Annotated in this window: 48 protein-coding genes and 1 pseudogene (1 of these 49 running past the window's edge); 20 read left to right on the forward strand and 29 right to left on the reverse strand. The window is 72.0% G+C overall.

The genetic code is table 11. The features are described 5' to 3' along the window. Positions 1-163: 163 nt before the first annotated feature. Positions 164-1,042, reverse strand: a complete 879-nt coding sequence (locus ACYSUO_RS31270) for a D-alanyl-D-alanine carboxypeptidase family protein (RefSeq protein ID WP_461779578.1) — start codon at positions 1,040-1,042, stop codon at positions 164-166. 153 nt (positions 1,043-1,195) lie between these two features. Here ACYSUO_RS31270 and ACYSUO_RS31275 point away from each other — a divergent pair, with 153 nt between their 5' ends. Continuing rightward, positions 1,196-1,855: a GntR family transcriptional regulator gene (locus ACYSUO_RS31275; RefSeq protein ID WP_461779579.1), complete on the forward strand. Its 660-nt coding sequence runs from the start codon at positions 1,196-1,198 to the stop codon at positions 1,853-1,855. After that, positions 1,852-3,165 carry an MFS transporter gene (locus ACYSUO_RS31280; protein WP_461779580.1) on the forward strand — a complete coding sequence of 438 codons (1,314 nt, stop codon included), beginning with the start codon at positions 1,852-1,854 and terminating at the stop codon, positions 3,163-3,165. Before ACYSUO_RS31275 ends, ACYSUO_RS31280 begins: the two co-directional genes overlap by 4 nt. A gap of 862 nt (positions 3,166-4,027) precedes the next feature. Here the strand turns inward: ACYSUO_RS31280 and ACYSUO_RS31285 are convergent. Beyond that, complete coding sequence (locus ACYSUO_RS31285; protein ID WP_461779581.1) at positions 4,028-4,852, reverse strand: maleylpyruvate isomerase family mycothiol-dependent enzyme; 825 nt, start codon at positions 4,850-4,852, stop codon at positions 4,028-4,030. 179 nt (positions 4,853-5,031) lie between these two features. Between ACYSUO_RS31285 and ACYSUO_RS31290 the strand changes: the two genes are divergently transcribed. Further along, the gene (locus tag ACYSUO_RS31290) at positions 5,032-5,844 is read left to right on the forward strand and encodes a carbon-nitrogen family hydrolase (RefSeq protein WP_461779582.1); all 813 of its coding nucleotides are present in this window, start codon (positions 5,032-5,034) and stop codon (positions 5,842-5,844) included. Positions 5,845-5,875: 31 nt separating this feature from the next. Here ACYSUO_RS31290 and ACYSUO_RS31295 read toward each other — a convergent pair whose 3' ends face one another. Next, positions 5,876-6,376 carry an LURP-one-related/scramblase family protein gene (locus tag ACYSUO_RS31295; protein WP_461779583.1) on the reverse strand — a complete coding sequence of 167 codons (501 nt, stop codon included), beginning with the start codon at positions 6,374-6,376 and terminating at the stop codon, positions 5,876-5,878. Positions 6,377-6,623: 247 nt separating this feature from the next. Here ACYSUO_RS31295 and ACYSUO_RS31300 point away from each other — a divergent pair, with 247 nt between their 5' ends. Then, positions 6,624-8,141 carry an FG-GAP repeat domain-containing protein gene (locus ACYSUO_RS31300; RefSeq protein ID WP_461779584.1) on the forward strand — a complete coding sequence of 506 codons (1,518 nt, stop codon included), beginning with the start codon at positions 6,624-6,626 and terminating at the stop codon, positions 8,139-8,141. Positions 8,142-8,206: 65 nt separating this feature from the next. Here the strand turns inward: ACYSUO_RS31300 and ACYSUO_RS31305 are convergent, their stop codons facing one another. Next, positions 8,207-9,067: a YhjD/YihY/BrkB family envelope integrity protein gene (locus ACYSUO_RS31305; RefSeq protein WP_461779585.1), complete on the reverse strand. Its 861-nt coding sequence runs from the start codon at positions 9,065-9,067 to the stop codon at positions 8,207-8,209. Between the two features lie 90 nt (positions 9,068-9,157). On the opposite strand from ACYSUO_RS31305, the gene ACYSUO_RS31310 reads away from it, so the two are divergent. Continuing rightward, on the forward strand, positions 9,158-10,999 hold the full coding sequence (locus ACYSUO_RS31310) for an NHL domain-containing thioredoxin family protein (RefSeq protein ID WP_461779586.1): 1,842 nt from the start codon (positions 9,158-9,160) through the stop codon (positions 10,997-10,999). A gap of 4 nt (positions 11,000-11,003) precedes the next feature. On the opposite strand, the gene ACYSUO_RS31315 is transcribed toward ACYSUO_RS31310, so the two are convergent. The 3 genes from ACYSUO_RS31315 to ACYSUO_RS31325 form a co-directional block, all read right to left on the reverse strand. Beyond that, the gene (locus tag ACYSUO_RS31315; protein WP_461779587.1) at positions 11,004-11,228 is read right to left on the reverse strand and encodes a DUF6458 family protein; all 225 of its coding nucleotides are present in this window, start codon (positions 11,226-11,228) and stop codon (positions 11,004-11,006) included. Positions 11,229-11,324: 96 nt separating this feature from the next. After that, positions 11,325-12,623 (reverse strand): M18 family aminopeptidase, encoded by a 1,299-nt coding sequence (locus tag ACYSUO_RS31320; protein WP_461779588.1) that lies wholly within the window; start codon positions 12,621-12,623, stop codon positions 11,325-11,327. A gap of 284 nt (positions 12,624-12,907) precedes the next feature. Beyond that, the gene (locus tag ACYSUO_RS31325; RefSeq protein WP_461779589.1) at positions 12,908-14,746 is read right to left on the reverse strand and encodes an acyl-CoA dehydrogenase; all 1,839 of its coding nucleotides are present in this window, start codon (positions 14,744-14,746) and stop codon (positions 12,908-12,910) included. Between the two features lie 195 nt (positions 14,747-14,941). Here ACYSUO_RS31325 and ACYSUO_RS31330 point away from each other — a divergent pair, with 195 nt between their 5' ends. The 3 genes from ACYSUO_RS31330 (at position 14,942) to ACYSUO_RS31340 (ending at position 17,785) form a co-directional block, all read left to right on the forward strand. Next, a complete protein-coding gene (locus tag ACYSUO_RS31330) occupies positions 14,942-15,400 on the forward strand; it encodes an SseB family protein (RefSeq protein ID WP_461779590.1) in 459 nt (152 codons plus the stop codon). Between the two features lie 155 nt (positions 15,401-15,555). Next, on the forward strand, positions 15,556-16,521 hold the full coding sequence (locus tag ACYSUO_RS31335; RefSeq protein ID WP_461779591.1) for a pirin family protein: 966 nt from the start codon (positions 15,556-15,558) through the stop codon (positions 16,519-16,521). Between the two features lie 94 nt (positions 16,522-16,615). Beyond that, the gene (locus ACYSUO_RS31340) at positions 16,616-17,785 is read left to right on the forward strand and encodes an AI-2E family transporter (protein WP_461779592.1); all 1,170 of its coding nucleotides are present in this window, start codon (positions 16,616-16,618) and stop codon (positions 17,783-17,785) included. On the opposite strand, the pseudogene ACYSUO_RS31345 reads toward ACYSUO_RS31340, so the two are convergent. Further along, positions 17,758-19,875 (reverse strand): annotated as a pseudogene (locus ACYSUO_RS31345) (ATP-binding SpoIIE family protein phosphatase); the annotation flags it as partial. The gene ACYSUO_RS31340 and the pseudogene ACYSUO_RS31345 overlap by 28 nt on opposite strands. Before the next feature lie 275 nt (positions 19,876-20,150). Here ACYSUO_RS31345 and aspS point away from each other — a divergent pair. Continuing rightward, on the forward strand, positions 20,151-21,917 hold the full coding sequence (gene aspS / locus ACYSUO_RS31350; protein WP_461779593.1) for an aspartate--tRNA ligase: 1,767 nt from the start codon (positions 20,151-20,153) through the stop codon (positions 21,915-21,917). A 134-nt stretch (positions 21,918-22,051) separates the two neighbouring features. On the opposite strand, the gene ACYSUO_RS31355 is transcribed toward aspS, so the two are convergent. Continuing rightward, the gene (locus ACYSUO_RS31355) at positions 22,052-22,720 is read right to left on the reverse strand and encodes a response regulator (protein ID WP_461779660.1); all 669 of its coding nucleotides are present in this window, start codon (positions 22,718-22,720) and stop codon (positions 22,052-22,054) included. Between the two features lie 20 nt (positions 22,721-22,740). Next, on the reverse strand, positions 22,741-23,901 hold the full coding sequence (locus tag ACYSUO_RS31360; RefSeq protein ID WP_461779594.1) for a sensor histidine kinase: 1,161 nt from the start codon (positions 23,899-23,901) through the stop codon (positions 22,741-22,743). Positions 23,902-24,022: 121 nt separating this feature from the next. On the opposite strand from ACYSUO_RS31360, the gene ACYSUO_RS31365 reads away from it, so the two are divergent. From ACYSUO_RS31365 to ACYSUO_RS31375, 3 genes are read left to right on the forward strand one after another with little or no spacing between them, the layout of a single operon-like run. Then, positions 24,023-24,964: an ABC transporter ATP-binding protein gene (locus ACYSUO_RS31365; protein ID WP_461779595.1), complete on the forward strand. Its 942-nt coding sequence runs from the start codon at positions 24,023-24,025 to the stop codon at positions 24,962-24,964. Then, positions 24,961-26,403: an ABC transporter permease subunit gene (locus tag ACYSUO_RS31370; RefSeq protein WP_461779596.1), complete on the forward strand. Its 1,443-nt coding sequence runs from the start codon at positions 24,961-24,963 to the stop codon at positions 26,401-26,403. Before ACYSUO_RS31365 ends, ACYSUO_RS31370 begins: the two co-directional genes overlap by 4 nt. Beyond that, positions 26,376-27,164 (forward strand): hypothetical protein, encoded by a 789-nt coding sequence (locus ACYSUO_RS31375; RefSeq protein ID WP_461779597.1) that lies wholly within the window; start codon positions 26,376-26,378, stop codon positions 27,162-27,164. Before ACYSUO_RS31370 ends, ACYSUO_RS31375 begins: the two co-directional genes overlap by 28 nt. 144 nt (positions 27,165-27,308) lie before the next feature. Here ACYSUO_RS31375 and metG read toward each other — a convergent pair whose 3' ends face one another. The 3 genes from metG to ACYSUO_RS31390 form a co-directional block, all read right to left on the reverse strand. Next, entirely contained in the window at positions 27,309-29,039 is a 1,731-nt protein-coding gene (gene metG / locus ACYSUO_RS31380) for a methionine--tRNA ligase (RefSeq protein ID WP_461779598.1), read from the reverse strand. 144 nt (positions 29,040-29,183) lie between these two features. After that, positions 29,184-31,325, reverse strand: coding sequence for a VWA domain-containing protein (locus ACYSUO_RS31385; protein WP_461779599.1), 2,142 nt, complete (start codon positions 31,323-31,325; stop codon positions 29,184-29,186). Positions 31,326-31,479: 154 nt separating this feature from the next. Then, the gene (locus tag ACYSUO_RS31390; protein WP_461779600.1) at positions 31,480-32,412 is read right to left on the reverse strand and encodes a LysR family transcriptional regulator; all 933 of its coding nucleotides are present in this window, start codon (positions 32,410-32,412) and stop codon (positions 31,480-31,482) included. Between the two features lie 128 nt (positions 32,413-32,540). Here ACYSUO_RS31390 and snpA point away from each other — a divergent pair, with 128 nt between their 5' ends. After that, the gene (gene snpA, locus ACYSUO_RS31395; protein ID WP_461779601.1) at positions 32,541-33,218 is read left to right on the forward strand and encodes a snapalysin; all 678 of its coding nucleotides are present in this window, start codon (positions 32,541-32,543) and stop codon (positions 33,216-33,218) included. 155 nt (positions 33,219-33,373) lie between these two features. Here the strand turns inward: snpA and ACYSUO_RS31400 are convergent, their stop codons facing one another. From ACYSUO_RS31400 to ACYSUO_RS31420, 5 genes are all read right to left on the reverse strand, one after another. Continuing rightward, entirely contained in the window at positions 33,374-34,396 is a 1,023-nt protein-coding gene (locus ACYSUO_RS31400) for an endonuclease/exonuclease/phosphatase family protein (RefSeq protein ID WP_461779602.1), read from the reverse strand. 65 nt (positions 34,397-34,461) lie between these two features. Beyond that, complete coding sequence (locus ACYSUO_RS31405; protein WP_461779603.1) at positions 34,462-34,956, reverse strand: DUF7144 family membrane protein; 495 nt, start codon at positions 34,954-34,956, stop codon at positions 34,462-34,464. Beyond that, on the reverse strand, positions 34,886-35,842 hold the full coding sequence (locus tag ACYSUO_RS31410; RefSeq protein ID WP_461779604.1) for a hypothetical protein: 957 nt from the start codon (positions 35,840-35,842) through the stop codon (positions 34,886-34,888). The genes ACYSUO_RS31405 and ACYSUO_RS31410 overlap by 71 nt, the downstream gene beginning before the upstream one ends. Before the next feature lie 69 nt (positions 35,843-35,911). After that, a complete protein-coding gene (locus ACYSUO_RS31415; protein ID WP_461779605.1) occupies positions 35,912-36,766 on the reverse strand; it encodes an ABC transporter permease in 855 nt (284 codons plus the stop codon). Continuing rightward, positions 36,763-37,806 (reverse strand): ATP-binding cassette domain-containing protein, encoded by a 1,044-nt coding sequence (locus ACYSUO_RS31420; protein WP_461779606.1) that lies wholly within the window; start codon positions 37,804-37,806, stop codon positions 36,763-36,765. The genes ACYSUO_RS31415 and ACYSUO_RS31420 overlap by 4 nt, the downstream gene beginning before the upstream one ends. A 176-nt stretch (positions 37,807-37,982) precedes the next feature. Here ACYSUO_RS31420 and ACYSUO_RS31425 point away from each other — a divergent pair, with 176 nt between their 5' ends. After that, on the forward strand, positions 37,983-38,420 hold the full coding sequence (locus ACYSUO_RS31425) for an SH3 domain-containing protein (RefSeq protein WP_461779607.1): 438 nt from the start codon (positions 37,983-37,985) through the stop codon (positions 38,418-38,420). A 33-nt stretch (positions 38,421-38,453) separates the two neighbouring features. On the opposite strand, the gene ACYSUO_RS31430 is transcribed toward ACYSUO_RS31425, so the two are convergent. Continuing rightward, positions 38,454-38,906, reverse strand: coding sequence for a hypothetical protein (locus tag ACYSUO_RS31430; RefSeq protein WP_461779608.1), 453 nt, complete (start codon positions 38,904-38,906; stop codon positions 38,454-38,456). A 124-nt stretch (positions 38,907-39,030) separates the two neighbouring features. Here ACYSUO_RS31430 and ACYSUO_RS31435 point away from each other — a divergent pair, with 124 nt between their 5' ends. Next, positions 39,031-39,666: an NAD(P)-dependent oxidoreductase gene (locus tag ACYSUO_RS31435; RefSeq protein WP_461779609.1), complete on the forward strand. Its 636-nt coding sequence runs from the start codon at positions 39,031-39,033 to the stop codon at positions 39,664-39,666. Here the strand turns inward: ACYSUO_RS31435 and ACYSUO_RS31440 are convergent. The 5 genes from ACYSUO_RS31440 to ACYSUO_RS31460 form a co-directional block, all read right to left on the reverse strand. Next, positions 39,594-40,916 carry a PP2C family protein-serine/threonine phosphatase gene (locus ACYSUO_RS31440; protein WP_461779610.1) on the reverse strand — a complete coding sequence of 441 codons (1,323 nt, stop codon included), beginning with the start codon at positions 40,914-40,916 and terminating at the stop codon, positions 39,594-39,596. The genes ACYSUO_RS31435 and ACYSUO_RS31440 overlap by 73 nt on opposite strands. A 72-nt stretch (positions 40,917-40,988) precedes the next feature. After that, complete coding sequence (locus ACYSUO_RS31445; protein WP_461779611.1) at positions 40,989-42,404, reverse strand: IclR family transcriptional regulator domain-containing protein; 1,416 nt, start codon at positions 42,402-42,404, stop codon at positions 40,989-40,991. Between the two features lie 49 nt (positions 42,405-42,453). Continuing rightward, a complete protein-coding gene (locus tag ACYSUO_RS31450) occupies positions 42,454-43,278 on the reverse strand; it encodes a ParB/RepB/Spo0J family partition protein (RefSeq protein ID WP_461779612.1) in 825 nt (274 codons plus the stop codon). Then, positions 43,278-44,123, reverse strand: coding sequence for a nucleotide-binding protein (locus tag ACYSUO_RS31455; protein ID WP_461779613.1), 846 nt, complete (start codon positions 44,121-44,123; stop codon positions 43,278-43,280). The genes ACYSUO_RS31450 and ACYSUO_RS31455 overlap by 1 nt, the downstream gene beginning before the upstream one ends. 58 nt (positions 44,124-44,181) lie before the next feature. Next, complete coding sequence (locus ACYSUO_RS31460) at positions 44,182-45,420, reverse strand: MFS transporter (protein WP_461779614.1); 1,239 nt, start codon at positions 45,418-45,420, stop codon at positions 44,182-44,184. 100 nt (positions 45,421-45,520) lie between these two features. On the opposite strand from ACYSUO_RS31460, the gene ACYSUO_RS31465 reads away from it, so the two are divergent. Both ACYSUO_RS31465 and ACYSUO_RS31470 read left to right on the forward strand, forming a co-directional pair. Further along, positions 45,521-46,468 (forward strand): LysR family transcriptional regulator, encoded by a 948-nt coding sequence (locus ACYSUO_RS31465; protein ID WP_461779615.1) that lies wholly within the window; start codon positions 45,521-45,523, stop codon positions 46,466-46,468. 66 nt (positions 46,469-46,534) lie between these two features. Then, a complete protein-coding gene (locus ACYSUO_RS31470; RefSeq protein ID WP_461779616.1) occupies positions 46,535-47,497 on the forward strand; it encodes a S8 family peptidase in 963 nt (320 codons plus the stop codon). Here ACYSUO_RS31470 and ACYSUO_RS31475 read toward each other — a convergent pair whose 3' ends face one another. Continuing rightward, positions 47,498-49,285 carry a DUF6049 family protein gene (locus ACYSUO_RS31475; RefSeq protein ID WP_461779617.1) on the reverse strand — a complete coding sequence of 596 codons (1,788 nt, stop codon included), beginning with the start codon at positions 49,283-49,285 and terminating at the stop codon, positions 47,498-47,500. A 346-nt stretch (positions 49,286-49,631) separates the two neighbouring features. Continuing rightward, positions 49,632-49,820 (reverse strand): VOC family protein, encoded by a 189-nt coding sequence (locus ACYSUO_RS31480; protein WP_461779618.1) that lies wholly within the window; start codon positions 49,818-49,820, stop codon positions 49,632-49,634. A gap of 120 nt (positions 49,821-49,940) precedes the next feature. Here ACYSUO_RS31480 and cbiE point away from each other — a divergent pair, with 120 nt between their 5' ends. Both cbiE and cobM read left to right on the forward strand, forming a co-directional pair. After that, on the forward strand, positions 49,941-51,203 hold the full coding sequence (cbiE, locus tag ACYSUO_RS31485) for a precorrin-6y C5,15-methyltransferase (decarboxylating) subunit CbiE (RefSeq protein WP_461779619.1): 1,263 nt from the start codon (positions 49,941-49,943) through the stop codon (positions 51,201-51,203). Continuing rightward, a complete protein-coding gene (cobM, locus tag ACYSUO_RS31490) occupies positions 51,200-51,943 on the forward strand; it encodes a precorrin-4 C(11)-methyltransferase (RefSeq protein ID WP_461779620.1) in 744 nt (247 codons plus the stop codon). Before cbiE ends, cobM begins: the two co-directional genes overlap by 4 nt. 255 nt (positions 51,944-52,198) lie before the next feature. Here the strand turns inward: cobM and ACYSUO_RS31495 are convergent, their stop codons facing one another. Next, complete coding sequence (locus ACYSUO_RS31495; RefSeq protein WP_461779621.1) at positions 52,199-53,320, reverse strand: cobalt-precorrin-5B (C(1))-methyltransferase; 1,122 nt, start codon at positions 53,318-53,320, stop codon at positions 52,199-52,201. 11 nt (positions 53,321-53,331) lie between these two features. Between ACYSUO_RS31495 and ACYSUO_RS31500 the strand changes: the two genes are divergently transcribed. After that, positions 53,332-54,102 (forward strand): cobalt-precorrin-6A reductase, encoded by a 771-nt coding sequence (locus ACYSUO_RS31500; protein WP_461779622.1) that lies wholly within the window; start codon positions 53,332-53,334, stop codon positions 54,100-54,102. Here the strand turns inward: ACYSUO_RS31500 and cobJ are convergent. Both cobJ and ACYSUO_RS31510 read right to left on the reverse strand, forming a co-directional pair. Continuing rightward, a complete protein-coding gene (gene cobJ / locus ACYSUO_RS31505) occupies positions 54,099-55,613 on the reverse strand; it encodes a precorrin-3B C(17)-methyltransferase (protein WP_461779623.1) in 1,515 nt (504 codons plus the stop codon). The genes ACYSUO_RS31500 and cobJ overlap by 4 nt on opposite strands. Further along, on the reverse strand, positions 55,610-55,835 hold the 3' portion of the coding sequence (locus ACYSUO_RS31510) for a precorrin-8X methylmutase (RefSeq protein ID WP_461779624.1). It continues 425 nt past the right edge of the window; 226 of the gene's 651 nt are visible here — the last part of the coding sequence; the start codon falls outside the window, past its right edge — the gene reads right to left on this strand; the stop codon is at positions 55,610-55,612. Before ACYSUO_RS31510 ends, cobJ begins: the two co-directional genes overlap by 4 nt.

The raw sequence follows: 55,835 nt of genomic DNA on the forward strand, positions 1-55,835 counted from the left end.
GGGGCGGGCGGCCCCCCCCCCCCCCCCGCCGCCCCCCCCCCCCCCCCCCCCCCCCGCCCCCCCCCCCCCCCCCGCCGCCCCCCCCCCCCCCCCCCCCCCCCCCCCCCCCCCCCCCCCCCCCCCCCCCCCCCCACCCCAGCCCCGTCTCAGGGCAGGATGACGGCTACTTCTTGAACCCGTAGTCCATCAGCTTCTTGGCGTCGGACGTCCGCGCACTCACGGACGTCGACTTCAGCACCGTCCCGATCACCGTCTTCCCGCTCCGCGTCGCCGCGAAGACGAGGCAGTAGCCGGCCTCCGGGCCGGATCCCGTCTTGACGCCGATGGTGCCGGAGTACGTACCGAGCAGGCTGTTCGTGTTGGACCACGACATGTTGCGGTAGCCGCCGGACTTTGTCGTGACCTTCTGCTTCGTCGACTTCGTCTTCACGACGGAGCGGAACGTCGAGTTCTTCATCGCCGAGGACGCGATCTTCGTGATGTCGCGCGGCGTCGAGTAGTTGGCGCCCTTGCCGATGCCGTCGAACGAGTCGAAGTGGGTGTTCTTCAGGCCCATGTCGGTGGCGGACTTGTTCATCTTGCCGATGAAGGACTTCACGCGCGCCGCACGGGTCGAGCCCGAGCCGAACTTGTCCGCGAGGGCGTACGCCGCGTCGCAGCCGGAGGGCAGCATCAGCCCGTACAGCAGCTGGCGGACGGTGACCTTGTCGCCGACGATCAGGCGGGCCGACGACGCGGTGTTCTTGACGATGTAGTCGCTGTACGCCTTCTGGATCGTGACCTTGGAATCCAGGTTCAGATTCTTCTGGGCCAGCACCACCTTGGCGGTCATGATCTTGGTGGTGGAGCCGGTGGACCTACGAGTGTCCGCGGCCTTCGTGTACAGGCTCGAACCCGTTCCGTTGTTCATCACATAGCCACCGGCCGCGGCGACCGAAGGCTTCGCCGGAGCCGTGGCGGCCTGTGCGGTGGTGGTCAGCGCGCCGCTGGTGATCACGGATCCCGCGACGAGAACAGCTATGCCCGCAATGCGAGTTTTCAAGTCGAGTGCTCCAAATGTGCCTGGAATCGGGCCCCTTGGGGTTGGGGCCGCGTTGTGTGAGACACGTGAGGAGGCCCGGTGGTTGCGTGGGGCGGGTGGTCCGCATCATGGACGCCGGTCGGCTTGCGTACGTGTTGTATCTATGATGTGCGCATGTCCGCAGCAGCTGTCACAGAGAAGCGACCACCCGCCGCCGAGCGCGTCTACGACCACGTGAAGCGAGGCGTCCTGGAGCGCCGCTACGAGGGTGGGACGCTGCTCACCGAGGGCGAGCTCGCCGAGGCCGTGGGGGTCTCCCGCACGCCCGTGCGGGAGGCGCTGCTCAAGCTGGAGGTCGAGGGGCTGCTCAAGCTCTACCCGAAGAAGGGCGCCCTGGTCCTGCCGGTCTCCGCGCAGGAGATCGCGGACGTCGTGGAGACCCGGCTGCTCGTCGAGGAGCACGCGGTGCGCAAGGCCGTGCCGGCGCAGCCGCAGCTCATCGCGCGCCTGGAGGAGCTCCTGGAGGAGCAGCGGACGCAGGCCGCCGCCGGACAGTTCACGGAGGCCGCCACCACCGACCGCTGCTTCCACGCGGAGATCGTCCGCAGCGGGGGCAACGAGATCCTCTCCCGCCTCTACGACCAGCTGCGCGACCGGCAGCTGAGGATGGGCGTCGCCGTGATGCGCTCGCACCCCGACCGCATCGCGAAGACGCTCTCCGAGCACAGCGAGATCCTCGACGCCCTGCGGGCCGCGGACGAGGAGGCCGCCGTCGCCGTCGTGCGCCGGCACGTGAGTTGGGTGCGGGGCCTGGCGCGGGGTGACGAGCGATGAGTTCAGCCACCTCCCCCTCGGTCTCGCTGCCCGGGGATCCGCCCGGCGGGCGGCGGGCCGTCGCCGTCTGGTCGATCGGCGTCGCCGTCTACTTCGTCGCCGTCATCTTCCGTACGTCGCTGGGTGTCGCGGGCCTCGACGCCGTCGAACGCTTCCACATCAACGCCTCGGCCCTGTCCACCTTCTCCATCCTCCAGCTGCTCGTGTACGCGGGCATGCAGATACCCGTCGGCCTGATGGTCGACCGGCTCGGCACGAAGAAGGTCCTGACCCTCGGCGTCATCCTGTTCACGGTCGGACAGCTCGGCTTCGCGTTCTCCTCCTCGTACTCGATGGCGCTCGTGTCGCGCGCGCTGCTCGGCTGCGGTGACGCCATGACCTTCATCAGCGTGCTGCGGCTCGGCACGCGGTGGTTCCCGGCGCGGCGCGGGCCGCTGGTCGCGCAGCTGGCCGGGCTCGTCGGCATGGCGGGCAATCTGGTCTCTACGTTGGTGATCGCGCGGCTGCTGCACGGCATCGGGTGGACGGCGGCGTTCGCGGGCAGCGCGCTCGCGGGTGTCGTGGTGCTCGTGCTGATGCTGCTGTTCCTCAAGGACCACCCCGAGGGGTACGAGCCCGCTCCGCCGGCCGGTACGCACAAGGGGGCCGCGTATCTGCGCGGGCAGATCGCGGCGACGTGGCGGGAGCCGGGGACGCGGCTCGGGCTCTGGGTGCACTTCTCGACGCAGTTCCCGGCGATGGTGTTCCTGTTGCTGTGGGGGCTGCCGTTCCTGGTGGAGGCGCAGGGGCTCTCGCGGGGGACGGCCGGGGAGCTGCTGACCCTGGTCGTGCTCTCCAACATGGTGATCGGCCTGGTGTACGGGCAGATCGTGGCGCGGCACCATGCGGCGCGGTTGCCGCTCGCGCTGGGGACCGTGGGGGTGACCGCGGTGCTGTGGGCGATGCCGATGGTGTGGCCGGGGCGGGCGCCGATGGCGTTGCTCGTGGTGATGTGTGTGGTGCTGGGGGCGTGTGGGCCGGCGTCGATGATCGGGTTCGACTTCGCGCGTCCTGCGAATCCGCCGGAGCGGCAGGGGACGGCGTCCGGGATCGTCAACATGGGCGGGTTCATCGCCTCGATGACGACGTTGCTGGCGGTGGGGGTGCTGCTCGATGCGACCGGCGACAACTACCGGGTGGCGTTCTCCGCGGTGTTCGTCCTTGAGGCGCTCGGCGTGAGCCAGATCCTCCGGTTGCGGGGGCGGGCGGCCCGCGCCGAGCGGGAGCGGTTGGTGGCGTCGCGGGTGGCGTCGGTCCACGTACCGGTGTGACGGGGCGGGGGCCCTGACGTGGGTGCCGCCTGCGCCGCGGCCCTGGCCGGGCCGGGGTGGCCGCCTTTTATGACGTGCGGCCTGCGCCGTGGCTGCCCGGGGTGGGCGCCCTCGTGACGCGCGGCCCGCACCGTCTCCCTGGCCGGGGTGGACGCCTTCGTTAGGTGCGGCCTGCACGGTGGCCCTGGCTGCGCCGGGGTCGGCCCCTTCGTGACGTGCGGCCCGCACCGGGCGCCGCCTTGCCCACCCTGCCGCCCCAGGCGGCAGATTGCCCAAGTCGGTGCGGGGCCGACCGGCCGGGGTGGGGAGCCGTCGGCGGCGTCGGATCGCCCAAGGCGGTGGCGGCCGACTGTCCGGGGTGGGGAGCCGTGGTTGGTGGCGGATTGCCCAAGGCGGTGGCGGCCGAGCGTCCGGGGTGGGCGATTGCTCGAGGTGGGTGGTGTCGGCCGTTTCGGGTGGGGAGCCGTGGTCGGCGTCGGATCGTCCAAGACGGCTGGCGGTACCCCGTCGGGCCGACGCCCCCGGAGGGGGCGGGTGGGTGGGAGATGGGCGGGGGCCGGGCGATGGCGACATTCGAACCGTGCGGCGGGTGGGCATTTTCAGCCCCCGCGGCGGGTGGGCCAATCAAGCCCCGCTCTGGGACGAGACTCGCGGGGTCCGGGGCGGAGCCCCGATCTTTGAGCCCCGCTCGGGCGCGAGAACCCGCGGGGCCCGGGGCGGAGCGCCGATCTCTTTCAGCCTCGCCGGCGATTGAGGCGCGAGGTCCGGGGCAGAGCACCGCTCTCTCAGCCCCGCCGGCGTTTGAGGCGCGGGGTCCGGGGTGGAGCCCCGTGGCGTAGGGGCGCGGGGGCCGGCCCGTGCGTCAGGGCGTGACCCTGAGGGCCGCCAGAATCGCGGACGCGAGATCCGCGTCGCCGTCCGTCTTCACCCGATCCGCCACCGCGTCCACCGCGACCCGCCCACACGACAGCCGTACGTACGTCTCCCAGTCCAGAGCGATCGTCACCGCCGGCCCGAGCGACGGAGAACCGTCGATCGTGCCCCTGCCCTCGGCGTCCACGCGCACCGTGCGCAGGAACTCCACGGGCCCGTGCACATCGAACACGACGGCCGAGTCCGCCGGCGCCCCCGCGTCCTTCGTGACGATCTTCGGGAGCATAGACAGCAGCAGGTCACGCGTGACGTACGCGCCCGGGGAGTCGAGGTTGCCGGGCTTGCCGAGGGCCCAGCGCAGGTCCTGCTCGTGCGCCCAGATGTCGAACGCCCGCCTGCGCATGGCGAATTCGAGGGTCTCCTCGATGCCGCGCGGCCCGCGCACGATGGTCGAGGGTTCGCGGGACTCGTTCCGCAGGTGCCGGTTGCGGCGGATGATCGTGTACTCGAGCTCGGAGACCATTTCGGGTGCCGTGTGGTGCCGGCGGATGTCGACCTGGATCTCCTGATACCGCTGCGACTCGGTCTGCACGTGGTAGAGGTCGCGGGGCAGCGTATGGATGGGCCGCGGGTCTCCGAGCATCTCGCAGTCGCTGCCGATCACGTGCGAGACGACGTCGCGCACCGACCAGCCGGGACACGGTGTGGCCCGGTTCCACTCACCCTCCGCGAGCGGTGTGACCAGCTCGGATATCGCTTCCACGGAGTGGGTCCAGGCGTCGGCGTAGGTCTGAAGACTGGGGTGGAGACTCACGGAAGGGGACCCCTCGAGCGGTGGTACACGGGCGTTTAGACAGTCGTCGGGCACGGGCGTGGGTGTCTTGAGAGGCTAAGTTACGCTGCCCGTAGGCACCCCGGCAGTGCTTTGGTGTGACGAACGTAGGGCTGTTGTTGACGTAGAGCCGACGGCTCGAATGCCAGGACGGTGGTAGTGTGCGCGCCTCGCTCATCCAGATCGCGGTAAATGACGACAAGGCGACCGAATCGGTCAACGCCCGTCGTGAGCGCGTGAGTTCACTGGTCCGAGCGGAGGCGGGGGCCGCCGACCTCGTCGTACTCCCCGAGTTGTGGACCACCGGGGCCTTCGCCTACGAGCTGTTCTCCGAGGAGGCCGAGCCCCTGGAGGGGCCGACCTTCGAAGCGATGGCCAAGGCCGCGCGCGACGCGGAGGTGTGGCTGCACGCGGGCTCGATCCCGGAGAGGGACCCCGAGGGCCCCCTCTACAACACCTCGCTCGTCTTCTCCCCCGACGGCGAACTCGCCGCCGCCTACCGGAAGATCCACCGGTTCGGCTTCGACAAGGGCGAGGCCGTGCTGATGGGAGCCGGCGAGGAACTCGTGACGGTGCGGCTGCCGGAGACCGTGGCGGGCGTGACCACCTGCTACGACCTGCGCTTCCCCGAGCTGTACCGCGGCCTGGTCGACCGCGGCGCCGAGACGCTCATCGTGTCCGCGGGCTGGCCCGAGCGCCGCCGCTCGCACTGGACGCTGCTCGCGCAGGCCCGCGCCGTGGAGAACCAGGCGTTCGTACTGGCCTGTGCGAGTGCCGGTACGCACGCGGGGGTTCCGCAGGCGGGGCACAGCATCGTGGTCGACCCGTGGGGCGCGGTGCTCGCGGAGGCGGGGGCCGGGGAAGAGGTGCTGCGGGTGGAGTTCGACCCGGCGAAGGTCGGCGTCACGCGCGAGCAGTTCCCGGCCCTGAAGGACCGCCAACTGGGGCTCGCGGCGCCGACCCGCCGCTCCTGAGTCCGGCCGTCGGTGTACGGCGGCCGGGGAATCAGTCCACCACCCCCCGCTCCTTCTCCGCCAGATGGATCACGCACACCGCCACCGCGATCAGCAGCGCCGGATCCGCGTCCTCACGGACCACGTTGACGCCGTAGGTGTCCCGCACCCGCAGCCAGCGCCGCGAGATCTCGGCGAGGAGCTCACCCTCGTACTCGACGGCGAACTCCCGGTCCAGGATCTTTCCGCTGACGTCGAGTTCCGTGTCGCCGTCCGCGAGCTGGACGCGGTAGTGGTTGCGCAGCAGGGAGAGCCGCTTGCGCTTGATTCTGGCCAGCTCCTCGTCGCCGCGCCCGATGACCATCGTGTCGCGCAGCGCGAACACCTTCTTGTGGATGTCGATGAGGACCTGGCCGTCGGGGCCCTTGATCTCGAACGTGTCCCGCAGGCGCATCGCCTTGCCGTCGACGAGGAAGGCCTTGCGGCCCTGCTCGTCCTCGATCCAGTAGTCCTCGCCGATCCCGAAGATCCGCTCTCTCACTTCGTAGCGCATACGTCGAACAGTGCCCGAAAGTCGCGCGGAGGACCCCCGCCGCGACGTCCTTCGGGACCGGATGGGGGAACTCGTCCGGAAAGCGCGGGGAAAGTGCGGGGAAAGCGCGGGGACCCATGGGGGAACCCGGAATTCCGGTTGACGCCCAACGGGTCCTCGTGACAAGGCAGTTACATGGTGCGTGCAACCGTTCGAGTAATTAACGGGTCGTATGAGGTGGACGTGACCTTACGACCGAAGGAACCACATGTTGCGCGCACGACCCCACAGTGTCCGCAGGATCCGCATCGGCATGGCGACCGCGGCCCTCGTCGCGGGCGGCCTGACCGCCGTGTCGTTGACCCCGGCGATGGCGGACACCGCGACCGGAAAGGCGGCGACCGGTAAAGCGGCAGCGGCCGAAGACTTCAACGGCGACGGGTACGCCGACCTCGTCACCGCCGCGACCGGGGGCACCATCTCCGGGCAGGCGGGGGCCGGCTACGTCGCGGTGACGTACGGCTCGGCGAACGGGCTCGACGCCGCGAACAAGAAGCTGATCTCCCGCTCCACCACCGGGATACCGGGCTCCGCCGCGGCCAAGGAGGCGTTCGGCCAGTACCTCACCAAGGGTGACCTGGACGGTGACGGCTACAGCGACCTCGTCATCGGCTCCAAGAGCAAGGACGCCGGCAGCGTCATCGTCTGGGGCTCGGCCTCGGGCCTGACCGGCGGCACGAAGATCGCCACGTACGGAAGGTCGCCGCAGATCGGCGACTTCGACGGCGACGGCAAGGCCGACCTGGCCCTGCTCGCCGACATGGGCAGCTACGGCGACGACCCCGAGACCCAGGGCGCCGCCCTCTGGAAGGGACCGGTCTCCAAGGCCGGCGCCCCGGCCCAGAAGCTCAACTTCATGGACAAGTCCGAGTGGTGGGGCTACGGCAAGGACGACGCGACCTGCGTCGACGACCCGTCCGGCTGCGTGGACGGGCCGAACTCGACCACGGGCCCCGTGTTCTTCAACGCGGTCGGCGACCTCAACGGCGACGGCCGCGACGACCTGGCCCTGCGCTCGTACAACGGCGACGGCATGTGGAACAACACCGTCCTGTACGGCAGCGGTTCGGGCTTCAAGCGCGGTTGGGCACCGGAGACCCAGGGGGAACTGGCCTCCGGTGACGTCAACGGCGACGGGATCGACGACCTGGTCGTCGGGTCCGACCCCGAGGAGTCCGACATCGGCGAGACGAACCAGAAGGTGACCGTCGCGTTCGGCTCGAAGGACGGCCTCACGGGCAACGCCACGCAGGCCTTCGACCAGTCCCTGCCCGGCTTCTACGGCGCCCAGGAGGACGGCGACAAGCTCGGCTCCTGCGTCTCCGTGGCCGACGTCGACGGCGACGGCAAGGCCGAGGTCGCCCTCGGCATCGCGGGCGAGGACTTCAGTGGCCTGTCGAACGCCGGCGCCGTCGCGCTGCTGCACGGCTCCGCGGACGGCGTGACCGGCGAGGGATCCCAGGTGTTCAACCAGAACACGGCGGACGTGCCCGGCGTCGCCGAGTCGGACGACGCGTTCGGCTCGGGCTGCCAGCTGCTCGACACCAACGGCGACGGCAAGCGCGACCTCGCGGTCTCCGCGACCGGCGAGAACGCGTCGGCCGGCGCGACCTGGTCCTTCCCGGGCACGGCCACCGGCATCACCGCCACCGGCTCGACCGCCATCAACCCGAAGGACCTCGGCGCCCCGGACGCCAAGGCCCTCTTCGGCAACCCGCTGCGCTGACCACGCACGCACGGACGGGCCGCACCCTCGTGGGGGTGCGGCCCTACGCCGTTTCGACGCGCGTTTCATACACCCGCTTCAGGCGTCCGCAACAGCCGCGCCACCGGCCGCTCCCGCGCGACGACATGACCCACCGCGATCCCCGCGCACACCACCGTGAACAGCACGATCAGCCACGACAACAGCGTGAACACGAGCCCGAACGGGCCGAACTGGGCGAGCGAACGGTTCAGCAGCCGCGGCATGTACAGGTGCGAGGCCCACGACAGCGTGACCACGCCGACCCCGGTGAGCACGGCTCCCGGCAGCAGCGGCAACCACGCCACCCGGCTCCCCAGCAGCAGATGCTGCGTCCACCACCACAGCAGCACACTCGTCACGTACGACAGCGGAATCCCCAGCCACGCGCCCGCCCCGAACCCGTCGCGCAGCACGCCCTGCGCGAGGATCGCGGTCAGCCACACCCCCAGCCACGCCGCCCACCGCCAGGCCACGAGCCGCAGCCCGGCAGGCGGCACCTGCCACGACCGCTCGCACACCCGCTGCAACGCCCGGCTGCAAGCCGTCGCGGACAACAACGTGACGAGCACCCCGACGGCGCCCGAAGTATCCCGCGTCGTCGAGTCGTTCACCCCGTACACCTGCCGGACCTCGGCGAGCGAACCGTCGCTGAGCCCGATGGCCGTGCGCGACGAATCGAGCAGCTGCTCCCGCACGGCCGCCGGCGCGAACGCGGCGATGACGAACAGCACCGGGATCGCCGTGAGAAACGCCTGCGCGGCAAGCCTGGTCGACGAGTCGAGCAACCGCACGGAAACGATCTGCCGCGCCGTCCGCGTCACAAAGGGAACCCGCTCCCGCACGGACTCGACCTGCCCGCTGGCCCACTGGACGGTACGACTGACACGCCCGCTGCTGTCGCTCATAGCTGCCCAGCGTCCTTCACACCCCTGCCCGACGCCCGCTTGCCACACCGGGCGCGGGCCACGACAGGACACGCGTGGCACGCTTGAACCATGAACGACTCCGCGCCCGCCCGCACCACCCGCCGAGCCCGTGTCCGCGCCCCCGAGCTGGTCGGAAAGGGCGGCTGGCTGAACACGGGAGGCAGCGAGTACACCCTCGCCGACCTGCGCGGTCGCATCGTGATCCTGGATTTCTGGACCTTTTGTTGCATCAATTGCCTGCACGTCCTCGACGAGCTGCGTGAGCTGGAGGAGAAGCACCGGGACACCGTCGTGATCATCGGGGTGCACTCGCCGAAGTTCGTGCACGAGGCCGAGCACGCGGCCGTCGTCGACGCCGTCGAGCGGTACGGGGTCGAGCACCCGGTCCTCGACGACCCGGAGCTGGCCACCTGGAAGCAGTACGCCGTGCGCGCCTGGCCCACGCTTGTCGTGATCGACCCCGAGGGGTACGTCGTTGCGCAGCACGCCGGTGAGGGGCACGCGCACGCGATCGGGGCGCTGGTCGAGGAGTTGGAGGCGGAGCACGCGGCGAAGGGCACGTTGCGACGCGGCGAGGGGCCGTACGTGGCGCCGGAGCCGGTCGCGACCGATCTGCGCTTCCCCGGCAAGGCGATCGTGCTTCCCTCCGGGAACTTCCTGGTCAGCGATACGACGCGGCATCAGCTGGTGGAGCTGGAGGGCGACGGGGAGACCGTCGTGCGGCGGATCGGCAGAGGGGAGCGCGGCTTCGGAGCCGACTCCTTCAACGAGCCGCAGGGGCTCGCGTTGCTCGACGAGAACACCGTCGTCGTCGCCGACACCGTGAACCACGCGCTGCGCGCCCTGGACCTCGGGACCGGCGCCGTCACGACCCTCGCCGGCACCGGCAAGCAGTGGTGGCAGGGCTCCCCGACCAGCGGCCCGGCCCTCGACGTCGACCTCTCCTCTCCCTGGGACGTCGCCGTTTTCGGGGGCAAGGTGTGGATCGCCATGGCGGGCGTGCACCAGCTGTGGACGTACGACCCGGAGACGCGGACCGTCGCCGTCGCGGCGGGGACGACGAACGAGGGTCTTGTGGACGGTCCCGGTGACGAGGCCTGGTTCGCCCAGCCCTCCGGCCTCGCCGTCTCCCCGGACGGGACGCGGCTGTGGGTCGCCGACTCCGAGACCAGCGCGCTGCGGTACGTGGACGGGGACGGTGCCGTGCACACAGCCGTCGGCACCGGGCTCTTCGACTTCGGGCACCGCGACGGCGCCGCCGAACAGGCGCTGCTCCAGCACCCGCTGGGCGTCACCGCGCTGCCCGACGGCTCGGTCGCGGTCTCGGACACGTACAACCACGCCCTGCGGCGCTACGACCCGGCGACGGGGCAAGTCACCACACTGGCCACGGACTTGAGGGAGCCGAGTGGCGCGCTCGTCGTCGACGGGGACGTGGTCGTCGTCGAGTCGGCGCGGCACCGGCTGACCCGGCTGCGCCTGCCCGAGGAGGCCGTACGCGTCGAGTCCGTCGCGCACCGTACGCAGCGCGCGGCGACCGAAGTGGCGGGCGGGACACTTCAGTTGGACGTCGTCTTCCAGGCGCCGGCCGGGCAGAAGCTCGACACCCGGTACGGTCCCTCGACCCGGCTGCTCGTCTCGTCGACGCCGCCCGAGCTGCTGGCGGCGGGCGACGGCGCGGGCACGGATCTGGCCCGCGAACTGACGCTGAACCCCGCCGTCACCGAGGGCGTGCTGCACGTATCGGCGATGGCGGCGTCCTGTGACGACGACCCCACCAACGAGTACCCCGCCTGCCACGTCCACCAGCAGGACTGGGGTGTGCCGGTCGTGGTGGTGGACGACGGCGGGGCGGAGCGGATGCCGCTGGTGCTGGCGGGCATGGACGACCAGGACGGTCGGGGCGCCTAGGGCTCTAGATGTGGCGGTCCCGGTCCTCCTCGATCACGGTCGTGTGGGCGGCCGGTGGGACCAGGCCCCGGCGTTTGCCGATGCTGCGGAACACGAAGACCCCGATCAGGCCGACGATCATCAGGATCCATCCGACCAGGTCGAGGTTGACGCTCTCCATGTGCCAGTCGGTCGCGAACGCGAGGATCGCGCCGACGGCGATCAGGATGATGGAACCCCCAAGGCTCATCAGGTCCGCCTCCCTGTGGTGTGCTCGGAACTGCGTGAGGGGCCCGGGTACCCCCGAACCCCTCTTACTCACACCGCAGTTGGCGGGCGGACCCGCTCAGCCCTCCAGGAACGCCGTCAGCGCGTTCGCCAGCAGGTACGGGTCGTCGGCGCCGCACAGTTCGCGCACGCTGTGCATGGAGAGGATCGCCGCGCCGATGTCGACGGTCTTGATGCCGTGCCGGGCCGCGGTGATCGGGCCGATCGTGGTGCCGCACGGCATCGCGTTGTTGGACACGAACGACTGGAACGGCACGCCGGCCTTGTCGCACGCCGCCGCGAACACGGACCGGCCCGAACCGTCCGTCGCGTAGCGGTTGTTGACGTTGACCTTGAGGATCGGGCCGCCGTTGGCGCGCGGGTGGTGCGTGGGGTCGTGGCGCTCGCCGTAGTTGGGGTGCACGGCGTGGCCGGTGTCGGAGGAGAGGCAGATCGTGCCGGCGAAGGCGCGCGCCCTGTCCTCGTACGAGCCTCCGCGCGCGAACACCGAACGCTCGAGGACTGTGCCGAGCAGCGGGCCGTCGGCGCCGGTGTCGGACTGCGAGCCGTTCTCCTCGTGGTCGAACGCGGCGAGCACGGGGATGTAGGGGAGGTCCTCCTGCTTGCTGACCTCGGCGAGCGCGGCGGTGCAGGCGTGTACGGACAGGAGGTTGTCCATGCGGGGGCCCGCGAGGAGTTCCTTGTCGCGGCCCAGGTAGGAGGGTGCCTCGATCGCGTACGTCATGAGGTCCCAGCCGGTGATGTCGCCGCGGCCGAGCCCGTTCTCGTCCTCCAGGAAGGCCATCAGGTCGCCCTCGTGGACGTCGCCGCCGAGGCCCCAGATGGGCTGCATGTGGCGCTGCTTGTCGAGCTTCAGGCCGTCCGTCGTGACGGATCGGTCGAGGTGCACGGCGAGCTGCGGGACGCGCAGCAGGGCGCGGTCGACGTTCACGAGGCGCTCGCTGCCGTCGCGCAGGGAGACGCGGCCCGCGAGGCCGAGGTCGCGGTCGAGCCAGGAGTTGAGCAGCGGTCCGCCGTAGATCTCGACGGCGACCTGGCGCCAGCCGTTGCTCGCCATGTCGGGCTGCGGCTTCACGCGCAGGTTCGGGGAGTCGGTGTGCGCGCCGACGATGCGGAACGGGGTGTGGGCGCCGGCGCCCTCCGGGACGTACCAGGCGATCACGGCGCCGCCGCGGGTGACGAACTTGCCTCCGCTGGTGCCGTCCCAGGCGTCGGTCTCGGCGACCTGCGTGAAGCCGGCCTTCTCCAGGCGTGCGGCCACGTTGGCCACGGCGTGGTACGGCGTGGGGCTCGCCGCGAGGAAGGACATCAGGTCGTCGGTGTGCCCGCGATCGAAGGGGCGGCTGGGTGTGCGCATGCGGCCAAGGGTAGCCAGTCCCTCCGGGTGGGGCGCGGCCCTGTGGGCCTGCCTCCGGCGGCCCCCGCGGCTGCCCTTGCCGGGCGGGGTGTGTTCGGCGTCCTGCGGTGCCGCTGTGGTCCGGTTTGCGCAGTTCCCCGCGCCCCTTCAGGGGCGCGGGGAACTGCGCGCGTAACCTCCGGTGGGCGCGCCTGCCGGAGGCGCCACGCTCTGTGGCAAAGGGCAAGGCCCGTCGTCCGCGTAAGGGACGACGGGCCTTGGCCACACTCGGGTTCAGCGGAGCGTCAGAACGCCGACTCGTCCAGGTCCATGATGTCCACGCCCGACTCGCTCGTCGTCTGGGCGAGCTTGCGCGCACCCGTCACACCCGGCAGGACGTTCGCCGCGAAGAACTTCGCCGCGGCGATCTTGCCCTGGTAGAACGGCACGTCCTTGGCCGAGGCACCCTCCGCGAGCTTCTCCGCCGCGACGGCCGCACCCTTGAGGAGCAGGTAGCCGACCACCACGTCGCCGGAGGCCATCAGCAGGCGGGTCGTGTTGAGCCCCACCTTGTAGATGGACTTCACGTCCTGCTCCGTGGCGACCAGGTCGTTGATCATGAGGCCGACGATGGCCTCCAGCTCGCCCGCCGCCTTCGCGAGCGTCTCGCGGGCCGCGGTCAGCTCCTCGCCGCCCGTCTCCACCGCGAGGAACTTCTTGATCTCCTCGGAGAGCGCGTTCAGCGCGGCACCCTGGTTGCGGACGATCTTCCGGAAGAAGAAGTCCTGGCCCTGGATCGCGGTCGTGCCCTCGTAGAGCGTGTCGATCTTCGAGTCACGGATGTACTGCTCGATCGGGTACTCCTGCAGGAAGCCGGAGCCGCCGAACGTCTGCAGCGACTGGGCCAGCTGCTCGTAGCCCTTCTCGGAGCCGTAGCCCTTCACGATCGGCAGGAGCAGGTCGTTGAGCGCGTGCTCGGCGGCCGCGTCCTCGCCCGCGGCCTCCTTGACCTGGATCGCGTCCTGCACGGAGGCCGTGTAGAGGACCAGCGTGCGCATGCCCTCCGCGTACGCCTTCTGCGTCATCAGGGCGCGGCGCACGTCCGGGTGGTGCGTGATGGTGACCTTCGGCGCGGTCTTGTCCGTGCTGCGGGCCAGGTCGGAGCCCTGGACGCGCTCCTTGGCGTACTCGAGGGCGTTGAGGTAACCCGTCGACAGCGTGGAGATCGCCTTCGTGCCGACCATCATGCGGGCGAACTCGATGATGCGGAACATCTGGCGGATGCCGTCGTGCTTGTCGCCGATCAGCCAGCCCTTGGCGGGGTGCTGGTCGCCGAACGTCATCTCGCACGTGTTGGAGGCCTTGAGGCCCATCTTGTGCTCGACGTTCGTGGCGTAGACGCCGTTGCGCTCGCCCAGCTCGCCGGTCTCCCAGTCGAACTCGAACTTGGGCACGAGGAACAGCGACAGGCCCTTGGTGCCCGGGCCGTGGCCCTCGGGGCGGGCGAGGACGTAGTGGAGGATGTTCTCCGACATGTCGTGCTCACCGGACGTGATGAAGCGCTTCACGCCCTCGATGTGCCAGGAGCCGTCCGCCTGCTCGACGGCCTTCGCGCGACCGGCGCCGACGTCCGAACCGGCGTCCGGCTCGGTCAGCACCATCGTCGAGCCCCACTGCTTCTCGACGGCGATCTCGGCGACCTTCTTCTGCGCCTCGTTGCCCTCCTCGAAGAGGATGCCGGCGAACGCGGGACCGGACGAGTACATCCAGACCGCCGGGTTGGCACCGAGGATCAGCTCCGCGTGGGCCCAGATGAGCGAGCGCGGGGCGGTGGTGCCGCCGATCTCCTCGGGCAGGCCGAGACGCCAGTACTCGGCGTCCATGAAGGCCTTGTAGGACTTCTTGAAGGAGGCGGGGACCGGCGCCGTGTTGGTCTCCGGGTCGAAGACCGGCGGGTTGCGGTCGGCGTCCGCGAAGGACTCCGCAAGGTCGTTCTCGGAGAGGCGGGTGACCTCTTCGAGGATGCTCTTGGCGGTGTCGACGTCCATCTCCGCGAACGGTCCGGTGCCGTACAGCTTGTCGCGGTCGAGTACCTCGAAGAGGTTGAACTCGATGTCGCGGAGATTCGACTTGTAATGCCCCATGGCGACGGCTCCGTAAAGATCGGGGAGGCGGGTCGTCCGGGTCGCCCGGACCGTCCTCGTACGCATACCAACTAGTAACCAACACAATGCTACCCGTGGGTAATAAGAATCAACCCCCAGTGGGCATCTGTGACGAACAAGGCGCCTCGGCGCTCTCGTCCCGCCGCCCCCTCGGGCGTCGGTAGTCTTTCCCTCATGTACGGCTACGACCAGAGCCCGGGCGCCGGGCAGCAGCAGTACGCGCCGCCGCAGGGCGGGTACGGGCAGCAGGCTCCGCCGCTGTACCCGGAGCCGTCGCCTCCCTCGCTCGCGGACGCGGTCCGCGCGTTCACCACGGGCTCGATGTCCGCCGAGGACTTCCAGCAGATCTTCGCCTCGTCGAAGGTCTACTGCCCGCGCGGCGACAACCCGGGCTTCCTCGCGCTGCACAACACGCAGCAGCCGGTGATCCCGATGTTCAGCACGCTCAAGGAGCTGCGCAGGTACGCGGGCAAGGAGTCCAAGTACTTCGTCATCACCGGCGCCGAGGTGATCGACCTGCTGCCCACCGGGTACGGCTTCGTCCTCGACATGGAGGGCGAGCACCGGATGGTCTTCGACGCGAAGGCGGTCGAGGAGATGGTCGACTTCGCGATGCGCCGCATGTACGGCTAACCGCCGCCCCCAGCCACTTCCTACGGGCCCGGACGCTCACGCGTCCGGGTCCTTTGCGTGTCCGGGCGCGGCCCCCAGCGCGGCCGGGAATACCGCACGACTTGCAGGATGTTCACCGTTCAACTAAATTGATGGCAGACCCCGAGGAGGCCGCCATGCCCGCTGTGACCGTCGAGAACCCGCTGACCCTGCCCCGTGTGGCCGCGCCGGCGGATGCCGTGGCGCGCCCCGTGCTCGCTGTGACGACCGCGCCCAGCGGTTTCGAGGGGGAGGGATTCCCGGTGCGCCGCGCGTTCGCCGGGATCAACTACAAGCACCTCGACCCGTTCATCATGATGGACCAGATGGGTGAGGTGGAGTACGAGGCCGGTGAGCCCAAGGGCACGCCCTGGCACCCGCACCGCGGCTTCGAGACCGTCACGTACATCATCGACGGCACCTTCATCCACCAGGACTCGCACGGTGGTGGCGGCACCATCACCAACGGCGACACCCAGTGGATGACGGCGGGCAGCGGCCTCCTGCACATCGAGACGCCGCCCGAGTCGCTCGTCATGTCCGGCGGTCTGTTCCACGGCCTCCAGCTGTGGGTCAACCTGCCCGCCAAGGACAAGATGCAGAACCCGCGCTACCAGGACATCCGCGGTGGCCAGGTCAAGCTGCTCACCACCGAGGACGGCGGCGCGCTGCTCCGCGTCATCGCCGGTGAGCTCGACGGCAACGAGGGCCCCGGCATCACGCACACCCCGATCACGATGGTGCACGCCACCGTCCGCCCGGGCGCCGAGGCGACGCTGCCGTGGCGCGAGGACTACAACGGGCTCGTGTACGTGCTCGCGGGCCGCGGCTCCGTCGGCGCCGACCGGCGTCCCGTGCACACGGGGCAGACCGCCGTGTTCGGTGCGGGCTCGTCCCTGACCGTGCGCGCCGACGAGTCGCAGGACGCGAACACCCCCGACCTCGAAGTGGTCATCCTGGGCGGGCAGCCGATCCGTGAGCCCATGGCGCACTACGGCCCGTTCGTGATGAACAACAAGGCCGAACTGCAGCAGGCCTTCGACGACTTCCAGGCCGGACGCCTGGGCGTCATCCCCAGCAAGGAGCGTCTGCCGCACACGTAAGGCGCCGCGTAAGGCATCGCGTGATGTGACGCCCCGTCACTCGGCCGGACCCGGCCGGGAGGCGGGGCGTTCGCGTGCATGATCGTCTGACGGAGTGCAGACCGGTAACCCGCTCCTCCCCGACCCCGCCCGCCGCCTCGCCGCCTGGTGCGCCGTCGTGCTGCTCGTCACCGCGGTCGCGGGCGTCGGGATCGCGCTGGTCATCATCTTCCAGTCGGCCGTCACGCCCGTGCTGCTCGCGCTGCTCGGCACCGCGCTGCTCGGCCCGGTCTTCGAGTGGCTCACCAAGCTGAAGCTGCCGCGCGCGCTGGCCGCCATCCTCACCTGCGTGGCGCTCGTCGCCGTGGTCGGTGGCGCCGGCTACATCGTGGTCACCGCGCTGATCGACACCGGGGAGCAGATCGTCGACTCGGTGCGGCAGGCCGGGGACTGGCTCAGGGACCACGTCGGCATCACCGGCGCCGATGACCTCGGCGATGTGGCCGACAACGCCAAGGACCAGGTCGGCAAATGGGGTTCCAACCTGGCGGGCGGGGTGATCGCCGGGCTCTCCGCGCTGGGCTCGCTGCTCGCCACCAGCGTGCTCGCGCTGCTGCTCACCTTCTTCTTCCTGAAGGACTCCAACCGGGCCTCGGGGCTCGCGCGCGCGATCGCCCCGCACCACGGCGAGGTCCTGGAGGCCATGGGGCGGCGGGCCTTCGAGGCGATCTCGGGGTTCATGCGCGGCACCACGTTCATCGCGCTCATCGACGGCATCTGCATCACCGTCGGACTGCTGATCCTTCAGGTGCCGGGTGCGGTGGGCCTGGGCGCGCTGGTCTTCGTCGGCGCGTACATCCCCTACCTCGGGGCGACGCTGTCCGGGGCCGTCGCCGTGCTCGTCGCGCTCGCCGACCGGGGGCTGATCATCGCCCTGTGGACGCTCGGGGTGATCCTCGCCGTGCAGCAGCTGGAGGGGCACATCCTGCAGCCGATGATCCAGTCGCGGACGGTCCAGATGCACCCGGCGATGGTGATGCTGGCGATCACGGCGGGCGCGGCGGTCGCGGGGATTCTCGGGATGCTGCTCGCGGTGCCGGTGGTGGCTGCCGCGTTCGGTGTCCTCGGGGAGCTGAGGAGGCGTTACGCGCCCGACGACATGGGCGAAGGACCGCCTTCTGTTTCACGTGAAACGGGTGACGGGCCCTCCGGGTCGACCGCATCCACCGAGGCCTCAGGGCCCTCCGGGGCTGCCGGGTCCGCCGGAGCTTCCGAGGGTTCGTAGAGCTCGAACCAGATGCTCTTGCCCTCGCCCCGAGGGTCCACGCCCCAGCGGTCGGCCAGCAGCTCCATGAGCACCAGACCCCGCCCCGATGACGCCAGCTCACCGGGGCGGCGCTTGTGCGGCAGGTCGTCGGAGGCGTCCGCGACCTCCACGCGCAGCCGGCGCGGTTCGGCGCCGTGCCGGGTCATCTCGGCGACCAGGAGCGCGTCGCCGTCGGTGTGCACCAGGACGTTGGTGACCATCTCGGAGACGAGCAGCACCGCCGAGTCCATCTGATCCGTGTCGGCCCAGTCGTGCAGCAGCTCCCGTAGCTGCTGACGGGCGGCCGCGATCCGCTCGGGCTCGGCCTGGGCGATGGTCATCGCGGTGCGCCGGGCCACGGTGGCACCGGCCGACTGGGTGGTGCGGCGCAGCAGCAACAGCGCGATGTCGTCCTCGCGGCGGTCCGCGAGCGGCCCCGTGGTGTGGTGCGAGGAGGGGCCGTGCACGGCCTGCACCAGGGCGTCGGCCAGCTCTTCCAGGCGTTCGTCGGGGCCGGCCTCCAGGGCCGCGCGGATCCGCGACCAGCCGGTGTCCAGGTCGTGCCCGCCCGTCTCGATCAGGCCGTCCGTGCAGATGAGCAGCGTCTCGGCGGGTTCGAGGACGAGACGGGTCGTCGGATAGTCCGCGTCGGGGTCGACGCCGAGCGGCAGGCCGCCCGCGGTGGGGCGGACGAGGACGGTGCCGTCGGCCATCCGGATCGCGGGGTCCGGGTGCCCGGCGCGGGCGATCTCCAGGACGCCGGTGGCGGGATCGGCCTGGACGTACAGGCAGGTCGCGAAGCGCGGGTCGGCCCCGGGTTCGTCGGTGTCGCCGATGCCGTGCAGGAAGCGGGAGGCGCGGGAGAGCACGGCGTCGGGCCGGTGCCCTTCGGAGGCGTACGCGCGCAGGGCGACCCGGAGCTGCCCCATCAGGCCCGCGGCGCGCACGTCGTGGCCCTGTACGTCGCCGATGACCAGGGCGATGCCGCCGCCCGGCAGCGGGATCATGTCGTACCAGTCGCCGCCGACCTGGAGGCCGCCGCCGGTCGGCACATAGCGGGCGGCGACGCTCATCCCCGGGATCTCCGGGCCGAGCGTCGGCAGCATCGACTTCTGCAGGCCGTCGGTCAGCTCCCGCTCCGACTCGGCGACCCCGGCCCTGGACAGGGCCTGCGCCAGCATCCGCGCGACCGTGGTGAGGACCGAGCGCTCGTCGGGCGTGAACGACACCGGGTAGGCGAAGCCCGCCATCCACGCGCCGATCGTGTGACCGGCGACGATCAGCGGCAGGAACGCCCACGACTTGCGCTCGAAGCGGGCGGCCAGCGGCCAGGCGGCCGGGTAGCGGGCGCGGTACTCCTCGGGCGAGGATAGATAGACCGCGCGCCCGGTGCGGACGACCTCGGCGCCCGGATAGTCCGTGCCCAGCTCCATGTCGGTGAACGGGGACTCGTCGCCGTCCTCCTGGCCGTGGTGCCCGATGACGGTGAGCCGGTCGCCCGCGACGCCGAACACCGCGAGGCCGTCCGGCGAGAACCCCGGCATGGAGAGCCCCGCGGCGACCCGCAGCACCTCCTCCGTGGACCCGGCCTCCGCGAGCGCCCGCCCCGCGTCCAGCAGGAAGGCCTCGCGCGAGCGCCGCCAGTCGCCGGTGACCGGGGAGCGGGAGGCGGCCCCGGGCGGCGGCTCGGACACTTCCTGGAGCGTGCCGATCAGCTCGTACGAGTCCGGGGAGTCGCCGTGCACGATCGGCTTGGAGCGGCTGCGTACGGTGCGCAGCACATGACCCTGGTCGTCCATGACGCGCAGCCGGGCCTCGGCGAGGGTGCCCTCGGCGACGGCGAGCTGAACGATCCCGTCTATCTCGTTCCAGTCGACCGGGTGGAAACGGGCGCGGGCCGCGGACTCCGTCAAGGTGACGGGCTCGCCGGGGGTGGCGGTGGGCAGGCCGATGAGCCGGGCGGCCTCGGCGTCGAAGGTGACGAGCCCGGCCCGGTTGTCCCATCGCCACAGCCCGGTGGCCAGAGCGGCGAGGACGTCCTCCACGGGAGGGAGGTCACCGGTGCGCATTGCCCCACTGTAGGAAGAGGTGATCGATTACGGCCACCAGAGGCTTCGCCGGGGCGGGTGGGGTGGGTGCGGGAGCGGTGCGGCCGCGACGGGGTGGGGGCCGACCGAAGGCGCTGCCCGCGCCGGGGTGCCGCCTTGCCCACCCTGCCGCCCTTGGCGGCAGATTGCCCAAGGCGGCCGGCGGCGGCGGATTGCGCAAGGCGGGGGCCGGTAGGCTTGGGGGGATCCCGGTTGTCTCCCGGGGAACCCCAAGCGCAAAGGCTGGATGAACGACGATGCATCGGTACAGGTCCCACACCTGCGGCGAGCTCCGCGCCTCTGACGTCGGCTCCGACGTCCGGCTGAGCGGCTGGCTGCACAATCGCCGAGACCTGGGCGGCATCCTCTTCATCGATCTGCGCGACCACTACGGCATCACGCAGCTCGTCGCCCGCCCCGGCACCGAGGCCGCCGAGGTCCTCGACAAGCTGACGAAGGAGACGGTCGTCCGCATCGACGGCAAGGTCGTCTCCCGCGGCGCGGACAACGTCAACCCGGAGCTGCCCACTGGCGAGGTCGAGATCGAGGCCTCCACGGTCGAGGTGCTCGGCGGGGCGCAGCAGCTGCCGTTCCAGATCAACCAGGACGACGGGGTGGGCGAGGAGCGCCGCCTGGAGTACCGCTTCCTGGACCTGCGCCGCGAGCGCATGCACCGCAACATCATGCTGCGCAGCGAGGTCATCGCCTCGATCCGCTCGAAGATGGTCAACCTCGGGTTCAACGAGATGGCGACGCCGATCCTCGCCGCGACCTCCCCCGAGGGCGCCCGCGACTTCGTCGTCCCGTCCCGCCTGAACCCGGGCAAGTTCTACGCCCTCCCCCAGGCGCCGCAGCAGTTCAAGCAGCTGCTGATGATCTCGGGCTTCGACCGCTACTTCCAGATCGCGCCGTGCTTCCGCGACGAGGACGCGCGCGCGGACCGCTCGCCGGGCGAGTTCTACCAGCTCGACATCGAGATGAGCTTCGTGGAGCAGGAAGACGTCTTCCGCCCCATCGAGAAGCTCATGACGGAGATCTTCACGGAGTTCGGCGGCGGCCGCGAGGTCACGTCCCCGTTCCCGCGCATCCCGTTCCGCGAGTCGATGCTCAAGTACGGCAACGACAAGCCGGACCTGCGCGCCAAGCTCGAACTCGTCGACATCACCGACGTGTTCGCGGACTCGGAGTTCAAGGCGTTCGCCGGCAAGCACGTGCGTGCGCTGCCCGTCCCGGACACCGCGTCGCAGTCCCGCAAGTTCTTCGACGGCCTCGGTGACTACGCGGTCGAGCAGGGCGCGAAGGGCCTGGCCTGGATCCGCGTGGGCGAGGACGGCACGTTCGCCGGCCCGATCGCGAAGTTCCTCACCGAGGAGAACGTCAAGGTCCTCACCGAGCGCCTCGGCCTCAAGGCCGGTCACGCCGTGTTCTTCGGCGCGGGCGAGTTCGACGAGGTCTCGAAGATCATGAGCGCCGTCCGCGTCGAGGCCGCCAAGCGTGCGGGCCACTTCGAGGAGGGCGTGTTCCGCTTCTGCTGGATCGTCGACTTCCCGATGTACGAGAAGGACGAGGAGACCGGCAAGATCGACTTCTCCCACAACCCGTTCTCCATGCCGCAGGGCGGCATGAAGGACCTGGAGGAGAAGAACCCGCTGGATATCCTGGCCTGGCAGTACGACATCGTCTGCAACGGCATCGAGCTGTCCTCCGGCGCCATCCGTAACCACGAGCCCGACATCATGATCAAGGCGTTCGAGATCGCGGGCTACGACGCCGAGACCGTGGAGGCCGAGTTCGCGGGCATGCTCCGCGCATTCCGCTTCGGCGCCCCGCCGCACGGCGGGATCGCCCCGGGCGTCGACCGCATCGTCATGCTCCTCGCCGACGAGCCGAACATCCGGGAGACCATCTCCTTCCCGCTGAACGGCAACGCGCAGGACCTGATGATGGGCGCGCCCACCGAGCTGGACGAGTCGCGCCTGCGCGAGCTCAACATCCAGCTCCGCAAGCCGGTCGAGAAGAAGTAGCGGGTCGCTCCGCGGGTTGGCGGGTCCGGGAGTTTCGGCTCCCGGGCCCGTTTTGCTTGTGCGGCGCCGGCGCCCGGTCACGGGGCTCCGCCCCGGACCCCGCTCCTCAATCGCCGGAGGGGCTTGATTGGGGCTCAGCCCGAGCGCGGCACCACGAGTCCCGACTCGTACGCCGCCACCACCGCCTGCGCCCGGTCGCGGACTCCGAGCTTGGCGAGGACCCGGCTGACGTGGGTCTTCACGGTCTCGCCGCCGACCACGAGGCGTCCGGCGATCTCCTGGTTGGACAGGCCCTCGGCGATCAGCCGCAGCACCTCGCGCTCGCGCGGGGTCAACGCGTCGACGGCGAGGGCCTGTTCGGGTACCGCGCGCGGGCGGAGCCGGGTGAACTCGGCGATCAGGCGGCGGGTGACGGTCGGCGCGAGCAGTGCCTCGCCCGCGGCGACCACCCGCACCGCCTCGAAGAGCCGCTCGGCCTGCATGTCCTTGAGCAGGAAGCCGCTGGCGCCCGCGGCGAGCGCGTCGTACACGTACTCGTCGAGGTCGAAGGTCGTCAGCATCACGACGCGGGTCGCGGGCAGGTCGCGCGCGATGCGGCGGGTGGCCTCGATGCCGTCCATGCCGGGCATGCGGACGTCCATCAGGGCGAGGTCGGGGCGGACCTCGCGGCAGACGCGGACCGCTTCGGCGCCGCCGGGTGCGCTGCCGACGACCGTGAAGTCGTCCTGGCTGTCGAGGAGCGCGCCGAATCCGGCCCGTACGACGTCCTGGTCGTCGGCGACGACGATCCGGATGGCGTTCATGGGGGCGTTCACGGGGGCGTTCATACGGCGGTGCCCTTGACCGGCAGGGACGCCTCGACCAGGAAGCCGCCGGCCGGTGCCGGGCCCGCGTGCAGGGTGCCGCCCGCCATCGCGGTGCGTTCGCGCATGCCGAGCAGCCCGTGGCCCGGCTCGCCGGGGCCCGTACCGGGGCCGCAGTCCCGTACGCGTATCGCCAACTGGCTCTCCCTGTAGTGCAGTTCGACGTCCACGGCGACGCCCGGCGCATGCCGGCGCGCGTTGGTCAGGGCTTCCTGGACGATGCGGTACGCGGTGAGTTCCAGGCCGGGGTCGAGGGCGGTGACGTGGCCGCGGACGATGAGGCGGACGGCGGTGCCGGTCGCCGCGCGGGCCTCGTCGACGAGGGTGACGAGCTGGTCGAGGCCCGGCTGGGGCGAGCGGGGCGCGGCCTGCGCGGGTTCGGCGGGGGCGTCCTCGCGCAGCACGCCGAGCAGCCGGCGCATCTCGGTGAGGGCGAGCCGGGCCGTGTCGCCGATCGCCAGGAACCGCTCGGCGCCCTCCGGCGGCAGACCGGGCGTCGTGTAGCGGGCCGTCTCCGCCTGCACCGAGATCGTCGAGATGTGGTGGGCCACGATGTCGTGCAACTCCCGTGCGATACGGGCCCGTTCGCCGAGCGCCGCATGGGCGAGGGCCGTGTCCGCGTACGCCCAGTCGGCGGCGGAACGGCGGGCCGCCTCGGCCTGCGCGCGCCGGGCGCCGCCCGCGGTGAGCGCGGCCGCCGCGCCCGCGAGGAGGACGACGCCGTAGGGTCCTGCGTCGTCCGTGAGCGCGTACGCGGTGAAGGGCACGGCGAACAGGACGGCGTTACGGCCCGGTTGGCGCAGCCCCACCAGGTACAGGGCGGCGGCGAGGGCGGGCAGACCCGCGTACAGCGTCTGGCCGTACGTGAGGGGCGCGAGCAGCGAGGCCGCGGTGAGGGCCGTCGCGGTGAGCAGGAGCTGGGAGCGGACGAAGGCGAGGGGGACGGTCGCGCCCAGCGCCAGGGCGAGCAGGCCGGGGAGTTCGGGGGCCGGGTCGCGGCCCTGTCCGGTGACCTCGGCGAGGGCCGCGAGGGCCAGGACCGTGGCGGCGAGCAGCGGCAGGTCACGTGCGGCCGCCGCGCGCCGCACCCCTGCCCGTGCCGCGGTCCAGGTCCCGGTCATGGCGGTCATTATCGGCGGGCCGGGGCGCGGGCGGCGTCCCCCTGCGGGGGGAGCGGGGCCTCCGGGAGACCACGCCCGGTCGGGACGCCGCCGCGCCGCCCGGTCCCTAACGTCAACTGGCATGACCGATATGACGATCGAGGCCCGCGGGCTGTGCAAGCGGTACGGGTCCACCGTGGCCGTGGACGAGCTCAGCTTCACCGTCGAGGCGGGGCGGGTGACCGGGTTCGTCGGGCCCAACGGGGCCGGGAAGTCGACGACGCTGCGGATGATGCTCGGGCTCGACCGGCCCGACAGCGGAGCCGCGCTCATCGGCGGGCGGGACTACACGCGGCTCGCCGACCCGCTGTCCACGGTCGGCGCGCTGCTCGACTGCGAGGCGCTGCATCCGGGCCGCCGGGCCCGCGACCATCTGCTGTGGCTCGCCCACTACAACGGGCTGCCGAGCCGCCGCGTCGACCTCGTCCTCGACCAGGTCGGCCTCGCCTCCGCCGCGAAGAAGCGCGCGGGCGGCTTCTCGCTCGGGATGCGCCAGCGGCTCGGCATCGCGGCCGCCCTGCTCGGCGACCCGCCCGTGCTGATCCTCGACGAGCCGGTCAACGGACTCGACCCCGAGGGCATCCAGTGGATCAGGCGCTTCCTTAAGTCCCTTGCCGCGGAAGGGCGTACGGTCCTCGTCTCCTCCCACTTGATGAGCGAACTCCAGGACACCGCGGACCACGTCATCGTGATCGGCAGGGGGCGGCTGCTCGCCGACACCGACGTCGCCGCGCTGCTCGACGAGGCGTCCGGCGAGCGCGTCGCCCTGCGGACCAGCAGGCGCGCCGAGGCCATGGCGGTCCTCGCGGGCGCCGACGCCACCGTCGCCGTGACCGGCCCCGACTCGCTCACCGTCACCGGACTGGCGGCCGAAGAGGTCGTCGCCCGGCTCGGCGCGCACAACATCCCGTTCTCCGAACTGTCCCGGCACCGGGCCACGCTGGAGGAGGCGTACATGGAACTCACTGGCGCGGCAACGGAGTTCACCGCCACCGGACCGAGCGCGCAGGAGGCGTCGTCATGAAGTCGCCGATGGTCCGCGCCGTGCGCGCCGAGTGGACCAAGCTGCGCAGCGTCCGCAGCACTCCCCTCGCCCTGATCGCACTGCTCGCGCTCAGCCTGCTGCTGACCGTCGCGTCGGCGAACGGCAGCCAGTTCAGCTACGGCGGCCCGAAGAAGTACGACGCCTCGTCCTTCGTGCACCGCCCGGCTGCGGGCGACGGCACCTTCACCGTGCGCGTCGCCGCGCAGAAGAACAGCGCCGGCTGGGCGAAGGCGGGGCTGCTCCTGAAGGACGGCACCGCGAGCGGATCCTCGTACGCCGCCTTGATGGTGACGCCGGAGCACGGCGTGCGGATGATGGCCGACGGCACGCACGAACTGACCGGCTCCGAAAGCGCGGACGCCCCGCGCTGGCTGCGGCTCGTACGGGCCGGGGACCGGGTCACGGGCTACGAGTCCGGCGACGGCCGGGCCTGGACCAAGGTCGGCACGCTCACCGTCGCCCACCTGCCCGCCACCGCCGAGGCGGGCCTCTTCGTCACGTCGCCGATGGACGGCAAGGAGGAGCGCAGCGGCCCCGGCGATCTGCGCATGCACCCCGTGGCCACGCTCGGCAGGGCCGTCTTCGACCACGTCGCCTTCCCCGCGCAGGGCAAGGGCGACTGGCGGCAGACGGACATCATGCAGTCCGTGAAGAAGGGGGAGAAGGAGGAGGTGGCCGACCCCGTCGCCGACCCGAAGCCCTTCCGCGAGCACGATGGCACCTTCACGGTCACCGGCAGCGGTGACCTGGGCGGACTCGGCATGGGCGGTGTCGGACAGCTCGGCGGACAGCCCGACCTGGTCAAGATGGCGCTCGACGACGGCATCCAGATCGCGACCATCGCGGTGATCGCCCTCGGCGTCCTGTTCATCACGTCCGAGTACAAGACCGGGACGGTGCGCACCACGTTCACCGCGAGTCCGCGGCGCGGCCGGGTGCTCGCGGCGAAGGCGCTCGTCCTCGGCGCGACGGTCTTCGTCGTGGGCCTGGTCGCGTGCGTGGCGGAGTTCCTCGTCGCCCGCCCCGCGCTGCGCGACAACGGCTTCGCCCCGCCGCTGTTCCCGGAGCTCTCCCTCACTGACCCGGCGACCATGCGGGCGATCGTCGGGAGCGCCGCGTTCCTCGCGCTGGCCGCCGTGCTGAGCCTGGGCGTCGGGGCGCTGCTGCGGCGCGCGGTGCCGGCCGTGGTCCTGATGATCGTGACGTTCGTGGTGCTGCCGATCGTCGCGCAGACCACGTCCATCGGCTTCAGCGACTTCGTCGGCCGGGCCACGCCGACTGCCGGCCTCGCGGTCCAGCAGACCCGACGGCTCCTCGACACCGTGATCACACCGTGGGCGGGCTTCGGGGTGCTGTGCCTGTACGTGGCCGTGGTGCTCGGTGCGGCGCGGTGGCGGCTGACCGGGCGGGACGTATGACGGCGGCGGGCGCGGCGCGCGCCGTGCACGGAGAGTGGACCAAACTCCGTACCGTTCCCGGGCAGTTGTGGACGGTGGTGTCCCTGACCGGGGCGATGGTCGCGTTCACCGCGCTGATCGCGGCGAGCGCCGCGAAGGACCAGTCGGGGGTCCTCGCGCCGACCGCGCTGTCCCTGTCCGGGGTGTACCTGGCGCAGACGGCGGCCGCGCTCGTCGCGGTCGCCGTGGTCTCCAGTGAGTACCCGCGCATGATCCGTACGACCCTCGCGGCGAACCCGCGGCGCACCACGGTGTTCCTGGCGAAGACGGCGGTGACGGCGGCGGCGGTCCTGGCGGCGGCGCTCCCCGCGGTCCTCGGATCACTGATGGCGGGCCGCGCGGTGCTGTCGGGATTCCCCCAATTGCCGCTCTCGTCCAGCGAGTTGTGGCGGGCCGCGCTCGGCACGGTCGTCTATCTGCTGCTGGTCGCGCTGCTGAGCGTGGGAGTGGCGCTGGTGGTGCGGCACGCGGCGGCAGCCGTCGGGGCGGTGATGGCGCTGCTGTACGGGCCCTACCTGGCCACGTTGATCATCACGATGCCGGAGCACGTGCTGCACCGGGTCCAGAAGTTCTCCCCGATGACGGCGGGCCTGGCCGTCCAGACGACGACCGGCCCCGGTACGGCCCCGCTCGCCCCCTGGACCGGCATCACCGTCCTCGCCGCCTACGCGGGCGGGGCGCTGGTGGTGGGGTGGGCGGTGCTGCGGGCGCGGGATGCGTGAGGTGGCGGAAGGGGTGACGTGCTTACGCCGAGTCCGAGATCCCCGTGTATCTGCTGATTGACCGGGACACGTGCGAAGGGTGCGCTGAGCAGCGCGAAGGCCCGGAACCGGGGAATCGGTTCCGGGCCTTCGCGTCGGTGTGTCTTACGCTTCCGGCTCGCCGCCGAAGCGCTCCTTGTAGGACTCCAGGTCCTCGTCCGTGATCTTTGCGAAGAGGACCGGGGGGACGGTGAAGGGGGTGCCGGCCGGGACCGTCGTGAGGGACGTGGCTTCCTCGGGGGTGACCCACGTGGCGTCGTCGCCGGGGAGGGCGAACGCGGCGCGCATCGCGGCGGCCGAGGACGGGATGAAGGGTGCCGAGACCACCGAGTAGAGGTGGATCAGGTTCATCGCCGTGCGGAGGGTCAGCGCGGCGGCGTCCTTGTCGGTCTTGATCTCCAGCCAGGGGGCCTTCTCCTCCAGGTAGGAGTTGCCCGCCGACCACAGGGCGCGCAGCGCCGCCGCGGCCTTGCGGAACTGGAGGGCCTCCATCTGGTTCTCGTACTCGGCGAGGAGCGTGGAGATCTCCTGGCCGAGCTTCGTCTCCGCCTCGCCCGGCTCGCCGCCCGCGGGGACGTCGTCGCCGAAGCGCTTGCGGGAGAAGGACAGCACGCGGTTGACGAAGTTGCCGAGGGTGTCGGCCAGGTCCTTGTTCACCGTCGCCGTGAAGTGCTCCCAGGTGAAGGACGAGTCGTCCGACTCCGGCGCGTTCGCGATGAGGAAGTAGCGCCAGTAGTCGGCCGGGAGGATGTCCAGGGCCTGGTCCGTGAAGACGCCGCGCTTCTGGGAGGTGGAGAACTTTCCGCCGTAGTACGTCAGCCAGTTGAAGGCCTTCAGGTAGTCGACCTTCTTCCACGGCTCGCGGATACCCATCTGCGTCGCCGGGAACATGACGGAGTGGAACGGGACGTTGTCCTTCGCCATGAACTCCGTGTAGCGCACGTCGGTGGCGCCGTCGGGCTCGTACCACCACGACTTCCAGTCGCGGACCTCGCCGTCGGGGGCCTGGTCGGCCCACTCCTTCGTCGACCCGATGTACTCGATCGGGGCGTCGAACCATACGTAGAAGACCTTGCCCTCGGCCGCCAGCTCCGGCCACGTGTCCGCCGGGACCGGGACGCCCCAGTCCAGGTCGCGGGTGATCGAGCGGTCGTTGAGACCCTCGGTCAGCCACTTGCGGGCGATGGAGGACGCGAGCTGCGGCCACTCGTCGGCGACCTCGTCGATCCACGCCTCGACCTCGACCTGCAGCTTCGACTGGAGGAGGAAGAGGTGCTTGGTCTCGCGGACCTCGAGCTCGGTGGAGCCGGAGATCGCGGAGCGCGGGTTGATCAGGTCCGTCGGGTCCAGGACGCGGGTGCAGTTCTCGCACTGGTCGCCGCGGGCCTTGTCGTAGCCGCAGTGCGGGCAGGTGCCCTCGACGTAACGGTCGGGCAGGAAGCGGCCGTCGGCGGGGCTGTAGACCTGGCGGATGGCGCGCTCTTCGATGAACCCGTTCTCGTTCAGCTTGCGGGCGAAGTGCTGCGTGATCTCCGCGTTCTGCTGCGAGGAGCTGCGGCCGAAGTGGTCGAACGCGAGGCCGAACCCGTCGTAGACCGCCTTCTGCGCGTCGTGCGCCTGCGCGCAGAACTCGGCGACCGGGATGCCGCGCTCCTTGGCCGCGAGCTCGGCGGGCGTGCCGTGCTCGTCCGTCGCGCAGATGTACAGCACGTCGTGGCCGCGCTGGCGCAGGTAACGGGAGTACACGTCGGCCGGGAGCATGGACCCCACCATGTTGCCCAGGTGCTTGATCCCGTTGATGTACGGAAGGGCGCTGGTGATGAGGTGTCGAGCCATCGGGGGCTGCTCCCGGGTTGTGACGTGAATGGAATTGACGTGAGTGGAATCTAGAAATCGTAGCCGACATGGGGTGGCCGCCCGCGCGGTGTTTTATTGCGCGGACGGCCGTGGGGTGTCGGGGGCTCTTGCGGGAGAGCGGGGTTACGGGCGCCAGGCCTCCAGGAGGCCCTTGTAGAGCTCCGCGTCCGTGAGTTCCAGCGGGGTCTCGCCCGCGTGGAAGACCGCGGCGTTCTCCGCCTTCAGCTTGCGGAGGTAGTCGAAGTTCTTCGAGTCCGGGTCGCCGAACGTCACGAACTGGAAGAAGAGGGGGTGCTCGGCCGCCTTCGCGAGGGCCTCGTTCGCCGGGCGCTGGACGTCCGGGGGGCCGTCCGTCTGGAAGATCACCAGGGCGGGGGCCTTGGGGTCGTCCGACTTCTCGTGGTGCGCGACGATCTCCTCGATGGCGCGGTGGTAGCTGGTGCGGCCCATGCGGCCCGCCTCCGCGTGCCAGGCGTCGACCTTGCCCTCGTACGCGTCCAGGGTGAGGTCGCCGGCGGCGTCGATGTCCGTCGAGAAGATCACCGTGTGGACGGTGGGGGTTTCGCGGGTGTCGAGGTGGGCGGCCAGCGCGACGGTCTGCTCCGCGAGGGCGGTGGTCGAGCCGTTCTTGTAGTACGGGCGCATGGAGCCGGAGCGGTCCAGGACGAGGTAGACCGTGGCGTGGGTGCCGGTGAGGCCGCGGTTCTTGAGGGCGGTGCCGGCGGCGGTGTGGGCGGTGGCCAGGCCGGGGGCGCGGGTCTTGATCTTGGCCGGGGTGGGGTCGACGTCGTCGGTCTGTTGGGCCTGCGCCGGGGTCTTCACCGGGGTGGGGTCGACGTTGTCGGTCTGTTCGGGCTGCGCCGGGGTGTTCGCCGCGACGGGGTCGACCTTTTCGGGCTCTTGGGGCTGGGCCGGGGTGGCCTCTTCCGCCGCGGCGGGGGCAGGCTCCTCGGTCTTGCCGGCCTGGGCCGGGGTGGGCTCCGCCGCCACGGCGGGGTCGGCCCCCTTGTCCTCTTCGGCCTGCACCGGGGGCTGTGCCCACCCGTCCCGCCGTGCGGGACGCTTGCCCACAGCGGCGGCGGGAGCCGCGTCTTCGGCGTCGGCCTTGGGCTCGGCCTTGGCCTTGCTCTTGGCGGGGGCCGCGGCCTTGGTCTTGGCTTCGGCGGGGGCCGGGGCCGGGGCCTCGGTGTCGGCCTTGGCCTTGCCCTTGGCGGGGGTCGCAGTCTTGGCCTTGGACTTGGCGGGCCTCGCAGCCTTGGCCTTCGACTCGGCGGGGGCCGGGGCTTCGGTGTTGCTCGCGGCGGGGGCCGGGGCCTCGGCGTTGGCCTTGGCCTCGCTTGCGGCGGGGATTGCGTCCTCGGCCTTGATCTCGGCCTTGGCGGGGGCGGCAGCCTTGGTTTCGGCGGGGGCGGGGGGTTCGGTGTCGGCCTTGGTGTCGCTCGCGGCGGGGGTCTGACCCTCGGCGTCGCCCTTGGCCTCGCTCTTGGCGGGCTTCGCAGCCTTGGCCTTCGACTCGGCGGGGGCCGGGGCTTCGGTGGCGGCCTTGGTCTCGCTCGCGGCGGGAGCCTGATCCTCGGCGACGGCCTTGGTCTCGGCCTTGTCCTTGGCGGGGGTTGCAGCCTTGGCGGGGGCCGGGGCTTCGGTGTCGTTCGTGGCGGGGGGTGCGTCCTCGGCCTTGGCCTCGGTCTCGGTCTTGGGCTCCTCCGGCGTCGAGGTCGCAGCCTCTTCCTTGGCCGGAGCCTCTGCCTTGGCCTCCTCGGCCGCAGCCGGAACCGCATCCTCAGACTTGGGCTCGGCCTTCTCCTCGGTCGGAGCCGCTGCCGTGGCCTCGGCAGGCGTCGCAGTTTCCGCCTCGGCCGCATCCTCCGACGGAGCCTCAGCAACCGTCTCGGCCTCCACCGGAGCCTCAGCAGCAGCCTCCGTCTCCGCCGGTGCCGCAGCCGCCGGCTCGGCCGGAGCCGCGGCCTTCTCCTCGGCCGAAGCCGCAGCCGCCGGCTCCGCGGGCTCCGCCCCGGCGTCCGCGTCCCGCTCCGTCGAAGGCTCTCGCGTCAAGCGTTCGCCGCCCACCGGGCTCGACGGCTTCGGGACCGAGATGTTGTCGAAGGCCGCCGAGACCAGGTCGTCGGCTTCGCCCTTGGAAGGGGCGGGGACCGTTGGTGCCTGGTCGGAAGCGGCAGCGGCAGGCGCTGGGTCCGCGGCGGCAGCGGTCTCGTCTTTTTTGCGCGATCGCCCGAATGCGTTCCGCAGCAGATCCAGAATGCCCATGTGCGCAACCTTCCGCATGAGTTGTCCCCGACGTCCCTGCTCCCTGGAACCCCTGGCCAGGGCGGACACGTAAGGTTAGCCGCCACAGGCTGTGATCTTGGGCAGGGTCGGGTCGTTCGACCGAGCGGACAACTGCCGCCCTTTCTGTATGGATTCAGTCGATCACGCCCGACTCCGTGAGACGTGTCCGATACGCCGGTGACTGGTGTGCCGACTCCCAATAGGCCTCCCGCAGGGCCGGCAGCACCGCGTCCAGGACGGGTGCGGAGCGGGCCGCGAGGAGGAGGCGTACGGCGACCGGGTCGCCCTCAAGGGGGCGGATCGCCATGTCGGGGCGGGCCAGGGACGTCGGCTGGCAGAGCGTCACCACCTCGCCGGTCGCGACGAGGTTGGACGCGGTCAGGTAATCACCGTGCAGCACACGGGGGTTGACGCCCGCCGAGCGGAACGCCCGGAGCAGGCCGTCCCATTCGCCGTCCACCGTCGGGTCGATCATCCACCGGTCCTCCGCCAGGTCCGTCAGGCGCACGACCGGGCTGCCCGCCGCCGGGTGGTCCGCCGGCAGGGAGACGTACTGGGGTTCGCGGGCCAGGAGGACCTTGCAGGTCAGGGACTCCGGTATGTGCAGCGGGCTGCCCTCCACCTCGTGGACGAACGCCACGTCGAGGCCGCCCTCGGCCACCAGGCGGAGCAGCGCGTGCGCCGAGACGTCCATGCGCAGCGACGGCTCGTGCGGCGAACTCGCGCGCAGGCGGCGCAGCCAGCCCGGTATCGCGCGGCTGGCCGTGGAGCCGATGCGCAGGAGGCCACCGGCCGAGTCCTGTGCCATCGCGCGCGTCTCGTCGACCAGTGCGCGCAGGTCGTCCACCAGCGGGCGGGCCCGCGTGAGCAGGGTGCGGCCGAGCGGCGTCGCGCGGCAGCCGGTGCGTTCGCGGGTGAACAGGCGGCCGCCGAGGTGGTCCTCGATGCGGCGCAGCTGGGTGCTGAGGGCGGGCTGGGTCATGCCCAGGTGGCGGGCCGCCTTGTGCAGGCTGCCGGTGTCCTCGATCGCGCACAGGACGCGCAGGTGCCGCACTTCCAGCTCCATGGGCGTCGAGCGTAGGCCGGTCCCGTACGTCGCACCAGAGTCACCGGCGTCAACTGTGTGGGGATAACGCGGAGTTATCGCGCAGTGGCATCTATCCCGTGCGTCCCGTCCGCCCCAGACTCTCACGCATGAACATGACACCCCCCACATCTGTTCGTCTGCTCGCCTGCGCCCTCGGCGCCGGGCTCACCGTCGCCGCCCTCGCCGCGGCCCCCGCGTCCGCCTCCTCCGTCTCCTCCTCCGGGGCCACCGAGCGAGTCGCGCGCTACGCCGGCTCCGCCGAGGAGGCCGCCGCCAACAAGGCCTTCTTCCAGGCCGTCCTGAAGTCCGTCGCCGAGAAGCGGGCCGCCAACCCCGGCGCCGAGTCCGTCACCATCTCGTACGACGCCTCACAAGCGCCCACCTTCCAGCAGCAGATAGCCAGCAGCGCGTCGATCTGGAACTCGTCGGTGTCGAACGTGAAGCTCCAGGCCTCGTCCGGCGGCGGCGACTTCTCGTACCGCGAGGGGAACGACTCGCGTGGTTCGTACGCGTCGACGGACGGGCACGGCAGCGGCTACGTCTTCCTGGACTACGCGCAGAACCAGGAGTACGACTCCACGCGCGTGACCACCCACGAGACGGGCCACGTGCTCGGTCTCCCCGACCACTACGAGGGGCCGTGCAGCGAGCTGATGTCGGGCGGCGGTCCCGGCCCCTCGTGCACCAACGCGAACCCGGACGCGAACGAGAAGGCCCAGGTGGAATCCCTGTGGGCCAACGGGTTCGCCAAGGCCCTGCACAAGGCCGAGGCCGCGCTGCGCTAGGGCCTGATCCGAACGACAGGCCCCAGGGCCCCAGCCGGCCCGACGGACGAGGCGCGCGGCCCGGCCCCCACCTGCGATCTGACCGCAGCGGGCCGCCGTCTCTCTTCCCGCACCGGGCCGCCGCCCGTCTCTCCACGGGCGGCGGCCCGGTGCGCTCAGCCGTGCAGCGTCAGGTCCACCAGGAGCGCCCGGTGGTCCGTGTCCGCGAGGTCGATGAAGCGGGCCTTGTCCGCCGAGAAGTCGTCGGTCACCAGGACGTGGTCGATCTGCGTGCCCAGCGGGCCCGGCGCCGTCGACGGCCAGCTCGGGGTGCGGGCGTGGCCGGTGAGGCGGGCCGCGTCGTGCAGCGGCCCCGCGTCGAGGATCCGGCGGAACGCCGCGTGGTCCTGCGTCGCGTTGAAGTCCCCCGCCATGATCCCGGGCCCTTCGGCGGCCCGCGCCGCGTCCGCGAGGCGGCCCAGCTCCGTCTTCCACAGGCCCACCTGGTCGGGCAACGGCGGCATGGGGTGCACGAGTTGGAGGCGCACCGCGTGACCCCGTACGTCGGCGGTGGCGGCCGGCATGCCCATCGTTCCGGGCACCGTCGGCGCCGCCTTCAGCGGGAACCGGCTCAGGATCAGCGAACCCTCCGAACCGTCCGCCGCCACGGCCTGCCGGTGCGGGTAGCGGGCGCGCAGCGACTCCCGGTCCAGCGCGTCCCGGCAGGGTTGCCCGCACTCCTCGACGAAGACGATGTCGGGCCGGTGCCGGGCGACCGTGTCGATCAGCGCGTTGGTGCCGCGGCTGAACTGCACGTTGGACGCCAGCACCCGGACGCCGGAGACGGGGGCGCCGTCCGGCTCGCCGCCGTCCTTCCCGTACGGCTCCATGTACCAGGCGAGCGCGCCGAGTACGGCGACGCCCCAGACCATCCCCGTACGCCAGCGCGACAGCAGCGCGAGGAGCAGGGCGGCGGCCGTGGGCGCGAGCAGCCAGGGGAGGAACGCGAGGAGCTGCGGTACGGGGGTCAGCGCGTCGCGGTCCGCGGCCCGGCAGCCGACCACCACGCTCACCCCCGCGAGCAGCAGCGCCGCCGCCCACGCCCCCGTCCTGTTCACACGGCGGCGCCCGGAGCCCCGCGGCTCGTACCGCGGGGCGCCGGGCGCTTCGTCCGTGATGTGCTGCTGTCGCTGGTCCAAGACCCGGCCCCCGTCTCCGTACCGGTCCGTTCGGAGCTCTCCAGGCTAGCCGGGGTGCCCCCCTGTCAGGCCGGTTTGGGGGCCCGGGGGTTGGGGGCGCGGCCGTGGTCCGTGGCGAGGGCCCAGATCACGAAGACGCCGATGCCGATGGAGATGAGCGACCACACGGGCGCGTACGGCAGGAACAGGAAGTACTCGACGACGTAGAGCGCGCCGAAGCCGATGCCCGCGCCGCGCGCCCAGTCCTTGTCCTTGAGCACGCCCCAGCCGGTGACCGCGACGAGCGCGCCGATCACCAGGTGGATCCAGCCCCACGTGGTGAGGTCGAAGGCGTAGACGTAGTCGCCGATCCGGCTGTAGACGTCGTCCTTGGCGATGGCCGCGATTCCGTTGAGGACGCCGAGGCAGCCGCTGACCAGCATCAGGACGCCGGCGAACAGGGTGCCGCCGGCCGCCCAGTCGGTGCGCGGGGCCTCGCCGCGCGTGGGGTCAGGGTCGGGCGTGCGGTGGTCCTTGGACCAGGCGGTCGTCGACCCGGTTTCCGGTGGTGTTTGCGTCATACGGGCGCCTCCTCGTGTCACCGGAATGCTCGCGCCGGAGCAGGCCGGCGGCATTCCGTGCGCGGCTGAACGGGTGTCGGCCGAGCCACACCGCGAGCGCCACCACCACGCCCACCGCGACGATCACCCACGACGCGGTCCGCAGCGGCGAGGTCAGGGCGTCGTAGACCGAGCCGGTCGCCGCCTTGTTCGCCGCGTCGGAGATGTCCGAGAGCGTCAGCGCGCGGGCGAGCGGCAGCGCGATGAGCAGCGCGGCCGCGCCCAGGGCGGCGCCGAGGGCGGTCAGGGCGAGCGCGGGACGGCGCCGCCGGGCGAGCGCGAGGCCCACGACGGCGCACACGACGGCGGCCAACGGCAGCCAGAGACCCGCGAGTTGGAAGGCGTGGAAGCCCTTCCGCAGCCCGGCCAGGTCGCCGGCGGACAGCAGCGTGACCTCGGTATGGGCGACCGGGATCCGCTCGGCGAACGGCACTCCGTTCTCCTCCAGCTGCTGCTTGACCTGCCGGGTGACGGGCGCCAGGTCGAGCGTGACGGGCCCGGTGGTGCCCTCGTCGAGGGCCTGCTGCACGGCGTCGTGGGCGGCGCGGTTCGCGGTGTTCCAGGCGTCGCGGAAGGCGTCGGTGTCGGTGAACGAGACGACCGCGTCGTGCAGATAGTCCTCGACGACCGAGCCGAGCGCGCCGACGTCGAGGTTCTTCATGACCTCGGTCGTCACCGCGTCGGCCACCGCGTTCCGCACGTCCGGGTCGCCGGCCAGCGGCGCCATCGCGGAGACGTACCGGTCGCTGTCCCCGATCTCGTACTTCGCCCAGGTGGAGAGCGTGCCGAGCGGGACGAGGAGGCAGGCGAGGACGAGCAGAACGGCGGAGGCGGTTCTTCGGATCACCGTTCCAGGCAAGGCCCCGGCCGCGCCGTGCGCGACCGGGGTGCCTGCATACGGACTACTGCCCAGGGCCTACTTGCGGTTGTAGAGCCGCATCGTGATCGGCCCGAACACGGCGATCAGCAGCGCCGCCCAGCCCAGCGACCACAGCACCTCGGCCGTCGGCCAGTCGCCGTCCATCAGGCCGCGCACGGCGGACGCGACGTGCGTGACGGGGTTGTTGTTGACGAAGGCCTGGAGCCAGCCCGGCATCGTCTCGGGCTTCACGAAGATGTCGCTGAGGAACGTCAGCGGGAAGATCACCATCATGCTGACGCCCATCACCGACTTCTCGGTGCGCAGCAGCAGCCCGAACATCGTCCAGATCCACGAGAACGCGAAGGAGAAGACCAGCAGGACCGCGATGGCCGCGACGACGCCGAGGACCCCGCCGTCCGGCCGGAAGCCCATGATCAGGCCGACCGCGAGCATCACGACGGACGCGATCGTGTAGCGCAGGGCGTCGCCGAGGAGGTACCCGACCATCACGGAGGGGCGCCAGATCGGCAGCGTACGGAAGCGGTCGAAGACGCCCTTCTCGATGTCGGTGTTGACCGAGACGCCCGTGTACATCGTGATCATCACGACCGACATCACGAGGATGCCGGGCAGCAGATATTGGATGTACTCGCTCGGGGAGCCGGCCAGGGCGCCGCCGAACAGGTACGTGTACATCAGCACCATCATCACGGGGAACGCCGTGACGTCGAAGAGCTGCTCCGGCACGTGCTTGATCTTGAGGATCGCGCGCCAGCCGAAGGTGAGCGACGCGGACAGGGCGCTGGGCCGGGGCGGGCGCTCCTTGGCGATGAGCAGCTCGGCGAGGGACTCGGCGCTGACCGGGGCGAGTTCCTGCGCTTCGGTACTGGGGGTGGTGGCGGTGGTCATGCCGTCGCCTCCTCGGACTTCTGGTCCTGTCCGGACGTCTGGTCCCGTACGGGGTTCTGGTCCTGTACGGGCTGGTCGGTGAGGGCCAGGAACACCTCGTCGAGGCTGGGCTGGCCGAGGGCGAAGGTGTCCACGGTGATGCGGGCGGCGGCCAGTTCGGCGAGCGCGCGGGAGGCCTGCTCGGCCGCGCCCCGGCCGTTGTCGGCGCCCCCGACGCGGGCGGTGAGCGCCACCGGGTCGGGCTCCAGGACCACCTGGGCGTCGAGCACGGAGGTCAACAGCCGCTCTGCGTCCGGGCGTTGGTCCGCGTCGCGCAGGCGTACGTGGACGGATCCGGAGCCGACCGACGACTTCAGCTCGCCCTTGGTGCCCTCGGCGATCACGCGGCCCTTGTCGATGACGGCGATCCGTGCCGCCAGCTGGTCGGCCTCGTCGAGGTACTGGGTGGTCAGCAGGACCGTCGTGCCCTGCGCGACGACCGCGCGGACGATCTCCCACACCTGGTTGCGGCTGCGCGGGTCGAGCCCCGTGGTCGGCTCGTCAAGGAACAGCAGGTCGGGGGTGTTGAGGATGGACGCGGCGATGTCGATACGGCGCCGCATGCCGCCCGAGTAGTTCTTCACCTGGCGTCCGGAGGCCTCCAACAGGCCGAAGGCGTCCAGGAGTTGCTCGGCGCGCGCGGCCGCCGGCTTCTTGCCGTGGCCGGTCAGGCGGGCCAGCAGCACGAGGTTCTCGTGGCCCGTCAGGTCCTCGTCGACCGACGCGTACTGGCCGGTGAGGCTGACGCGGGAGCGCACCGCGTCGGCCTCGCGCACCACGTCGTGGCCGAAGACATGGGCCTCGCCCGCGTCGGGCCGCAGCAGCGTGGCGAGCATCTTCACGGCGGTGGTCTTGCCCGCGCCGTTCGGCCCGAGCACGCCGTAGACCGTGCCGGCCGGGACGGTCAGGTCGATGCCGTCGACGGCGCGGTTGTCGCCGAAGGTCTTGACGAGGCCCGCGGTCTCGATGGCCAGGCCGGTCGTGGTGGCGGTGGTGCTCATGTCGGGTGCCCCTCTCGGTCACGTCACAGAGGAAGACCGGGGCTGCGACGGGAACTCATCGGCCGCCCGCCCGGCGCCACCGGGGCTCCGGTGGAGCACTGGGCCGAACGGGTGTTTCCTGGACGTGGGGGCGTGGAGATCTTGGGGGCCCGGGGGGCCACTCTGGGAGGCCGATCATGCGCCGAACCACTCCGGCCCTGGCTGCCGCCGGGCTTCTGGCGGGCGGACTGCTCGCCGTGACCGCCGCGGCACCGGCCAGTGCGAACAGCGGGGACGTCGTCTGGGGGACGGTCGTCTCGCAGTCCGATCTCAACCTGCGCTCGGGGCCGAGCACCTCGGCATCCGTCGTGTACCGGCTCGCGCCGGGCAGCCAGGACCGTATCGAGTGCGCCACCGACGGCTCGTCCGTGCACGGCACGTCGACCTGGTACTGGTTCACCGGCGCCCGCGGCTGGGCCAGCGCCGCGTACGTGGACACGGGTGGCCGTGGCGTGCCGAGCTGTACGTCCGGGGCGCCGTCCGACGGGCCGCGGCACGATCACGATCATGACCACGGCCCGAGCGGCTGGTACTACCGGGAGACGGAGACCCGGGAGTTCGGCGTCTGGTACTAGAACGTACGTTCTATGTGGCCGTACGGGCGGCGGCTATACGGGCGCGTACTCGCTCGCCGAGTAGTACCGGTAGTACGTGCCCACGAACGTGGACGCCCCGACGACCAGGCCGAGCATGATCGACCACAGGATCGCGGGATCCGAGAGGCTGTGCAGGAAACCGACCGCGATGCCGGCGAAGGCGCCCCAGGCCGAGGCCCGCGCGAGGAAGTGCCGGCCCGCCTGCTGCTTCGACCAGTGGTGGATGCCGAAGCAGAGCGCCGCCACGATGATGCCCGTGACGAAGCCGAGCGCGATGTTGCCTCCGGTGACCTCGCCGCCGTAGCGGTCGATGCTCGCCGCCCAGAAGCCGTACGCGATGCCGGTCACGACGGGAACGACGACGGCCGCGCTCGTCGGGGAGAGCGCCACACCACCGGTGCCGTGTGCGGTGCTGCCGCGTCCTCTGGTGCCACGTCCGGGTGCGGGTGCCGCATGCTGAGCCATGACGGGCTCCTTTCTGCCAGGCCCCCTCGGATGCCCCGAGTTCCGCTTACTCGCCTTCCATTGACCTCTCGTGGCACGCCCTTCGCAACATGCGCGCGGTGGCGCTCCGTGTTTCGCTGAGCCCATGAACATCCTGCTCCTGGGCGCCACCGGCATGGTCGGCAGCCGTATCGCCGCAGAGGCCCTGGGCCGCGGCCACAGCGTGACCGCCGTCAGCCGCTCGGGCGACGTGCCCGTCGCCGGTGTCACGGCTGTAGCGGCGGACGTCTCCGACGTGCAGCGGCTGTCGGAACTCGCGGGCGGGCACGACGCCGTGGCCTCCGCCCTCGCGCCGCCCCGCGACGGCTCCGATCCGCAGAAGCCGTTCCTCGCGCTCAACCAGTCCGTGGTCGCCGGGGTGCGCGGGTCCGGGGTCGCGCGGCTCGTGGTGGTCGGCGGGGCGGGCAGCCTGGAGGTCGCGCCGGGCGAGGCGCTGGCGGACCAGCCGGACTTCCCCGACGCGTACCGCGGTGAGGCGCTCGCGCACCGGGACGTGCTCGCGTATCTGCGTACGGTCGACGACCTGGACTGGACGTACATCTCGCCGGCCGCGGAGATCGGCCCGGGGGAGCGCACCGAGGAGTTCCGGATCGGCGGCGACCGGCTGATGACGGACGCGCACGGCGAGAGCCGGATCAGCGCCGAGGACTACGCGCTGGCCTTCGTCGACGAGATCGAGCGCGACGCGCACTCCAGGAAGCGCATGTCGGTCGCGTACTGAGCCACGGCCCCCTGAACGGCCGAGTCGTCCGCAGTCTTCTTCGGCCGGTACTCGTACAGCTCGGCGTCCGCCTCGTTCTGGTACGGCGCGCGCTCCGCGGTCCTGCGGATCACGGTGATCGCTGCGTCGTCGCTCGGCGGGCCGTACCGGTGCTCGCGCAGGTCGTCCGACAGGCGGCGCAGCAGCGCCTCGGGCGGCTCCTGCGCGCCGCGCGGGGACAGCAGGCGCGGCAGCCGTTCGCGTACGGGGTAGAAGGTGCCGTCCTCGTCGCGGCACTCGGTCACGCCGTCGGTGAAGAGGATCAGCGTGTCCCCGACCTCGAAGGGCAGCCGGGCCACGCCGGGCCCCGCGGCGCTCAGCGTCCCCATGCCGAGGGGGAGTCCGGCCGGGAGGTCGGGGGTGTGCACGCGGCCGTCCGCGGTGACGACCAGCGGCGGCTCGTGCCCGAAGTTGACGACGTCGACGACATCGGGGGCCGTCGGTGGGAAGTGCAGCAGAAGGCCGGTGGAGAACGCGTCCGTGAGGCCCTCGTCGTTGGTGATCCGGGTCCAGGCGCTGTAGCGCTGCATGGCGATCTCCAGGCGCCGGGCCACCTCCTCGATCCGCTCCTCGTGGTACGCCGCCTCCCGGAACGCGCCGAGCAGCCACGCCGACGCGGACACCGCGGGCAGGCCCTTGCCGCTGACGTCGCCGAGGACGGCGCGCACTCCGTGCGGCGAGGGCTGGAAGTCGTACCAGTCGCCGCCGACGCGGGCCGCGCGGGCGGCGGGCTGGTAGAAGTCGGCGATGCGCAGGTCCTCGAAGCGCTCGGGCAGCCCGCGCATCACCGCGCGCTGCGTGGCCTCTGCGATGTCCGTGAGGGCCTGGAGGCGGGCCCGCTGCTCCTCCCTGCGGCGCGCGATCAGCACGCCGAGCAGGCCGCCGGTGCCGATCATCAGCGGGCCGAGCACGGCCCAGCCGCCGCTCGGCACCGGCTCGACCGCCTGTAGTGCGATGTAGACGCAGATCAGCAGCCCGGTGACGACGGCCGTGACGGACACGGGCGCGAGCAGCGCCACCATGACCGGCACGAGGCCGAGCAGGGCGCGCGCCCGGAAGTCGGCGGGCGTCGCCACGTCGAGGGTCGTGATGATGAGCGTCATCACCGCGACGAGCAGTACGACGGCACGCCAGCCGCCCGTGGGGCGGGAGTCGGAAGGGGCCGCGCCACGGATCGAGGAGTAGAAGCCGCTCGAGCCACGAGATGTCATCACATAAGAGAATGCGGGGCATTCGTCGCGAGGAGTAGGGACCAAGGTCCGTACGCCGGTGAGATCCGGGTCTCAGTGCACCGGGACGCTGACGAAGCGTGAGGTCACGTGCAGGTCCGCCGCGATCAGCGCCGCGGTGTCCCGCAGCGCCTCCGTCCACGCGTCGTCGTCCCAGCGGCCCTGGTGTGCGGTGACGTCGAGCGCGGACACGACCCGGCCCGCCCGGTCCCGCACCGGCACGGCGACGGACCGCAGCCCTGCCTCGGGCCCGTCGGCCACGGCCGACTCCCCGCCGCCCTGCAGCAGCCGCCCGGCGGCCGTGTCCTTCGCGGGCAGCCGGGAGCCGACGCCGATGTCCACGCTCATGACCCGGCGCGGCGTCACCCGCGCGGTGCACCGCACCCGGTCGCCGTCCGCCACGGAAAGCCCGACGGACTCGCCGAGCCGCTTCGACAGGGCCGCGAGGTGCGGGGCGGCGATGCGGGGGAGCGTGGTGCGGGAGAGCGGGGCGCAGCCGAGGGTGAGGACGCGGGGGGTGAGGCGGTAGGCGCGGTCCTCGTGGGTCACGTAGCCGAGGTGCTCGTAGGTGATGAGGGCGCGGCGGGCGGTTGCACGGGCGAGCCCCGTGGCCTCGGCGATCTCGGTGAGCGTGAGGGTGGGGTGGGCGCCGTCGAAGGCGGTGAGGACGCGGAGGCCTCTGGCGAGCGACTGGATTGTTGCGGGAGCTTCATCCTCGGTCGCGGGGCTCTGCCCCGGACCCCGCTGGCTCTCGTCCAAGAGCGGGGCTTGATATTGATGCGCCAGCGCCGCTTCCATCTCTCGTACCGACTTCTCCAAGGCGCCCCGCACCGCCCCCGGAAGCTCCCCCGCCGTATGCCGGCTCGTATGGCTGACCACGCTCACCGCACACACCACATCCCCGTCCGGGCCCCTCACCGGCACCGCCACCGCGACCAGACCCCGCTCCACCAACTGGTCGTCGACCGCGAGGGACAGGCCGTCCCGGAACACCAGACCCGGCGCACACCCACCCCCCGGCAGCGCGTCGCCCACCCGGAAGCTGATGGACAGGGCGCGCCTGCGCAGCACCTGGTGGACGAAGCGGATGCCGTCGCCGTCGGGGACCGCGAGGGAGACGGATTCGTCGAGCTCGTCGGCCAGTTCGTCGGCGAGCGGGCCGAGGACTCCCGGCACCCGCAGCGCGTCCAGGCAGGCGTTGGCGACGGCCATCAGGGGCGGGGCGAGCGAGGCGTCACGCCCGTCGAGGCGTACGAAGCCCAGGTGGGCGAGGGTCGCGCAGATCCGGTCGACTGTGGAGCGGGCCAGGCCCGTGGCCCGCGCGAGGTCGGCGAGGGCGAGCGTGCCGTCCCCACCTTCGGCGTCCGTGAGGCTCCGCAGCACGTCGAGGCCGCGCATCAGCGGGGCGACGGCCTCGGCGGGCGGCTGCGGGGTCACGGGCGGGGACGGCACGGTCGGCACTTCGAGCACGGGGCCACGGTAAGCGACCACGGAGACCGTGTGGACGACACGGCGTCGACTATCGGCCGAGCAGTTCGATGATCCGGTCGAGGGTGGCGGGGGCAAGATGCCGGCGCAGCGCCTCGACCACATCGTCCGGGGTCCCCCGGCTGTCGATCTTGATTACGCCGTAATCGCGGCCGCGCTTCTCCTTGCGGGCGGCCGGGACGGTCGCGGCGGCATCCGGCTCGCCGGGGAGTACCTGTTCGTCCTTCGGGAGGCGGGCGATGCGGCGGGCGTCCTCGATGGAGACACGGCCGTCGGCGAGCGCCTCCTGGATGTCCTCGCGCAGCTTCATCAGCGACAGGCGCTGGGAGATGAAGCCCTGCGTCTTGCCGATCCGGGCGGCGACCTGGCGCTGCGAGTAGCCGTAGGAGGTGATCAGGCCCTGGATGGCCTGGGCCTGCTCCAGTTCCGTGAGGTCGTCGCGCTGCACGTTCTCGATCAGCGCGTCCTCGTCGGAACGCGTCGCATCGTCCCTGACAAGGACCGGAACCTCGTCCAGGCCCGCCATCCGGGCCGCCGCGAGCCGCCGGTGGCCGTGCAGGACGACGTACGGGGCGTCGCCCACGGCCTCCTTGTGGTGCGGGCGCGCGGCGAGGAAGACGGCGGCGGAGACGACGCCGAGGGCCTGGAGGACGCCGCGTTCGCGGACCGTCTCGGCGAGCCCGTCGAGGTCGCGCAGCTCGTGCCGCGGGTTGTCCGGGTTCTCGGTGAGATCGCCGATCGGGACGGTGAGCGGCTTGGTGTCGGGGCGTCTGCGCTGGGCCGGCGCCGCGGCCTGCTCCTCGGTGGCCGCCTTCTCGGAGGACAGGAGCGAGGACAGGTCGGTACGGCGCCCCATCAGATGTTCACCTTCTTCTTCGTGGCCTTGGCGGTCTTGGCGGCTGCGGCGGTCTTGGCCGTCTTGGTGGCTGCCGTGGTGCTCTTCGCGGCCGGCTTCGTACGGGAGGACTTCTTGCTGCGGGCCGGCGCCGGGATCGCCGCGAGGCCCACCTCCAGGGCGAGCCGGAAGAAGTCCTCGCGGGCCTGCAACGCGACCCGGTTGGCGCCGTACTGCGTGACGACGAGGCCGTCCGCGCTGGCCCGCGTGTGCAGCTTGTAGTGGCGCACGACGGTGCGCGCGAGCGGCCAGTCCTGCGCCTCGACGAACGCGCGGGTCTGCGCCAGATCGGCCTTGCCGTCGCGCGGGTCCCAGTTGTTGATGACCACACGGAAGGGCAGGCCACGGGGCTTCACGACCCGCTCCACCGTGCGCTGCGTGGGCTGGAAGCCGAGCGGCTCCGGCTCGATGGGGACGATGACGTCGGTGGCGTTGGAGAGCACCGCGCGCAGGGCGTCCGCGGCCGCGCCCTTGCCGAGGGGGTCGGCGCCGTCGTCGTCGGCGAGGTCCAGCCAGCCCGGGGTGTCGACGAAGACGTGCTGGGCGGACGGGATGCGGGAGAGCGCCGCGAGCCCCGAGAGGTCGTCGTGGGCCTGCACGAAGTCGAAGGGGAGGCCCTCGCCGACCCGCTCCGACCACCACACGGCCGAGCCCTGCGGGTCGATGGAGACGGCGACGACGGGCGGGCGTTCGGCGTCGGGGGCGCCCGCGCCGAGCACGTCGGCGGTGACGGCCGCGAGGTTCACGGCGAGCGTGGACTTGCCCACGCCGCCCTTCTGATTGAGGATCACGTGTACGTTTGCCACGAAAGCTCCCTAACTCCCTGAACCGGAAAATCCGGTGCATTTGGGTGTTTGTTCGTGGTCACTCTGGCAGCGTGGGCGCCGCGGGGCGGGGTGTACACGCCGGGGAGCGCAGGCCGCGCAGCAGCAGGGGCGTCGCGAGCAGCAGCACTCCGGCGAGCGCGAGCGCCCCGCGCGTCCCGATCAGCGCCGCGAGGACGCCCCACACCAGCGTGAGCGCGGCGGTGACGGCCCGTTGGGTGACGGTCCAGGCGGACAGCACCCGCGCCACCCGGTCGTCGTCCGTCAGCCGCAGCCGCTCGGCCGCCATGACGGGGCTGAAGACGGCGGAGCACGTGATGAGTCCGAACTCCACGACGACCACCACGAGCATCCCCGCGACCCCGGGCCCCACGAACGCGAGCCCGATCGGCCAGCACGCCCGGACCGCGCCGCTCACCAGGAGCACCCGCCGCTCCCCGTACCGCCGCACCAGCGGCCCGGTGAGCCGGGAGCCGGCGAGCCCGCCCAGGCACGGGATCCCGAAGACCAGGCCGTACTGCCAGGGGGCGAGCCCCAGGTCGTCGAGGAGCAGCACCGCCATGAGCGGGGCGCCCACCATGATCAGGGCGTTCACCAGGCTGTTGTTGAGGAACAGGGCGCGCAGCCGGGGCTGCCGCCACAGATGGCGCCAGCCCTCCGCGATGTCTGCGGCGCTGAACCGGCCGCCGTTCGCGCTGCGCGCGGGCTTCGGCTCGGGTGCGCGGATGGCGCGGACGCCCACCGCCGACAGGACGTAGCTCACCGCGTCCAGGAGGACCGTCGTCAGCGGCCCGAAGGTGCCGATGAGCGCGCCGCCGAGCGGCGGGCCGACGGCCGTGGCGGTCCACTGCGTCGACTCGAACCGGGCGTTGGCCGCCAGCAGGCCCGCGTCCGGGACGAGCGCCTTGAGGTGGGCGCCGCTCGCCGCCCGGAACACGATGTCGGCGGCGGCCACGACCACGGAGACCAGGACGAGTTGGGTGAAGGTGAGCGCGTCGAGGGCGTACGCGAGGGGCAGCGTGAGCAGGGCCGCGCAGCGCACCAGGTCCGCGAGGACCATGACCGGCCGCTTGCGCCGGAACTCGATCCACGGCCCGAGCGGCACCGCCAGCAGCGCGCCGACCGCGAGCCCGGCGGCCGACAGGAACGACACCTGCGCGGCGCCGCTGTGCAGCACCAGGACGGCGATCAGCTGGAACGCGTCGAGCGCGAGCGACGAACCGGCGGTGCTCACCGCGAAGGCGGCCCACAGCCACCCGAAATCCCGCCCGAGCCGCATGGCGTGCCCTCCCGCTTGTGCCGCTGACCGGGAGATACAAGCCCCAAGCGACGCGCCGCGGCAAACAACCGACACCCCTATCCGTACAACCAATGGTTGTATGGGGAGCGTGGACCAGGAAACCGTACGCACCTTCGTCGCCGTCGCCGACGAGGGGCAGATCCAGATCGCCGCCGCCGAGCTCGGCATCACCCAGCAGGCCGCCTCCAAGCGCGTCGCCGCACTGGAGCGCGAGCTTGGCGTGCGCCTCTTCACGCGCGCCCCGCGCGGGGCGCGGCTCACCCTCGACGGCGAGACCTTCCTGCCGCACGCGCGGGAGCTGCTCGCGGTCGCCGAGCGGGCCGCCGACTCCGTGCGCGGCGGCGGGCGACCGCTGCGCGTGGACGTGCTCGGCGCCAACGTGATCACCAACGGGGTCGTGCAGGACTTCCACCAGGCCCACCCGCACCTCCCGCTCGACGTCGTCGCCCTCGGCCACGGCGGGCGGGCCGCGCTCGCGTCCGTACGGGAAGGGCGCATCGACGCCGCGTTCTGGACGCGCGCCGTGCCCGAGGACCGGCTGCCGCGCGAGGTGCGCAGCGCCCGCGTCATCGACGAGCCGGCCATCCTCGTCACCGGCGCGGCACACCCCCTGGCGGACCGCCCCGAGGTCACACCCGCCGAACTGGCAGGCCACCGGATCTGGATGCCCGGCATGGTCAAGGGCAGCGAATGGGCCGCGTATTACGAGGAGTTGGAGCGCGCCTTCGGCCTCACCATCGACGTCGGCGGCACCACCTTCGGCGGCGGCCACCTGCTGCGGACGGTCGCGGCGGCGGACGACGTGGCCACCATCATGGGCACCCGCACCCCCCTGACCCGCCCCGCCGACATCGAGCTCCGCTTCATCCCCGTACGCCGTCCGACGCCGCTCTACCCGCTGTCGCTGCTGTGGCGGGACGACAACCGGCACCCCGGTCTCGCGGCGCTCCGGGCGTATCTGACGGACCGGTACGAGCGGCAGGAGGACGGCTCGGGCGACTTCTGGACGCCAAACTGGGCGCGGTAGCACCGCCGTAGCCCACACGGCTGGCCACCACATGCGTGAGGCGGCGGGGGCCCGCAGGCTCGGATCATGCGCATCCGTACACCGCTCGTCGCCGCCACCGTCGCCAGCCTGCTGCTCCTGACCGCTTGCGGGGACGACAGCAAGCCGGACCCCATGCGGAAGGACCAGTGGGCCCTCGACGCGATGAAACTGCCGGCCGCCTGGGACACGTCGAAGGGCGACGACACGACCATCGCCGTCGTCGACTCCGGCGTCGCCACCGACCACCCCGACCTCAAGGGCCGGCTCGTCGACGGACACGACTTCGTCGACGGGGACGACGACCCCAAGGACCTCAACGGCCACGGCACCCACGTCTCCGGCATCGCCGCCGCCCACACCGACAACGGCGTCGGCGTCGCGGGCGGCGCGCCCGGCGCCAAGATCATGCCGGTGCGGGTGCTCGGCGCGAACGGCTCCGGGTCCAACGGCAACATCACCAGGGGCATCGTCTGGGCCGCCGACCACGGCGCCGACGTCATCAACCTCTCGCTCGGCGAGGGCGTCCTGATGACGAAGCTGCTCCAGGGCGGCATCCTCAACCAGGCCATCCAGCACGCCCACGACAAGGGCGCGGTGGTCGTCGCGGCGGCGGGCAACGACGGCGCGGACACCCAGCCGTACAAGGTGCAGACGCCGGTTCTGGTCGTCGGCGCCAGCACCGAGAAGGGCACGGCGGCCGACTTCTCCAACTTCGGTGCTGAGCAGGCCGTTTCGGCCCCCGGCGAGGACATCCTCTCCACGCTGCCGACGTACACGACGAAGGAGACCCTGAAGGACACGTCCGGCTACGGGAAGCTCTCCGGCACGTCGATGGCGGCGCCCTACGTCTCCGCGCTCGCGGCGCTCTTGCACCACCAGGGCCTCGACCCCGACGAGATCATCTCCACGATCCGGGAGACGGCCACCAACCCGAAGAAGAACGCCAAGCTCGGCCTCGGCATCGTGGACGCGGAGGCGGCGGTGAAGAAGGCGGACAAGGACTCGTAATCAGTCCTTCTGAACGCTCTCGTCCTGGCCGTCACCGTTCCCGTTCCGCCTGCGCACCCGGCGCATCCGGAACACCGCGGCCAGGACGATGAGCCCGACGCCCGCCGCCACCACGGCGATCGCCCCGGACGACACCGACGTCACGTCGACCTCGAAGGTCATCTCGTCGCCCCACGGCTTGCCGTCGCTCGTCGTGTAGAGCTGGGCCGTCAGACGCGCCTTGCCGTTGGCCTTCGCGGTGACGTCGATCTGGGAGGTGTGGCTCGCCGAGCCCTCGGCCGACACGGAGATCACGCCGTCGTTGACCCTGAGGCGCTCGGAGTCGCTCGACGTGACGCGCAGTTCGAGCCCGGAGACCTCCTGCTGCAACGCGTTGTCGACCGTGACCGGGATCGAGGCGTCGCCCGACGTGACCGTGACGGTCGTCTTCGGCACCAGCCGCAGCGACTTCACCGACGTCGACAGGAAGTCCGTCGTACGGTCCTGGAACGTCCGCTGCGCCGAGTCCTCCTCCACCCGCCACGCGGTGGCCAGCGCGCGGGCCATCGCCGCGTGCACGGACGCCGTGGTGTCCTTCGGGTCGGCGAGCACCTTGCTGAGGGTCGCGAGCCGGTCCAAGTTGCCTGCCGCGTCGGTCAGTTGGTCCTTGTCCAGCTCGCTGCCGCGCAGCCGTGCCGGGTACGCGGACGGGGACCCGGCCCTCCCCTTCACCGGGTCGTCGTCGGCCGCGCGGAGGTCCTGGAGGTCCAGCCAGCCGTCGTCGGTGCCGGTGTCGATGGCGGCGCCGAGCGCGTCCGCCGCCGTGCCCGACAGATTGCGGGGCGGTACGAGGACCGGGCGGGCGTTGGCCTTCACGAGCGCGGTGATGTGGTCGACGGTGTCCTTGTCGGCGGTGTCGGGGCTCGCGGAGGCGCTCGCGCTCGGGGACGACGTGGTGTCGCCGGGCGAGGGCGACGGCGACACGGAGGGCGTGGGGTCGGGCGCCCGGTCCTTGATGCGGCCGAGCGCGGTCGTGAGGTCGGCCTCGTAGGGCAGCGCCGTCATCGCGTCGTCGCCGCTGCCCACGGTCACCGGCTCTGCGCCCGCGGGCGTGAGCCCCTGGCCGGAGGCGAGGACCCGTGTCACGCCGAGCTTGGCGCCGAGCGCGGTCACGGCGGAGTCGAGCGCGCCGTCGGCCGGCCAGCCGAGCCCGGCGTGGGTGCCGATGCCGAGGATCCGGTCGACCCGCTTCTTCGTGTCGGCCGCGAGCCCGGACACGACCTCCGTGAGGTCATCGGTGTCCGTGCCGGGGTGGTGGGCCAGCGAGGCGAGGTCCGTGTCCGCGTACGGGAGGAGCCAGACCTCGCGGCCCTCGACGGCCTCCCGCAGCGCGCTGAGCCAGGAACGGGCCGCGCCCTGCCCTGTGCCCTCGGTGGTGTCCTGGGGGCTGGCGGAGTCGGCGTTCTTCGCGACGCGGTAGCCGGTGGACATCTCCTGCGCGGCGATCACCACGTCCGGGTCGAGCACCCAGCTGACGTCGCGGCCCTTGCCCGCCTCGACGACCTCGCGCAGCCGGCCACCGGGCGCGAACAGGCCGGCGAGCGAGTCGTCGTCGAAGACCGGCTTCGCGTCCGTGCCCGAGCCGAGGGCGGCCGCCGTCATGTGCGGGGTCGTGGTCACCGGCCAGACGACGGCGGCCTGCGTGGGGTCGTCCGCCGCGGTCGCCTCCGGCGTCGTACCGGGGAGGGCCGTGGCCCCGAGCACCATGGCGCACACGACCCAGGCCCGTGCCGTCCCGTTCCTCGCCATGCCGCCTCGTTCCCCTCTGCCGCCGGTCCCTGAGGTCTTGAGGTAACACCGTGGAGCAGGCCGGTACGAGGACCGTGCGGCCGGGCGGCGCGTCGGCGTCAGCCCTCCCGCTCCTCCAGTACGGAGCCGATCCGCAGCAGGTTCCCGTCCGGGTCGACGAGCGCGCTGCATCCCATCAGCGGGCTCCGCCCGCGGGCCCGCATCCCGTACACCGTGTCGTCGGGCTCGACGAGCCGCGGCGTCGGGTCGGGGGAAGCGCTGAGTCCGACGGCCCGCCACTCCTCGTACAGCGCGTCCGCGACGTGCGCGCCCCCGTCGAGCCGCAGGTCCGCGGCGTGCGCGGTGCTCAGCGGGTCGGTGTCGGGGCGTGGAAGAAGTGCAGTTCGACGGTGTCGCGTACGAGGATCGGACAGCCGTCGTCCGGATGGTGGGCGTCGGCCGTGAAGCCGAGGTCCGCGTAGAAGGCGACGGTCGCCTCCAGGTCGCGGCCGGGCATGACCGGGGCGACGCGGCCGGTCGTCGGGGTGCGGGACATCGGGCCTCCAGGGGCGCTCGGCCGGGGCGCCGATGTCGCCCGATAGAGTGCGGCTCCCGACGTCGACGGCCTTGACGTGACCTTCCCGAGCACGACGTACGACCTACGAGGTACCTGGCAGTGACTCCCGCGACCCCCGCGTCTCCCGCGCACTCCGCAGGACCCGTGGCGACCGTCGTCGGCATCGGGGCCGACGGCTGGCCGGGCCTCCCGGACACCTCGCGCACCGCGCTCCTCGCGGCCGACGCCGTCCTCGGCGGACCGCGCCAACTCGCCCTGCTGCCCGCCGAGTGCGCCGCCGAACGCGTCCCGTGGCCGTCACCCCTGCGCCCCGCCGTCCCTGCGCTCCTCGACCGGTACGCGGGCCGCCGCCTCGCGGTCCTGGCCAGCGGCGACCCGATGTTCTACGGGATCGGCCGGACCCTCACCGAGATCGCGGGCCCCGACGCCGTCCACGTCCTGCCGCACCCGTCGTCCCTCTCCTACGCGTGCGCGCGGCTCGGCTGGCCCGTCGAGGACACGGAGGTCGTGACGCTGGTCGGCCGCCCGGCGGACCGCCTCACGGCCGCGCTGCACGACGGCCGCCGCGTGCTGGTCCTGTCGGCGGGCGCGGACACCCCCGCCGAGGTGGCGGCGCTGCTCACGGCACGCGGCTTCGGCCCCAGCCGCCTCACGGTCCTGGAACAACTCGGCACCGAGCACGAGTCGTCGTACGAGGGCGTGGCCGAGGTGTGGCCGCACGCCCCCAGCGACCCGCTCAACGTCATCGCCATCGACTGCCGCCGCGCCCCCGACGCCCTGCGCCTCGGCGCGGTACCGGGCCTGCCCGACGCCGCGTACGACAGCGACGGCCAGCTCACGAAGCGCCACATCCGCGCTGCGACGCTGGCCGCGCTCGCGCCCGCGCCGGGCGAGCTCCTGTGGGACGTGGGCGGCGGCTCGGGCTCGATCGCGATCGAGTGGATGCGCACGCACCCCTCCTGCGCCGCGTACACGGTGGAGAAGAACCCGGCCCGGGCCGAACGCATCGCAGGCAACGCGTCCCGCCTCGGCGTCCCGACGCTGCACGTGGTGACGGGCCCGGCCCCCGCCGCCCTGGCCGAACTCCCTTCTCCCGACGCGGTGTTCATCGGCGGCGGCCTCACGGCTCCAGGCTTGCTGGAAGCCTGCTGGGCAGCGCTCCGCCCGGGCGCCCGCCTGGTCGCGAACACGGTCACCCTCGAATCCGAAGCCCTCCTGGCGGACTGGTACCGCCGCCACGGAGGCGAGCTGGTGAAGCTCTCCGTCGCCCACGCGGTGCCGGTCGGCGGTTTCACGGGTTGGCGGCAGGCGATGCCGGTCACGCAATGGTCAGTAACGAAAACAGGGGTTGAGGATCGATGACCGTCTACTTCATCGGGGCGGGCCCCGGAGCCGCGGACCTGATCACCCTGCGCGGCGCGCGCACGCTGGCGGCGTGCCAGGTGTGCCTGTACGCGGGCTCACTGGTCCCGGAGGAACTCCTTTCCGAGTGCCCACAGGACGCACGCCTCGTGGACACCGCGAACCTCGACCTCGACGCCATCGAACGCGAATACGTGGCGGCGCACGAGGCGGGCCACGACGTCGCCCGCCTCCACTCCGGCGACCCGTCCGTCTTCAGCGCGGTGGCGGAACAGATGCGCCGCCTGGACGCGCTCGGCATCCCGTACGAGGTGGTTCCCGGCGTCCCGGCGTTCGCGGCGGCGGCAGCGGCACTGAAGCGCGAACTGACGGTCCCCACGGTCGGCCAGACGGTCGTCCTCACCCGCATCGCCCAGCAGGCCACGCCCATGCCTCCCGGCGAGGACCTGGCCACGCTGGGCGCGAGCGGCGCACTCCTGGTCCTGCACCTGGGCGCGCGCTACGTGGACCGGATCGTGTCGGAACTCCTCCCCCACTACGGCGAGGACTGCCCGGCGGCGGTCGTCGCCTACGCCAGCCGCCCCGACGAACTCGTCCTGCGCGGCACCCTCGCCGACATCGCGGACCAGGTGAAGGCGTCGGGCGTCCTGCGCACGGCGGTCATCCTGGTGGGCCGCACACTCGGCGCTTCGCAGTTCCGCGACAGCCACCTGTACTCCGTCGACCGGGAGCGTTCCTAGGCCACGGGGCTCCGCCCCGGCCCCCGCGCCTCAAACGCCGGCGGGGCTGATATCGCCGAACCGGCGTTGACGCCACGGGGCTTCGCCCCGGGCCCCGCGGGCTCTCGTTCACAGTGCGGGGCTTGATTTTGCCCACCTGCCGCTGAAGCGGTCGACGAGGTCGCCCTCGACTTGGGCAATCTGCCGCCTTGGGCGGCAGGGTGGGCAAGGCGGCCCCCGGTGCCGCGTGTCGATGCGACGGGCCCGGCCCCGGTGTCAGTCGCCGGAGCGGCCGACGACTGTTCCCGCGCGGTCGATGCAGATGACGTCCACCGCCACCGGGGCCCCGCGCAGGACGAGGAGGGCCTCGTCGCGGGCCGTGGTTGCCACCAGGTCGCCGAGGGGGACGTTTGCCGCTTCGCAGAGGCGGAGGGCCTCCAAGCCGGTGTTGGCGGATGCCACCTCGGTTGCGAGGGTCTCCGACGCGCCGCCGCGCCGGGCCAGGTCCGCCAGGAAGGTCTTGTCGACCTGGGAGCGGCCCGAGTGGAGGTCGAGGTGGCCTGCCGCCAGTTTGGAGAGTTTGGCGAAGCCGCCGCAGATGGTGAGGCGGTCCACCGGGTGGCGGCGGATGTACTTCAGGACCGCGCCCGCGAAGTCGCCCATGTCGAGCAACGCGTCCTCGGGCAGGTCGTGTTCGCGGACGACCGTCTTCTCGGACGTGGAGCCCGTGCAGCCCGCCACGTGTGTGCGGCCCGCCGCTCTCGCCACGTCCACGCCGCGGCGGATCGAGTCGATCCACGCCGAGCACGAGTAGGGGACGACGATGCCCGTCGTGCCGAGGACCGACAGGCCGCCGAGGATGCCGAGGCGGGGGTTCCAGGTCGAGCGGGCGATCTCCTCGCCGTGGTCGATGGAGATCGTGACCTCTACGTCGCCGGGGGCGCCGTGCGCCGCCGCCACCTGCGCGATGTGGGTGCGCATCAGCTCGCGGGGGACGGGGTTGACGGCCGGTTCCCCGACGGGCAGCGGGAGACCGGGGCGGGTGACCGTGCCGACGCCCGGGCCCGCCTTGAAGACCACTCCCGAGCCGGGCGGGAGGCGTCGCACCGTGGACCGTACGAGCGCGCCGTGCGTGACGTCCGGGTCGTCGCCGGCGTCCTTGACCACGCCCGCCGTCGCGGACTCCCCGTCGTGGGACTCGACCGCGAGGGCGAAGGACGGCGTCTGGCCCTTCGGGAGCGTGATCGTCACCGGGTCGGGGAAGTCGCCGGTCAGGAGCGCCGTGTACGCGGCCGTGGTCGCGGCCGTCGCGCAGGCGCCGGTCGTCCAGCCGGGGCGCAGGCCGGTGTGCTTGAGTTGGGCGCCGCGTCCACCCTTCGCTTCTGTCTCACCACTCATGGAGTTCCCCGATGCCGCACGTGCTGATTCTCGGCGGGACGACCGAGGCCCGGCGCCTGGCCGAGGCCCTGCATCCGCACGTCCGTGTGACCAGTTCGCTCGCGGGGCGCGTCGCGGCGCCGCGGCTGCCGGTCGGGGAGGTGCGGATCGGTGGGTTCGGCGGTGCCGAGGGGATGGCCGAGTGGTTGCGTGAGCACGCGGTGCACGCGGTCATCGATGCCACCCATCCCTTCGCCGAGACGATCAGTTTCAACGCGGCGCGGGCCGCCGCCACCGCCCATGTTCCCTTGCTCGCGCTGCGGCGGCCCGGGTGGGTGCCGGGTGTGGGGGACGACTGGCGGGAGGTCGCGTCGCTGGAGGAGGCGGCGGAGGCGGTGCGTGGGGCGGGGCGGGTCTTTCTCACCACGGGGCGGATGGGTCTCGCCGCGTTCGCCCATGTCGACGACGCGCGCTTCCTCGTACGGTCCGTGGATGCGCCGGAGCCGCCGTTTCCGCCGCGGATGGAGGTGTTGCTGGACCGGGGGCCGTTCACGCTGGACGGCGAACGCGCGGTCCTCGCGGACCATCGCATCGACGTCCTGGTGACGAAGGACAGCGGCGGTGCGGCGACGTCCCCGAAACTGACCGCGGCCCGCGAGGCCGGGGTACCGGTGGTCGTGGTCCGCCGCCCCCCGGTCCCCGACGGGATCCCGGTGGCCACGACCGTCGAGGAAGCGGCCACCTGGCTCAACGCCTCGGGGCTCTGCCCCGGCCCCCGCTCCTCAATCGCCGGAGGGGCTTAAAAGTCGGGGTAGCGGCGTGGGGTCCACGTCACCGTTCGGCCGTCCGCACGGACCACCGCCTGGGTCTGGGACGACCCGACGATCAGCAGCGTACGCATGTCGACGACCTCCGGGTCCAGGTCCGCGAGGCGGACGACGCGGACGCTCTCCTCCGGCCCGCCGACATCGCGCGCGAGCACCACCGGGGTGTCCGGCAGCCGCAGCTCGAGGAGCAGCTCGCGCGCCTTGCCCACCTGCCAGGTCCGGCTGCGCGAACCGGGGTTGTAGAGCGCCAGGACGAGGTCCGCGGCCGCCGCCGTACGGAGGCGTTCCGCGATGACCTCCCACGGCTTGAGCCGGTCCGACAACGAAATCGTCGCGTAGTCGTGGCCCAGCGGCGCACCCGCCTTCGCCGCCGCCGCGTTGGCCGCCGTCACGCCGGGCAGCACCCGCACCGGTATCCCCGAGTAGCGGTCCTCCGAAGCGACTTCGAGCACCGCCGTCGCCATCGCGAAGACGCCGGGGTCGCCCCCGGAGACGACCGCCACGCGATGCCCGCGACGGGCCAGGTCGAGGGCGAACTCGGCGCGCTCGGACTCGACCTTGTTGTCCGAGCCGTGCCGCACCTGCCCCGGCCGTTCGGGCACGCGCGCGAGGTACGTGGTGTAGCCGACGAGGGCGTCCGAATTCGCGAGGGCGCCGCGCGACTCGGGCGTCAGCCAGGGTGCGCCGGCCGGACCCGTACCGACGACCACGACCTCCCCGCGAGCCGGGTCCGGCTCCGTCACCGGCTCCGCGTCCACCCGCGAGGGCAGCACGGCGACGGAGAAGTACGGCACGGACGCCGGGTCGATGTCGGCGAGCGCACCCGTCCGCTCGCCGTCCATGAACGCCCGCTCGACATAGCGCGCGTCGTCCAGCCGCCCCGAACTCTCAAGCGCCGCCCGCACCTTGGTGAACGTACGACCCAGCTTCATGACGACCGCGGAGTCCGCCGCGGCGATCCGCGCGGACAGCTCGTCCTCCGGGAGCGTGCCGGGGATGACGGTCAGCGTCTCCTTGTCCTCGCACAGCGGCTGCCCGAGCCGTGCGGCCGCCGCGCTGATGGACGTGACACCCGGGATGACGGTCGTCTCGTAACGGTCGGCGAGCCGCTTGTGCATGTGCTGGTACGAGCCGTAGAACATCGGGTCGCCCTCGGCGAGCACGGCCACCGTGCGGCCCGCGTCGAGGTGGGCGGCGAGGGTGGCGGCGGCCTCGGCGTAGAAGTCGTCGAGCGCGCCCCGGTAGCCGCCGGGGTGGTCCGTGGTCTCGACCGTGAGCGGGTACATCAGCCGCTCCTCGATCTGCCCCTCACGGATGTGCTCCGCGGCGATCGAGCGCGCGATGGAACGCCCGTGGCGCGCGCAGTGGTACGCGATGACGTCCGCGGAGGCGATCGCCTTCACCGCGGCCACCGTCATCAACTCCGGGTCGCCGGGCCCGAGCCCGACGCCGTACAGCTTTCCCTGCTGGGAAGGGGCGTTGCTCATGCCCGGTCCTCCATGATCTCCGCCTCGGTCGCGATCGCGTTCAGTGCGGCGGCGGTGATCGCGCTGCCGCCCCTGCGTCCCCGTACGACGAGGTGTTCGAGGCCCAGTTCGTTCGCGGCGAGCGCGTCCTTCGACTCGGCGGCGCCGACGAAGCCGACGGGTATGCCGAGCACGGCGGCGGGCTTGGGCGCGCCCTTCGCGATCATCTCCATGAGGTGGAAG

The sequence above is a fragment of the Streptomyces sp. UC4497 genome (assembly GCF_054871485.1).

Excerpts from the sequence above, each read along its gene's own strand:
- ACYSUO_RS31275 (WP_461779579.1), top strand. The coding sequence starts at position 1,196 with ATGTCCGCAGCAGCTGTCACAGAGAAGCGACCACCCGCCGCCGAGCGC.
- ACYSUO_RS31280 (WP_461779580.1), top strand. The coding sequence starts at position 1,852 with ATGAGTTCAGCCACCTCCCCCTCGGTCTCGCTGCCCGGGGATCCGCCC.
- ACYSUO_RS31295 (WP_461779583.1), bottom strand. The coding sequence starts at position 6,376 with ATGCGCTACGAAGTGAGAGAGCGGATCTTCGGGATCGGCGAGGACTAC.
- ACYSUO_RS31300 (WP_461779584.1), top strand. The coding sequence starts at position 6,624 with ATGTTGCGCGCACGACCCCACAGTGTCCGCAGGATCCGCATCGGCATG.
- ACYSUO_RS31305 (WP_461779585.1), bottom strand. The coding sequence starts at position 9,067 with ATGAGCGACAGCAGCGGGCGTGTCAGTCGTACCGTCCAGTGGGCCAGC.
- ACYSUO_RS31310 (WP_461779586.1), top strand. The coding sequence starts at position 9,158 with ATGAACGACTCCGCGCCCGCCCGCACCACCCGCCGAGCCCGTGTCCGC.
- ACYSUO_RS31315 (WP_461779587.1), bottom strand. The coding sequence starts at position 11,228 with ATGAGCCTTGGGGGTTCCATCATCCTGATCGCCGTCGGCGCGATCCTC.
- ACYSUO_RS31320 (WP_461779588.1), bottom strand. The coding sequence starts at position 12,623 with ATGCGCACACCCAGCCGCCCCTTCGATCGCGGGCACACCGACGACCTG.
- ACYSUO_RS31325 (WP_461779589.1), bottom strand. The coding sequence starts at position 14,746 with ATGGGGCATTACAAGTCGAATCTCCGCGACATCGAGTTCAACCTCTTC.
- ACYSUO_RS31330 (WP_461779590.1), top strand. The coding sequence starts at position 14,942 with ATGTACGGCTACGACCAGAGCCCGGGCGCCGGGCAGCAGCAGTACGCG.
- ACYSUO_RS31335 (WP_461779591.1), top strand. The coding sequence starts at position 15,556 with ATGCCCGCTGTGACCGTCGAGAACCCGCTGACCCTGCCCCGTGTGGCC.
- aspS (WP_461779593.1), top strand. The coding sequence starts at position 20,151 with ATGCATCGGTACAGGTCCCACACCTGCGGCGAGCTCCGCGCCTCTGAC.
- ACYSUO_RS31355 (WP_461779660.1), bottom strand. The coding sequence starts at position 22,720 with ATGAACGCCATCCGGATCGTCGTCGCCGACGACCAGGACGTCGTACGG.
- ACYSUO_RS31360 (WP_461779594.1), bottom strand. The coding sequence starts at position 23,901 with ATGACCGGGACCTGGACCGCGGCACGGGCAGGGGTGCGGCGCGCGGCG.
- ACYSUO_RS31365 (WP_461779595.1), top strand. The coding sequence starts at position 24,023 with ATGACCGATATGACGATCGAGGCCCGCGGGCTGTGCAAGCGGTACGGG.
- ACYSUO_RS31370 (WP_461779596.1), top strand. The coding sequence starts at position 24,961 with ATGAAGTCGCCGATGGTCCGCGCCGTGCGCGCCGAGTGGACCAAGCTG.
- metG (WP_461779598.1), bottom strand. The coding sequence starts at position 29,039 with ATGGCTCGACACCTCATCACCAGCGCCCTTCCGTACATCAACGGGATC.
- ACYSUO_RS31385 (WP_461779599.1), bottom strand. The coding sequence starts at position 31,325 with ATGGGCATTCTGGATCTGCTGCGGAACGCATTCGGGCGATCGCGCAAA.
- ACYSUO_RS31390 (WP_461779600.1), bottom strand. The coding sequence starts at position 32,412 with ATGGAGCTGGAAGTGCGGCACCTGCGCGTCCTGTGCGCGATCGAGGAC.
- snpA (WP_461779601.1), top strand. The coding sequence starts at position 32,541 with ATGAACATGACACCCCCCACATCTGTTCGTCTGCTCGCCTGCGCCCTC.
- ACYSUO_RS31405 (WP_461779603.1), bottom strand. The coding sequence starts at position 34,956 with ATGACGCAAACACCACCGGAAACCGGGTCGACGACCGCCTGGTCCAAG.
- ACYSUO_RS31415 (WP_461779605.1), bottom strand. The coding sequence starts at position 36,766 with ATGACCACCGCCACCACCCCCAGTACCGAAGCGCAGGAACTCGCCCCG.
- ACYSUO_RS31420 (WP_461779606.1), bottom strand. The coding sequence starts at position 37,806 with ATGAGCACCACCGCCACCACGACCGGCCTGGCCATCGAGACCGCGGGC.
- ACYSUO_RS31425 (WP_461779607.1), top strand. The coding sequence starts at position 37,983 with ATGCGCCGAACCACTCCGGCCCTGGCTGCCGCCGGGCTTCTGGCGGGC.
- ACYSUO_RS31430 (WP_461779608.1), bottom strand. The coding sequence starts at position 38,906 with ATGGCTCAGCATGCGGCACCCGCACCCGGACGTGGCACCAGAGGACGC.
- ACYSUO_RS31435 (WP_461779609.1), top strand. The coding sequence starts at position 39,031 with ATGAACATCCTGCTCCTGGGCGCCACCGGCATGGTCGGCAGCCGTATC.
- ACYSUO_RS31440 (WP_461779610.1), bottom strand. The coding sequence starts at position 40,916 with ATGACATCTCGTGGCTCGAGCGGCTTCTACTCCTCGATCCGTGGCGCG.
- ACYSUO_RS31450 (WP_461779612.1), bottom strand. The coding sequence starts at position 43,278 with ATGGGGCGCCGTACCGACCTGTCCTCGCTCCTGTCCTCCGAGAAGGCG.
- ACYSUO_RS31460 (WP_461779614.1), bottom strand. The coding sequence starts at position 45,420 with ATGCGGCTCGGGCGGGATTTCGGGTGGCTGTGGGCCGCCTTCGCGGTG.
- ACYSUO_RS31465 (WP_461779615.1), top strand. The coding sequence starts at position 45,521 with ATGGGGAGCGTGGACCAGGAAACCGTACGCACCTTCGTCGCCGTCGCC.
- ACYSUO_RS31470 (WP_461779616.1), top strand. The coding sequence starts at position 46,535 with ATGCGCATCCGTACACCGCTCGTCGCCGCCACCGTCGCCAGCCTGCTG.
- ACYSUO_RS31475 (WP_461779617.1), bottom strand. The coding sequence starts at position 49,285 with ATGGCGAGGAACGGGACGGCACGGGCCTGGGTCGTGTGCGCCATGGTG.
- ACYSUO_RS31480 (WP_461779618.1), bottom strand. The coding sequence starts at position 49,820 with ATGTCCCGCACCCCGACGACCGGCCGCGTCGCCCCGGTCATGCCCGGC.
- cobM (WP_461779620.1), top strand. The coding sequence starts at position 51,200 with ATGACCGTCTACTTCATCGGGGCGGGCCCCGGAGCCGCGGACCTGATC.
- ACYSUO_RS31495 (WP_461779621.1), bottom strand. The coding sequence starts at position 53,320 with ATGAGTGGTGAGACAGAAGCGAAGGGTGGACGCGGCGCCCAACTCAAG.
- ACYSUO_RS31500 (WP_461779622.1), top strand. The coding sequence starts at position 53,332 with ATGCCGCACGTGCTGATTCTCGGCGGGACGACCGAGGCCCGGCGCCTG.
- cobJ (WP_461779623.1), bottom strand. The coding sequence starts at position 55,613 with ATGAGCAACGCCCCTTCCCAGCAGGGAAAGCTGTACGGCGTCGGGCTC.